The 55,984-nt window shown below is 68.4% G+C and carries 57 protein-coding genes (1 of these 57 cut by a window edge); 27 read left to right on the forward strand and 30 right to left on the reverse strand.

Features of this window, described 5'->3' with window-relative positions:
* Positions 1-126: 126 nt before the first annotated feature.
* Positions 127-846, forward strand: a complete 720-nt coding sequence (locus NVU01S_RS02050) for a dienelactone hydrolase family protein (protein WP_043674161.1) — start codon at positions 127-129, stop codon at positions 844-846.
* Positions 847-1,188: 342 nt separating this feature from the next.
* On the opposite strand, the gene NVU01S_RS02055 is transcribed toward NVU01S_RS02050, so the two are convergent.
* Complete coding sequence (locus tag NVU01S_RS02055) at positions 1,189-1,971, reverse strand: crotonase/enoyl-CoA hydratase family protein (protein ID WP_043674331.1); 783 nt, start codon at positions 1,969-1,971, stop codon at positions 1,189-1,191.
* A 447-nt stretch (positions 1,972-2,418) separates the two neighbouring features.
* Between NVU01S_RS02055 and NVU01S_RS02060 the strand changes: the two genes are divergently transcribed.
* Positions 2,419-3,582 (forward strand): AI-2E family transporter, encoded by a 1,164-nt coding sequence (locus NVU01S_RS02060; protein ID WP_043674159.1) that lies wholly within the window; start codon positions 2,419-2,421, stop codon positions 3,580-3,582.
* Positions 3,583-3,845: 263 nt separating this feature from the next.
* Here the strand turns inward: NVU01S_RS02060 and NVU01S_RS02065 are convergent, their stop codons facing one another.
* Together NVU01S_RS02065 and NVU01S_RS02070 are read right to left on the reverse strand one after the other, a co-directional pair.
* Complete coding sequence (locus tag NVU01S_RS02065) at positions 3,846-4,505, reverse strand: enoyl-CoA hydratase-related protein (protein WP_043674158.1); 660 nt, start codon at positions 4,503-4,505, stop codon at positions 3,846-3,848.
* Between the two features lie 9 nt (positions 4,506-4,514).
* A complete protein-coding gene (locus NVU01S_RS02070) occupies positions 4,515-5,156 on the reverse strand; it encodes a TetR family transcriptional regulator (protein WP_043674328.1) in 642 nt (213 codons plus the stop codon).
* 227 nt (positions 5,157-5,383) lie between these two features.
* On the opposite strand from NVU01S_RS02070, the gene NVU01S_RS02075 reads away from it, so the two are divergent.
* Positions 5,384-5,932: a TetR/AcrR family transcriptional regulator gene (locus NVU01S_RS02075; protein ID WP_014984972.1), complete on the forward strand. Its 549-nt coding sequence runs from the start codon at positions 5,384-5,386 to the stop codon at positions 5,930-5,932.
* Positions 5,933-5,935: 3 nt separating this feature from the next.
* Here the strand turns inward: NVU01S_RS02075 and NVU01S_RS02080 are convergent, their stop codons facing one another.
* Positions 5,936-7,789 carry a Na+/H+ antiporter gene (locus NVU01S_RS02080; protein ID WP_043674156.1) on the reverse strand — a complete coding sequence of 618 codons (1,854 nt, stop codon included), beginning with the start codon at positions 7,787-7,789 and terminating at the stop codon, positions 5,936-5,938.
* 125 nt (positions 7,790-7,914) lie between these two features.
* On the opposite strand from NVU01S_RS02080, the gene NVU01S_RS02085 reads away from it, so the two are divergent.
* From NVU01S_RS02085 to NVU01S_RS02095, 3 genes are all read left to right on the forward strand, one after another.
* Positions 7,915-8,802 carry an alpha/beta fold hydrolase gene (locus NVU01S_RS02085; RefSeq protein WP_043674154.1) on the forward strand — a complete coding sequence of 296 codons (888 nt, stop codon included), beginning with the start codon at positions 7,915-7,917 and terminating at the stop codon, positions 8,800-8,802.
* Between the two features lie 655 nt (positions 8,803-9,457).
* Positions 9,458-10,009, forward strand: a complete 552-nt coding sequence (locus NVU01S_RS02090; RefSeq protein ID WP_043674153.1) for a TetR/AcrR family transcriptional regulator — start codon at positions 9,458-9,460, stop codon at positions 10,007-10,009.
* Between the two features lie 439 nt (positions 10,010-10,448).
* Entirely contained in the window at positions 10,449-10,838 is a 390-nt protein-coding gene (locus NVU01S_RS02095) for a hypothetical protein (RefSeq protein ID WP_043674152.1), read from the forward strand.
* A 197-nt stretch (positions 10,839-11,035) separates the two neighbouring features.
* Here NVU01S_RS02095 and NVU01S_RS02100 read toward each other — a convergent pair whose 3' ends face one another.
* The 3 genes from NVU01S_RS02100 to NVU01S_RS02110 form a co-directional block, all read right to left on the reverse strand.
* Positions 11,036-12,502, reverse strand: a complete 1,467-nt coding sequence (locus tag NVU01S_RS02100; RefSeq protein WP_280140787.1) for an FAD-dependent monooxygenase — start codon at positions 12,500-12,502, stop codon at positions 11,036-11,038.
* Between the two features lie 566 nt (positions 12,503-13,068).
* Positions 13,069-15,273, reverse strand: coding sequence for a molybdopterin oxidoreductase family protein (locus tag NVU01S_RS02105; protein WP_043674148.1), 2,205 nt, complete (start codon positions 15,271-15,273; stop codon positions 13,069-13,071).
* Positions 15,274-15,416: 143 nt separating this feature from the next.
* The gene (locus NVU01S_RS02110) at positions 15,417-16,190 is read right to left on the reverse strand and encodes an SGNH/GDSL hydrolase family protein (RefSeq protein ID WP_167829407.1); all 774 of its coding nucleotides are present in this window, start codon (positions 16,188-16,190) and stop codon (positions 15,417-15,419) included.
* Positions 16,191-16,410: 220 nt separating this feature from the next.
* Between NVU01S_RS02110 and NVU01S_RS02115 the strand changes: the two genes are divergently transcribed.
* Positions 16,411-17,073, forward strand: coding sequence for a hypothetical protein (locus NVU01S_RS02115; RefSeq protein WP_156161687.1), 663 nt, complete (start codon positions 16,411-16,413; stop codon positions 17,071-17,073).
* Positions 17,070-17,471: a hypothetical protein gene (locus tag NVU01S_RS02120; RefSeq protein WP_052280831.1), complete on the forward strand. Its 402-nt coding sequence runs from the start codon at positions 17,070-17,072 to the stop codon at positions 17,469-17,471. Before NVU01S_RS02115 ends, NVU01S_RS02120 begins: the two co-directional genes overlap by 4 nt.
* A gap of 347 nt (positions 17,472-17,818) precedes the next feature.
* Here NVU01S_RS02120 and yczE read toward each other — a convergent pair whose 3' ends face one another.
* Positions 17,819-18,448, reverse strand: a complete 630-nt coding sequence (gene yczE, locus NVU01S_RS02125; protein WP_043674143.1) for a membrane protein YczE — start codon at positions 18,446-18,448, stop codon at positions 17,819-17,821.
* Between the two features lie 987 nt (positions 18,449-19,435).
* On the opposite strand from yczE, the gene NVU01S_RS43085 reads away from it, so the two are divergent.
* Positions 19,436-19,594 (forward strand): hypothetical protein, encoded by a 159-nt coding sequence (locus tag NVU01S_RS43085; protein ID WP_156161686.1) that lies wholly within the window; start codon positions 19,436-19,438, stop codon positions 19,592-19,594.
* 3 nt (positions 19,595-19,597) lie between these two features.
* On the opposite strand, the gene NVU01S_RS02130 is transcribed toward NVU01S_RS43085, so the two are convergent.
* The 3 genes from NVU01S_RS02130 to NVU01S_RS02140 are packed head-to-tail and all read right to left on the reverse strand — an operon-like array spanning position 19,598 to position 20,865.
* A complete protein-coding gene (locus NVU01S_RS02130; RefSeq protein WP_043674141.1) occupies positions 19,598-20,047 on the reverse strand; it encodes an SRPBCC family protein in 450 nt (149 codons plus the stop codon).
* A 15-nt stretch (positions 20,048-20,062) separates the two neighbouring features.
* Entirely contained in the window at positions 20,063-20,404 is a 342-nt protein-coding gene (locus NVU01S_RS02135; protein WP_043674139.1) for an ArsR/SmtB family transcription factor, read from the reverse strand.
* A complete protein-coding gene (locus tag NVU01S_RS02140; protein ID WP_043674137.1) occupies positions 20,401-20,865 on the reverse strand; it encodes an SRPBCC domain-containing protein in 465 nt (154 codons plus the stop codon). Before NVU01S_RS02140 ends, NVU01S_RS02135 begins: the two co-directional genes overlap by 4 nt.
* A 198-nt stretch (positions 20,866-21,063) precedes the next feature.
* Between NVU01S_RS02140 and NVU01S_RS02145 the strand changes: the two genes are divergently transcribed.
* From NVU01S_RS02145 to NVU01S_RS02155, 4 genes are all read left to right on the forward strand, one after another.
* On the forward strand, positions 21,064-23,295 hold the full coding sequence (locus NVU01S_RS02145; protein WP_052280830.1) for a serine/threonine-protein kinase: 2,232 nt from the start codon (positions 21,064-21,066) through the stop codon (positions 23,293-23,295).
* Between the two features lie 430 nt (positions 23,296-23,725).
* A complete protein-coding gene (locus NVU01S_RS02150; RefSeq protein ID WP_043674135.1) occupies positions 23,726-24,442 on the forward strand; it encodes a metal-dependent hydrolase in 717 nt (238 codons plus the stop codon).
* 4 nt (positions 24,443-24,446) lie between these two features.
* Positions 24,447-24,620 carry a hypothetical protein gene (locus NVU01S_RS43090; RefSeq protein ID WP_156161685.1) on the forward strand — a complete coding sequence of 58 codons (174 nt, stop codon included), beginning with the start codon at positions 24,447-24,449 and terminating at the stop codon, positions 24,618-24,620.
* Positions 24,621-24,937: 317 nt separating this feature from the next.
* Positions 24,938-25,921, forward strand: a complete 984-nt coding sequence (locus NVU01S_RS02155; RefSeq protein WP_373864178.1) for an SMP-30/gluconolactonase/LRE family protein — start codon at positions 24,938-24,940, stop codon at positions 25,919-25,921.
* A gap of 613 nt (positions 25,922-26,534) precedes the next feature.
* On the opposite strand, the gene NVU01S_RS44510 is transcribed toward NVU01S_RS02155, so the two are convergent.
* On the reverse strand, positions 26,535-26,837 hold the full coding sequence (locus NVU01S_RS44510; protein WP_043679331.1) for a hypothetical protein: 303 nt from the start codon (positions 26,835-26,837) through the stop codon (positions 26,535-26,537).
* 146 nt (positions 26,838-26,983) lie between these two features.
* Here NVU01S_RS44510 and NVU01S_RS02165 point away from each other — a divergent pair, with 146 nt between their 5' ends.
* Complete coding sequence (locus NVU01S_RS02165; RefSeq protein ID WP_373864179.1) at positions 26,984-28,246, forward strand: alpha/beta hydrolase; 1,263 nt, start codon at positions 26,984-26,986, stop codon at positions 28,244-28,246.
* Between the two features lie 196 nt (positions 28,247-28,442).
* On the opposite strand, the gene NVU01S_RS02170 is transcribed toward NVU01S_RS02165, so the two are convergent.
* Positions 28,443-29,534, reverse strand: a complete 1,092-nt coding sequence (locus NVU01S_RS02170) for a hypothetical protein (protein WP_209444877.1) — start codon at positions 29,532-29,534, stop codon at positions 28,443-28,445.
* A gap of 154 nt (positions 29,535-29,688) precedes the next feature.
* Here NVU01S_RS02170 and NVU01S_RS02175 point away from each other — a divergent pair, with 154 nt between their 5' ends.
* Positions 29,689-30,498 carry a HugZ family pyridoxamine 5'-phosphate oxidase gene (locus NVU01S_RS02175; RefSeq protein ID WP_043679371.1) on the forward strand — a complete coding sequence of 270 codons (810 nt, stop codon included), beginning with the start codon at positions 29,689-29,691 and terminating at the stop codon, positions 30,496-30,498.
* Here the strand turns inward: NVU01S_RS02175 and gloA2 are convergent.
* The 3 genes from gloA2 to NVU01S_RS02190 all read right to left on the reverse strand — a co-directional run bounded on the left by gloA2 (position 30,486) and on the right by NVU01S_RS02190 (position 32,145).
* Positions 30,486-30,872, reverse strand: a complete 387-nt coding sequence (gloA2, locus tag NVU01S_RS02180) for an SMU1112c/YaeR family gloxylase I-like metalloprotein (RefSeq protein WP_041562751.1) — start codon at positions 30,870-30,872, stop codon at positions 30,486-30,488. The genes NVU01S_RS02175 and gloA2 overlap by 13 nt on opposite strands.
* A gap of 63 nt (positions 30,873-30,935) precedes the next feature.
* Positions 30,936-31,463, reverse strand: a complete 528-nt coding sequence (locus NVU01S_RS02185) for an anthrone oxygenase family protein (RefSeq protein ID WP_052281228.1) — start codon at positions 31,461-31,463, stop codon at positions 30,936-30,938.
* 79 nt (positions 31,464-31,542) lie between these two features.
* The gene (locus NVU01S_RS02190; protein ID WP_052281227.1) at positions 31,543-32,145 is read right to left on the reverse strand and encodes a TetR/AcrR family transcriptional regulator; all 603 of its coding nucleotides are present in this window, start codon (positions 32,143-32,145) and stop codon (positions 31,543-31,545) included.
* Positions 32,146-32,210: 65 nt separating this feature from the next.
* On the opposite strand from NVU01S_RS02190, the gene NVU01S_RS02195 reads away from it, so the two are divergent.
* The 3 genes from NVU01S_RS02195 to NVU01S_RS02205 are packed head-to-tail and all read left to right on the forward strand — an operon-like array spanning position 32,211 to position 35,114.
* Positions 32,211-32,798, forward strand: coding sequence for a VOC family protein (locus NVU01S_RS02195; RefSeq protein WP_244467484.1), 588 nt, complete (start codon positions 32,211-32,213; stop codon positions 32,796-32,798).
* Positions 32,789-34,237: an FAD-binding protein gene (locus NVU01S_RS02200; RefSeq protein ID WP_052281226.1), complete on the forward strand. Its 1,449-nt coding sequence runs from the start codon at positions 32,789-32,791 to the stop codon at positions 34,235-34,237. The genes NVU01S_RS02195 and NVU01S_RS02200 overlap by 10 nt, the downstream gene beginning before the upstream one ends.
* A gap of 1 nt (position 34,238) precedes the next feature.
* Positions 34,239-35,114: a TIGR03619 family F420-dependent LLM class oxidoreductase gene (locus tag NVU01S_RS02205; RefSeq protein ID WP_043679319.1), complete on the forward strand. Its 876-nt coding sequence runs from the start codon at positions 34,239-34,241 to the stop codon at positions 35,112-35,114.
* A gap of 302 nt (positions 35,115-35,416) precedes the next feature.
* Here NVU01S_RS02205 and NVU01S_RS02215 read toward each other — a convergent pair whose 3' ends face one another.
* From NVU01S_RS02215 to NVU01S_RS02225, 3 genes are all read right to left on the reverse strand, one after another.
* Positions 35,417-35,725: a DUF7677 family protein gene (locus NVU01S_RS02215; protein WP_043679316.1), complete on the reverse strand. Its 309-nt coding sequence runs from the start codon at positions 35,723-35,725 to the stop codon at positions 35,417-35,419.
* A gap of 227 nt (positions 35,726-35,952) precedes the next feature.
* Positions 35,953-36,387 (reverse strand): VOC family protein, encoded by a 435-nt coding sequence (locus NVU01S_RS02220; RefSeq protein ID WP_043679313.1) that lies wholly within the window; start codon positions 36,385-36,387, stop codon positions 35,953-35,955.
* Positions 36,388-36,504: 117 nt separating this feature from the next.
* Positions 36,505-37,002, reverse strand: coding sequence for a pyridoxamine 5'-phosphate oxidase family protein (locus NVU01S_RS02225; RefSeq protein ID WP_043679310.1), 498 nt, complete (start codon positions 37,000-37,002; stop codon positions 36,505-36,507).
* Between the two features lie 155 nt (positions 37,003-37,157).
* Between NVU01S_RS02225 and NVU01S_RS45390 the strand changes: the two genes are divergently transcribed.
* Positions 37,158-37,385 (forward strand): histidine phosphatase family protein, encoded by a 228-nt coding sequence (locus NVU01S_RS45390; protein WP_209444876.1) that lies wholly within the window; start codon positions 37,158-37,160, stop codon positions 37,383-37,385.
* Between the two features lie 210 nt (positions 37,386-37,595).
* On the opposite strand, the gene mshC is transcribed toward NVU01S_RS45390, so the two are convergent.
* From mshC to NVU01S_RS02250, 5 genes are all read right to left on the reverse strand, one after another.
* Positions 37,596-38,834 carry a cysteine--1-D-myo-inosityl 2-amino-2-deoxy-alpha-D-glucopyranoside ligase gene (mshC, locus tag NVU01S_RS02230; protein WP_043679307.1) on the reverse strand — a complete coding sequence of 413 codons (1,239 nt, stop codon included), beginning with the start codon at positions 38,832-38,834 and terminating at the stop codon, positions 37,596-37,598.
* A gap of 655 nt (positions 38,835-39,489) precedes the next feature.
* A complete protein-coding gene (locus tag NVU01S_RS02235) occupies positions 39,490-40,293 on the reverse strand; it encodes an SCO1664 family protein (protein WP_043679304.1) in 804 nt (267 codons plus the stop codon).
* A gap of 3 nt (positions 40,294-40,296) precedes the next feature.
* Complete coding sequence (locus tag NVU01S_RS02240; RefSeq protein WP_014985009.1) at positions 40,297-40,881, reverse strand: DUF3090 domain-containing protein; 585 nt, start codon at positions 40,879-40,881, stop codon at positions 40,297-40,299.
* A 74-nt stretch (positions 40,882-40,955) separates the two neighbouring features.
* Positions 40,956-41,708, reverse strand: a complete 753-nt coding sequence (locus tag NVU01S_RS02245) for a histidine phosphatase family protein (RefSeq protein WP_043679301.1) — start codon at positions 41,706-41,708, stop codon at positions 40,956-40,958.
* 91 nt (positions 41,709-41,799) lie between these two features.
* The gene (locus NVU01S_RS02250) at positions 41,800-42,744 is read right to left on the reverse strand and encodes an undecaprenyl-diphosphate phosphatase (protein ID WP_014985011.1); all 945 of its coding nucleotides are present in this window, start codon (positions 42,742-42,744) and stop codon (positions 41,800-41,802) included.
* A 263-nt stretch (positions 42,745-43,007) separates the two neighbouring features.
* Between NVU01S_RS02250 and NVU01S_RS02255 the strand changes: the two genes are divergently transcribed.
* The 5 genes from NVU01S_RS02255 to NVU01S_RS43100 all read left to right on the forward strand — a co-directional run bounded on the left by NVU01S_RS02255 (position 43,008) and on the right by NVU01S_RS43100 (position 47,916).
* Positions 43,008-43,976, forward strand: coding sequence for an aldo/keto reductase (locus NVU01S_RS02255; RefSeq protein ID WP_043679298.1), 969 nt, complete (start codon positions 43,008-43,010; stop codon positions 43,974-43,976).
* Positions 43,977-44,036: 60 nt separating this feature from the next.
* A complete protein-coding gene (locus tag NVU01S_RS02260; protein ID WP_052281224.1) occupies positions 44,037-45,104 on the forward strand; it encodes a heme/hemin ABC transporter substrate-binding protein in 1,068 nt (355 codons plus the stop codon).
* Positions 45,105-45,177: 73 nt separating this feature from the next.
* Entirely contained in the window at positions 45,178-46,275 is a 1,098-nt protein-coding gene (locus tag NVU01S_RS02265) for a FecCD family ABC transporter permease (RefSeq protein ID WP_043679295.1), read from the forward strand.
* 613 nt (positions 46,276-46,888) lie between these two features.
* Positions 46,889-47,737, forward strand: coding sequence for a heme ABC transporter ATP-binding protein (locus NVU01S_RS02270; RefSeq protein WP_043679292.1), 849 nt, complete (start codon positions 46,889-46,891; stop codon positions 47,735-47,737).
* Positions 47,738-47,775: 38 nt separating this feature from the next.
* Positions 47,776-47,916: a hypothetical protein gene (locus tag NVU01S_RS43100; RefSeq protein WP_156161895.1), complete on the forward strand. Its 141-nt coding sequence runs from the start codon at positions 47,776-47,778 to the stop codon at positions 47,914-47,916.
* A gap of 705 nt (positions 47,917-48,621) precedes the next feature.
* On the opposite strand, the gene NVU01S_RS02275 is transcribed toward NVU01S_RS43100, so the two are convergent.
* On the reverse strand, positions 48,622-49,377 hold the full coding sequence (locus NVU01S_RS02275; protein ID WP_280140883.1) for a phosphotransferase family protein: 756 nt from the start codon (positions 49,375-49,377) through the stop codon (positions 48,622-48,624).
* Positions 49,378-49,722: 345 nt separating this feature from the next.
* Complete coding sequence (locus NVU01S_RS02280) at positions 49,723-50,262, reverse strand: nuclear transport factor 2 family protein (RefSeq protein ID WP_244467483.1); 540 nt, start codon at positions 50,260-50,262, stop codon at positions 49,723-49,725.
* 509 nt (positions 50,263-50,771) lie between these two features.
* Between NVU01S_RS02280 and NVU01S_RS02285 the strand changes: the two genes are divergently transcribed.
* Together NVU01S_RS02285 and NVU01S_RS02290 are read left to right on the forward strand one after the other, a co-directional pair.
* Complete coding sequence (locus tag NVU01S_RS02285; protein ID WP_043679289.1) at positions 50,772-51,251, forward strand: SRPBCC family protein; 480 nt, start codon at positions 50,772-50,774, stop codon at positions 51,249-51,251.
* Complete coding sequence (locus NVU01S_RS02290; protein WP_043679286.1) at positions 51,241-52,116, forward strand: LLM class F420-dependent oxidoreductase; 876 nt, start codon at positions 51,241-51,243, stop codon at positions 52,114-52,116. The genes NVU01S_RS02285 and NVU01S_RS02290 overlap by 11 nt, the downstream gene beginning before the upstream one ends.
* A 3-nt stretch (positions 52,117-52,119) precedes the next feature.
* Here the strand turns inward: NVU01S_RS02290 and NVU01S_RS02295 are convergent, their stop codons facing one another.
* From NVU01S_RS02295 to NVU01S_RS02310, 4 genes are read right to left on the reverse strand one after another with little or no spacing between them, the layout of a single operon-like run.
* Positions 52,120-52,488, reverse strand: coding sequence for a YrdB family protein (locus NVU01S_RS02295; RefSeq protein WP_063776053.1), 369 nt, complete (start codon positions 52,486-52,488; stop codon positions 52,120-52,122).
* A 9-nt stretch (positions 52,489-52,497) separates the two neighbouring features.
* Complete coding sequence (locus NVU01S_RS02300; RefSeq protein WP_052281229.1) at positions 52,498-54,606, reverse strand: MMPL family transporter; 2,109 nt, start codon at positions 54,604-54,606, stop codon at positions 52,498-52,500.
* A gap of 53 nt (positions 54,607-54,659) precedes the next feature.
* Complete coding sequence (locus NVU01S_RS02305) at positions 54,660-55,199, reverse strand: WKL family lipoprotein (protein WP_082032376.1); 540 nt, start codon at positions 55,197-55,199, stop codon at positions 54,660-54,662.
* Complete coding sequence (locus NVU01S_RS02310) at positions 55,200-55,556, reverse strand: hypothetical protein (RefSeq protein ID WP_014985022.1); 357 nt, start codon at positions 55,554-55,556, stop codon at positions 55,200-55,202. It lies immediately after the preceding gene.
* A gap of 154 nt (positions 55,557-55,710) precedes the next feature.
* Here NVU01S_RS02310 and NVU01S_RS02315 point away from each other — a divergent pair, with 154 nt between their 5' ends.
* Positions 55,711-55,984, forward strand: the 5' portion of a protein-coding gene (locus NVU01S_RS02315) for an NHL repeat-containing protein (RefSeq protein WP_052281222.1). 746 nt of this gene lie beyond the right edge of the window; the window shows 274 of its 1,020 coding nt (coding positions 1-274); it begins with the start codon at positions 55,711-55,713; the stop codon falls past the right edge of the window.

The following is a 55,984-nucleotide window of genomic DNA, read 5'->3' on the forward strand; positions in this document are numbered from 1 at the left end:
GACTCCCTTGCGCCTGAAGTCATTGCTCGTGATAGACGCCGCCACGCCCTGGCGATCACTTGGCCATCCTGTGCACAGACAGACCGCCCTGTACATGTCTGAGACACTGGCCTAGATTCGGTGGTCATGGACACGATTGAACTCACCACCCCCGATGGACGGCTGGAGGCGATGATCGCGCGGCCGTCGGGACAGGGCCCGTGGCCCGGGGTCGTGGTGATCCACGATGCGGTGGGGTTCAGCGCCGATCTGCGGCGGACGATGCGCATGCTCGCCGACTACGGATATCTGGCGGTCGCGCCGAATCTGTTCTCCCGCGGCCGGGTGCGGTGTGTGCGCTCGATCTACCGCGCGCTGGTGTCCACCGGCGACGGACCGGCCGTGCGCGACGTGCTGGCCGCGCGCGACCACCTCGTCGCCCAACCCGACTGCACCGGGCGCACCGCCGTCGTCGGATTCTGCATGGGCGGCGGGTTCGCGTTGCTGGTGGCGCCCAAGGGGTTCGATGCGTCGGCGCCGTTCTATCCGTCGCTGTTCGCCGACTACCGGTCCGTGCTCGACGGCGCCTGCCCGGTGGTGGCCAGCTTCGGGCAACGCGATCCGATGTTGATCGGTAAACCCGCCAAGCTGGAACAGACCCTGACCGAGTTCGGTGTCGAGCACGACATCAAGGTCTATCCGGGGGTCACCCACGCCTTCGCCAATCTGACCGCGGCCGACCCGCTCCTGCGCGTCACCGGCCTGGGCTACAACGAGGACGCCTCCCGCGACGCCTGGCAGCGCATCTTCGCCTTCTTCGACACCCACCTGTCCGCCGACAAACCCCCGGTCGCCGAATCCTCGTAGGGTCAACGGATGAGTTGCGCACCGGACCCGCGCGGCTGACCGGTCCTGCGCCAGCGGGGGTAACGCCGACCCGATCGTTGCGGGGCCGTGTCGACCGACCTCGACCTCGAGACACCTTTCTGGCTTGCTTCCCGCGCTGTCGGAAGCCTTGCTCGGTGCGGATGACCCTGATCTGACCGTTGTCCGTCCTGGTGCGAGGGAACGCAGCGGCGGCGGTGAAAACCGTTCAGCGCGAAGGCCGATACGCCGGTCTGCGGCGCGCCAGTCCCGCCGTCGCCGTACTCGCGCCCGGCGAGCGTGGGTCACGTGCAACGAGCGCACCCCGCGCGCAGTGAGCGCGGACTATTCGCCTGTCCATCGGGGAGCCCGCTTCTCGGCGAAAGCGCGGGGCCCTTCGAGGAAGTCCTTGCTGGTGAAGATCGGGGCGGCTTCGGCGGCGCTCATCTGCCAGATGGGGTCGTCCCAGTCGGAGCCGAAGTCGTTGACGCGGTGCATGATTCGCTTCGTCGCCTGGACCGAGAGCGGGGCGTTGGCGGCGATGGTCTCGGCGAGGGCGAGTGCGGCGGGCAGTACTTGACCGGCGGGCACGACCCGGTTGACCAGGCCCCAGTGCGCGGCGGTCGCGGCGTCGACCGGACTGCCGGTGAGTGCGATTTCGAGCGCGATCTTGGGCGGGATGGCGCGCGGCAGCCGCAGCACACCACCGGCCGCGGCGATCAAGCCGCGGGTCACCTCGGGAAGCCCGAGCGAGGCGTCTTCGCTCATCACCGCGAGATCGCTGGCCAGCACGATCTCGGTGCCGCCGCCGAGGGCGAACCCGTTGACGGCGGCGATGAGCGGCTTGTCCACGAAATGCTGGACCAATCCGGCGAATCCGTATTCGGGATGCTCGGGATCGTGGATGGCGTTGCCGCGCGCGATCTCCTTGAGATCGGCGCCGGCGCAGAAGGCGCGTCCGGCGCCGGTGATCACCCCGACCCGCAGGTGCGCGTCGGTGGCCAGCTCCTCGAGTGCGGCGCCGACGGCGCTGGACAGCGCGGCGTTCACCGCGTTCATCGCCTCGGGACGATTCAACGTGATGACGGCGATATGGCCCCGGCGTTCCAGGGTGGCGGCGGCGGACAAGGGCCCTCCTTCGAAGTCGATCACCCGAACCTACCGGGCGCATCCACCTCGACCGCCCCGGATCCCGATGAGCGGGCCCTAGTTTCGTCGCGGGGGACGTGCCACGCGTGCTGGTCAGATGATCACGAGGAACTGGTGGCGGCATCGGCCGAGAGGCTCCCACCACCAGTTCCTCGTGATCACTTGACCAGTTCGAGGCGCCCTGCTGCGCTTCGGCGAGTCCGCGGGCGCGGCGATCGTGCACAGCACCGCCGAGTGTGACGGGCTCCTACCGGTTTCCGGCGCGTTGTGGAGGCGTCGGACGTGTGGTGCCGTGCGAGACTGTGGCCGTGATCGAGCGTCGGCACTGTTCGGGCGGCAACGTCCGGCGGGGTCGGTGGCCGCATGACGGGGAGCGTCGAGCAGAGGCGCACCGGTGCTGGAGTCGAGGAGCAGTGAGGCGCAGACATGAGTGAGCCGAAGGAAACGGCGGAGGAGATCCCCGCGGACCGTGGTCGGCGTCCGGGCAGGGATCGCGGTGAGGTGATCGGGTCGGGTCTGCTGTGGCTCGCGAAGTGGGCGCTGTGCATCGTCGCGATCGCGGCGGGCAGCTGGGTGCTGCTGTATCTGATCGGGAAACTGTGGGTGGTCATCCTGCCGGTCGCGTTGGCGATCGTGGTCGCCACGGTGCTGTGGCCGCCGACGCGCTGGCTGGTCGAGCACGGTTTGAAGCCCGGCTTGGCGGCCACGATCACCGTGGTCGGTTTCATCGCCGCCCTGGCCGGTGTGGTCGCGCTGATCGTGCCCTCGGTGGTGGATCAGGCGCCGGAGCTGGCCGACAAATCCACCGCGGGCGTGAACAAGGTGCGTGACTGGTTGCAGGGCCCGCCGCTGCGCATCCGCGACGAACAGCTCAGTTCGGCGGTCGATGCGATCGTGTCCCGGTTGCAGTCGAGCGCCGAGCAGATCGCGACCGGGGTGTTCACCGGTGTGAGCACCGCGACCTCGGCGCTGATCACGCTGTTCCTGGTGCTGGTGCTGGCGTTCTTCTTCGTCAAGGACGGGCCGCGCCTGCTGCCCTGGTTGCATGCCGTGCTCGGCAGCCGCAGCGGACGCCACGTCGAAGAGGTACTGAACCGGGTGTGGGTGACCCTCGGCGGATTCATTCGCACGCAGGCGCTGGTCAGCTTGATCGACGCGGTGTTCATCGGCGCCGGTCTGGTGATCCTGGGGGTGCCGCTGGCTTTGGTGCTGGCGGTGATCACGTTCATCGGCGGGTTCGTGCCGATCGTGGGCGCGTTCGTCGCGGGTGCGCTGGCCGTGCTGGTCGCGCTGGTCGGCAACGGGTTGACCACGGCGTTGATCGTGCTGGCCATCGTGCTCGCGGTGCAGCAGCTGGAAGGCAATGTGCTGCAACCGGTGTTGCAGAGTCGCAGCATGCAGTTGCATGCGGTGGTGGTGCTGCTCGCGGTGACGGCGGGCGGGTCGCTGTACGGGATCGTCGGCGCGTTCCTTGCCGTACCGGTCGCCGCGATCGTCGCCGTCGTGGTCCGCTACATCGGTGAGCAGATCGACGTGGTCACCACCGCACCCTCCGAATCCGCCGACGAGGCCCAGCCCGCCCCCGAGTAACCCCGGCTGACGTGGTGCCGATGCGCGCCGTGTCGGGATTCGCCCGATTGTGGTCGGCGGCAACGATTTCGAGCTTCGGCGACGGGGTGACCCAGATCGGCGTGGTGCGCACTCGATTCCGTCGACAACACACCCAGCCAGTTCGTACCGAGCCCTGGTGGTGCACAGGAGGTTCCACACCGGACAAGCGGGCTCATCGCGGCGGCGTTGTCGTGCTGTCCGATCCGGTTCGAGGGCGCGAGACCCTCGAACCGGTGCCGGGCTCAGGCGCGGCCTGCGGCGAGGGCGGTGATGGCGGGGCCGAACATGGTGGTCTTGATGGCGGTGAGGGTGCCGCGATCTTTGCCGCCCAGGGGAGCGAGCATGGCCAGGGCGGCGTCGGTGACCGCGCCCTCGGCGGCGGTGGCATCGACGATGTCATAGGCGAGTGCGTCGGTGCCGCCGAAGCGGCGGCCGGTGGTCATCGAGGCGATCGCGGCCTTGGGGGTGAGCTTGGCCTGGATGAGCGCGGCCATACCCGGGGTGAACGGGATGCGGATATCGGCTTCGGGGAAGCAGAAGTAGCCGCGGTCGGCGCGCATGGCGCGGTAGTCATGGGCGATGGCGAGCATGGCGCCGGCGCCGAAGGCGTGCCCGGGCAGCGCGGCCGCGGTCGGCACGGGCAGGGTGAGCACGCGGGTGAACAGCGCCTGCACCTGGGCCACGTACCAGTCGCCGCGATCGCTGTTGGCGCCCAACCAGTCCAGGTCGAGGCCGTTGGAGTAGAACTTCCCACCGGCCGTGGTGACCAGCCCTTGTGCGTCGGCGTCGAGGGCGGCGTCGAGGTGGGCGTTCACCTCGTCGAGAAACTCCGGGGAGAAACGGTTCTCGTTGTCGCCCAGATCGAGGACGGCGATCTTGTCGTGATAGCTCAGGCTCGGCATCGAGGGTTCCTAACTGTTGCGGGTTACCGGATGGTCGGTGGCACTGGACGGCGGCGGGCCGATCGCGAGCACAGCCCGGACCGCCGCTCGAAGTTGTTCGCGGGCAATGGGATTGGTGAGCCGGTCGCGGCGCAGCAGGATCGCGCTGGGCAGGTCGACCAGGCACAGGGTGAGCACGTCGACGGCGTGCCGGTCACGGCGGTCCCAAAGCTGACGGGTCAACCGGATCAGCAGGTCCACCAGCGCCTTGTCGGTGGCGGCGAGCTCGGCGCCGACGGTTTCGGGGGCGTCGCCGAGCAGTTCGTCGCGGGGGACGATCAGCAGCAGTCGCGCCGAGGTCGGGAACTGTCCGGCGAAGACCAGCGGCGCTTCGGCGGCGGCCAGGACCGCTTCGGCGGCATCGGGCGTCGCGCTGTCGAGCGCCGCGTCGACCAGGCCGGTTTGCAAGGTCTGGAATCGGTGCGCGGCGCGTAACCAGGTGCGCGCGAGCAGTTCCGCGCGCGAACCGAAGGTGTGATAGATCGCGCCGTTGGACATCCCGGTGGCCGCCGCGACCGCACGGGTGGTGACCGCGGCCGGACCCGAGCGCACCACCAGCGACTCCGTGGCGTCGAGCACGGCGTCGGGGTCGTGGATCCGGGGGCGGGGCATGCGCTCATCATAACAGAGCATTCGCTCTGTTATGTGCTCGGCGGTCCCGTGATCCGACTGCATGTGCCGATTGCCTACGCGCACTACATATTTCGCACGGTAACAGCTACCGCGGGTCGCTGAAATGACCTGTTCCGTCGTTCGGATATCCGCGTACGCGCCGACCCGGCCATGGGGTACTGTTCGGTCCTCCCACCCTTGCCCGAACGAACAGAACGGCGCCTGGCATGTCACGTGTGGTCACCAAGGAGCAGTACTTCGACAGCGCTCTGGAGGTGCTCGCCGAACTGGGGTTCAAGGGTCTCAACATCGGTGTGCTGTGCCGTCGGCTCGGTGTCACCAGCGGATCGTTCTACCACCATTTCGGCAGCTGGCAGGGTTTCGTGGACGCGCTGCTCGAGCACTGGGAGAACCGGCAGGTGCTGATCCTGCGCACGCTGAAGTTCAACCAGGGCAATCCCGACGACGACATCCGCGCCATGTCGGATCTGGCCGCGGGCCTGCACCACGCCGCGGAGGCCGCGATCCGCGCCTGGGCCGCCAACGACGAATCGGTGAATCTGGCGCTCAAGCGGGTCGACGAATCCCGCAGGCGCACCGTACACAAGGCGATCATGGGTGTGGTCGGTGACGAGGAGACCGCCGCCACCGTCACCTCGCTCGGCATGTCGATGCTGATCGGCTACCAGCAGATCGCCGCGGGCGGCGAGGACGTCTCGCTGGACAAGCTGCTCACCGAGTACGCGCGCCTGATCTATTCGCACGCGCGCCGCTGACACCTAACCCAGCAGCTCGTCGACGTAGCACCAGCGCCACGCCTCACCGGGTTCCACGCTGCGCATCACCGGATGTCCGCTGCCGGCGTAGTGCTTGGTCGCGTGGTTGCCCTCCGAGGAGTCGCAGCACGCGATGTGCCCGCACGCCAGGCACATTCGCAGATGTACCCAGCTGAGGCCTTCGGCGAGACATTCGGCGCATTCGTCGGGCTCGTCGGGGTTCATGACCAGCGGCGCGGCCTGTAGATGCGCGCAGCCGTCCGCCATCGGGACGGCGAGGGGTTCGACGCGGTCGTCGTCGGCTTCGTCGTAGCGGTCGATCATCGATTCCTCGAGGTCGAGCCGGGCCAGCACGTGTTGCAGGATCTCGTAGTCGAGGCCGCCCGAATCTCGGACGCGCAGCACGGTTTCGCGTTCCGCGGCGAGCATCGCCAACCGCAGCCGGCGATATTCGGCGGTGGGGGTGACCGATTCGGATTCCGCGCGCCCCAGCCGCTCCCACGCGGCGTTGGCCTTCCATGCCACCCGGTCCCGCAGTTGCTGCACGACCCCCGGCGGTGTGTCGGGGGTGATCGCGGTGTCGAGGGCGGCCAGTCCCGCGGAGGTGGCTTGCTGGAGCAGGCTCGCCTTGCGCAGCGCGTCCTCGGCGCGGCTGGGCCCGCGCAGCCGGATCAGGCGCACCAGCCATGGCAGCGAAGTACCTTGCATCAGCAGGGTGCCCGCGACGACCACCAGGGCCAGCAACTTCAGCACCGGCAGTTGCGGGGTGTCCTCGGGCAGCAACAGTACCGCGGCCAGGGTGACCACACCGCGCATGCCCGCCCAGGACACGACCGTCGAATGTTCCAGCGGCACAGTGCCCGAACGCCCGAGCCGGCGCACGAGCAGCGACCACGGGAAGATCCACAGCGGCCGCGCCAGCATCACCGTCATCAGCACGGCCACCGCGGTGAGCACCAGGGTGCGGTGATCGAGCCCGCTGCTCCACGCCCCTTCCAGGATCGCGCGCACCTGCAATCCGATGATGACGAACACCGAGCTCTCCAGAATGAACTGGATGGTGCGCCAATTGGTGCGCTCGGCGATCCGCGACGCTGCGCTCTGCCACACCGGCGCGCCGTGACCGAGGATCATCCCGCAGGTGACCACCGCGATCACCCCGGAGGCGTGGATGCCCTCGGCGGGCAGGTAGGCGGCGAAGGGTGCGAGGAACGACAGCGTCGTGTCCAGCACCGGGTCGCTGATCCGGCGGCGCAGCAGCGCGAGCAGATACGCGACCGCCACCCCCACCGCGGCGCCCCCGCCGGCTGCGAGCAGGAAGTCACCGCCCGCGGTCCACACCGAGACCGCGCCCGCCGATGCCGCGATCGCGGTCCGCAACGCGACCAGCGCGGTCGCGTCGTTGAACAGCGATTCCGATTCGAGGATGGTGACGATCTGGCGCGGCATCCCGATCCGGCGGGCCACCGCGGTCGCGGCCACCGCGTCCGGCGGCGCGACCACCGCACCGACGGCCACCGCCACCGCGAACGGCACCGGCAGCAGCCACCACACCACCGCCGCGACCGCGAACGTCGTGAACAGCACCAGCCCCACCGACAGCGACACGATCGCCCGCACGTTCGCGCGGAAATCCACCAGCGAGGTCCGGATCGCGGCGGTGTACAGCAGCGGCGGCAGCAGACCCAGCAGGATGATCTCCGGATCGGGATGGATCTCGGGCACGAACGGCAGATACGACGCCGCCACCCCGGCCAGCGTCAGCACCAGCGGTTCGGACAAGCCGAACCGGCGCGCCAGCGCCGCCAGCGCCGCCGCCGACGCCACCAGAACCACCAAGCCGATCGCGACATGCACCGTCGCATTCTCGCAGAGCGCATGTGCGGCAACCTCGCCCGCGGTAGATGACGTGTCCGGTGTCGACGGATTTCCTGTGCCGGGCCGGTCGAGGGTCCATGCTTGTCGGCGACAGGGAGGTAGGCATGGAGGAATTCGCGTTCTGGCGGGCCAACGGCCGACGGTTCACCCACCGCGGCCACCAGATCTTCTATCGCGACGGCGGCTCGGGAGCCGACGGCACACTGCTCTGCATCCACGGTTTCCCGACCGCGTCCTGGGACTGGCATCGGCTCTGGCCTGGACTGTGCGACCGGTTCACCCGGGTGCTCGCACCGGACATGATCGGCTTCGGCTGGTCGGCCAAACCGCTCAAGTACACCTACACGATCGCCGACCAGGCCGATCTGCACGAAGCCCTGCTCCGGGAGCAGGGGATCGACCGCTTTCACATCCTGGCCCACGACTACGGCGACACCGTCACCCAGGAGTTGCTGGCCCGCGATGCCGAACGCCGCGCCGCCGGCGACGAATCACTGGTCATCGCCTCGGTGTGCCTGCTCAACGGTGGACTGTTCCCCGAAACGCACCGGGCCCGTCCGGCGCAACGCCTGCTCGCCGGACCACTCGGACCGCTGGCCGGGATCTTCGGCACCGAACGCGTCTTCACCGCCAGCCTGGCCGCGGTGTTCGGCCCCGACACCCGGCCCAGCGAAGAAGAAATGAACCAGTTCTGGCTGCTGTGGTGTAGCCGGCACGGTAAACGCAACGGGCACAAGCTGATCCGCTACATGGGCGAGCGGCGCAAGTACCGGGAGCGCTGGGTCGGCGCACTGCGCGACACCCAGGCCCCGATCCGGCTCATCGACGGCCTGCTCGACCCCGTCTCCGGCGCCCACATGGCGCGCCGCTATCGCGAACTCATCCCCAACCCCGACATCGTCGAACTCGAGGTCGGCCACTACCCGCAACTGGAAGCCCCCACCGACACCCTCAACGCCTTCCTCGACTTCCACACCCACGCCACGAAGTAGGCGATCCGGGCGGGATTCGCCGACGCGTATGCAAGCGGGCGCCGGGATGTTCCGGCAGCGCGATCCCTGGCCGGCGGGCGCGGTGTCAGTCGTACCCACGCGTCGAGCACTGGATGCAATGCGGCAGGCAGTGCCTGTCAGAGCTGTTCTGTGTGAAGGCAGACCCGTGTGTCCGGCGGAGCACTTGCAGCCCTGGCCGAGGCGCAGTCGCCGCGCGACGATCACCACTGCAGCCGACGCGCCTACCACGCCTGATTCAGGGTCGCGGGCGAGCACTTCTTGTCCCGCACAACGTCCCGCCTGATCGAGGCAGTGTCTCGCCACAGGTCCGCCCCGCTACGCACCGGGGCACGACAGTGTGGCACGGGCCCGAGGTGCCGGTATGACACGCGGGCCCGCAGCGCCGGCCACTGGAGGTAGCGGCGCAGGCAGTGCCGTCGGGGCGGGCCGCACTGCCGACCTCAGCACCTGTGGCTGATCGGGGCTCGCTGCGGAGCACACCTCGTGCGTCCAGCGGAACGCGCTGTGCATGTGTCTGGGGGCTGGGGATGTGCCGGGTTTATGGCACATCCCATAACATGGCGGTATGGCAGCGACACGCCGAGCTCGAGGTGAAGGTTCCGTCCGTCCGCGTCCGGGGGATGCACGACGCCGGATGGTCGAAGGGGCGATCGACTCGCTGCGGGTACGCGGGGCCAGCGCGACGAGTGTGGATCGGGTGCTCGCCAGCACGGGCGCGCCGCGCGGATCGGTGTATCACCATTTTCCCGGCGGACGCACCGAGCTGATCAACGACGCGGTGGTGGCGGCGGGCACGTTCATGTCCGAGTACATCGAACGCCTCACCCTCGAACACGATCCCACCTCCGCCCTCGAACAGTTCGCCGACATGTGGCGGCGCACCCTGCTCGACAGCGACTTCCGGGCCGGCTGCCCGGTGTTCGCGGTCGCCGTCGAAACCAACGACGAAGCCCCCGAATTCGCGCGCGCCGCCGCCGACTCCTTCGACCGCTGGCAACGCGCCCTGGCCGGCATGCTCGTCCGCGACGGCATCGCGCCGGCGCGCGCCGCCCGCCTCGCCACCCTCACCGTCACCTCGTTCGAAGGCGCGATCGCCCTGAGCCGAGCCCGCCGCACCCTGACCCCCCTCGACGACATCGTCCAGGAACTACACGACCTACTCGTCGCGGCCCGCCCCCGTAGTTGACGACGGCCGCAGTCGTCGCGGCCCGCCCCCACAGCTGATGCCAGGCGCGCCACACCTACGGTCGGTGCGGCCCGCCTGGCATCGGACCGCGGCCAGCACCCCGCGTGCGGTTTATCGCGCCATTCCAACGGCTGCCCATTTCGCCATGCTCGGTTACCCGCGCGCCGTGCCCGTTCAGGCGGTCGCAAAGTCCTGCATCCGGGCAGGCAGCGCAGCATAGCGCGTGGTCAGGTGATCAGGAGGAATTGGTGGCGGCATCGGCCTAGAGGGCAACGCCACCATTGCCTCCTGATCAATAGACCAACACGCGCGCGTCGGACTTGACGTAGCCCTGAGGGATCCCGGGAAGTGGTGCGGTTGTTTCTTCGTGTGCTGATCGCGATGTGACGGTGATGTCGTCGCGGGGACAGGGAACGGTGGTGACCGTAGAGTTCGGCGCATGGCGTTCCAACTCGAGCTGCGGCCGACTCCACCCTTGCCGTTGACCCCGGAATGCCTGGTACACACCGGAATAGCGCGATTGTTCGTCACCGGCATGCTCGTGCAGGGCTCCGGTGCGCCGCCCGAACAGTTCGGCTTCTTCGTCCCGACCGCGACCGCCCTATCCGAGGGCACCCCGGAACCGCGACTGCTCGCCGAAGCGCACCTGATGACCGGCATCGCCACCTCCACCTCCGGCAACTTCCCGTTCGGCGTCGAATACGTCCAAGCCGCCTACGCCCCCGACCCCCGCGGCGGCACCGACCGCTGGCTCTACCTCAGCGGCGCCGCCCACATCGGCCGCGAAATCCGCCTCGGCTACCGAGTAACGGTCCTGACCGTCAATTGAACTGCCCCACAGCGCCTTTCACGCGCGGGCGCAGCAGTCGAAGGTGTAGCGGTGCTTGCCGTCGACTGCGGTGGAAGTGCCGATTCCCTGGTCGAGGACCACCAGATCCACGCCGCGCGCCTACAGCGCGTCGGACAGCTCGACCAGGCGCTCACGGGAGCGGCCGAGCCGGCCGGCTGCCTTCCGATGGTCAGTTCCTACCCGCCCGTTCGATCCTCCTCGCGGGCAGTCGGCTGCCCGGATGTGAACTCAGTGGCAGGTTCGCCGAACCAGCGCGACAGACAGTCGTCCAGCTCCTGCTGATCGTCTCCGAACCAGGCGACATGGCCGTCGGGGCGTAGCAGGATGCACGGAACATCCAGTGCCGCAACGGGATCTGCGAGGTAGTCGACCCGGTTCGACCAACCGCCGACGGTCAGGCGTTCGGTGCGGTCCAGCAGCAGGCCGCGGCCGCGGTGCAGCAGACTGTAGAGGCTGCCCTGTTTCAGGTCGATGTCGGCCAGGCGGCGGCCGAGCAGGTCGGGGCCCTCGCCGAAGTCGTAGCGTATGCCGGTCGCGGTGATCTTCTCGATCAGATAGCGGTTCACCTCATCGAAGTCCATCAATTCGGTGAGCAGCCTGCGCACCGCCTGCGGGCCTGGTTCTGTGGCGTGCAGTTCCATCTGGGCGCGAGTGTTGTCCAGCACGTCCTCGGCGACCGGATGACGTTCAGCATGGTAGGTGTCCAGCAGTGTTTCCGGCGCCCAGCCGCGGATCTGTGCGGCCAGTTTCCAGCCCAGGTTGAACGCGTCCTGAATGCCCAGGTTCAGGCCCTGACCACCGGCAGGCGGATGGATGTGCGCAGCATCGCCGGCCAGCAGCACACGCCCGACCCGATAGCTCTCGGCCAGCCGAGTGGCATCGCCGAAGCGGGACAACCCGCGCGGGGAGTGCACGCCGAAATCGGTTCCGGCGATGGCGCGCAGCTGTTGTTTGAAGTCCTCGAGGGTGGGCGGTTCCGCGGGATCACTGACGCCCGCAGCGGGGACGACAACGCTGTAGGTCCGATCGCCCACGGGCCGGAGACTGAATCGCTTGTTGGTTCGGTAGATCTCGGCTGCCCTGGCGGCGATCTCCTGCTGCGGCACATCCACTTCCATCTCGCCCATCAGCGTGTCGTTCTGTGCGGGCTCGCCGGGGAAGCCGACGCCTAGCAGTTTGCGCACCGCGCTGCGCGCGCCGTCACAGCCGACGAGGTAACGCGCACGCAGCGGCACACCGTCGGCCGGCTCGACGGTCACGCCGTCATCGTCCTGCTCGAAACCGGCCACCGCGCAACCGCGCCGGACCTGCGCGCCCAGCGTGATCGCGTGTTCTTCGAGCAGGCGAACGATGACCGGCTGCTGGATGCCCAGCAGATACGCGTACGCGGAATCCAGGCCGTCGGGCGCAGGCTTGGGAATCGCGGCGAAGATGCCGCCGACCGGACGCCGCCTTCCGTGTTCGAGAATGCGATCCAGCAGACCGCGCATCGCCATCAGCTCGAGACTGCGCATGTGCAGGCTGACTATGCGCACGAACGACGCAGGCTCGGTTTCCTTCTCCAGAACGAGTACCCGCACACCGTGTAGACGCAGTTCGGCGGCCAGCATCGCACCAGTTGGTCCGCATCCGGCGATGATCACGTCGAACGAGGGGGGCGTGCGATCGGTGTCGGGGGACGGCGACCGACGGCCGGAGACGTCACCGGCACTGACATCGCGCTCGAGAACGTTGTCGTCGCCGCAGCGGTTTTCGGAATTGAATTGCACGATAGTGCCTTTCGGGAGTGCTGGGGAACGGCGCTCCCGGGCGGCCTACCGCCCGACCATGACCCACAAGGGGAGCACCCGTGTCGATACTGCGTTCACTGGTACCACCTCCTCGGTCTCTTGCACGGCCTCCGGAAAGGTAACAGTGGCCGCTGTGGTTCGCCAACAGGTTTGGCAAAGAACCCGAACGCGCACTGCTCGGCTGCTTTACAGGCCGTTGACGAGCGACGGCACGAGTATCGAGTCGAGGTCACAGGGAGCAACAATCGCAAGAGGTCGAGTGCCTGTCGACCATCTCGTTCGCGGTGCCGTCGGCCCCGCTTCAGGTCGCGGGGTGCCGGTAGAGCCAGGCGGTCCCGCCCGCCGCGAACGAGCGCCACCGAGAGCCCGGCCCAGAATCGAGACACCGATGCCGGTTACTGTGGCAACCCTGACCCGGATCACACAGTCGACGCGACGTCCACCGATGCGGCGGCGACCGGGGACGGGGTTGCGGCGGTGACGGTGACCCAGGTGTTGTTGACGGCGGAGGTTCCGGAGAAGGGGTCGGTGAGGGTGGGGTCGTGCAGGAGGTTCACGTTGGCGCCGGGGGAGGACGCCGCTACCGTCCAGCCGACGCCGGGTTCACCGTGCCCCCAGCCGTGCGGGATGGCGATCGTGCCGGCGCGGATATCGTCGCTGACCTCGAGCGGGACCACGATCGAACCGGTGGGTGAGCTGACGGTGACCGGCGCGCCGTCGGTGAGCCCGCGGGCGGTCGCGTCGTCGGGGTGCATGAGCGCGGTGCAGCGGTCGCGGCCCTTCACCATCGCGGGGACGTTGTGCAGCCAGGAGTTGTTGCTGCGCAGATGCCTGCGCCCGATCAGCTTGAGGTCGTAGCCGTCGGCGGGAGTGGTGAGCGAGTGGCCACGTTGCGCGTTGATCAGCACCTTTTGTGCCGCGGCGACGAAATCGGTGGGCGCCAACCGCACCTTGCGATCCTTGGTCCCGATCAACGTACGCAACCGCGGCGTCAACGGACCCAGATCGATCCCGCCTGCCGCCGCCCGCGCCTTCGCGACGCTCAACCCTTTGCGCCCGCGCCGCACCACCCCGTACGGTCCCGTCGCGACTCCGACGGTCGCGATCCGCAACGGACTGACCTGCCCCAGTACACCGTTGAGCACCCGCCCCGTGAACCGGCGCGCGGGCAAGGGCACCAACTCGGTGATCATCCGCGCCAAGATCTGCCAATCTTCCAACCCCGCGGCGGGCGGCTCGAACACCCGCGCGTCGTAACGCAGGTTGTTGCGCACACTGAACACCGGAAACAGGATGTTGACGTCCTCACGTTCCAGCGGCGAGATCGGCGGCAGGATGATGTCGGCGTGCTTGGTCGTCTCGGTCACGTACATGTCCACGGCGACATAGAAATCCAGCGAATCCAGCGCCGCACCCAACCGGCCGCGCTGCGGCGTCGACAGCACCGGATTGCCCGCGTAGGTGATCATCGCGCGAATCCGCCCGCGGCCCTCGGTGAGGATTTCGTCGGCCAGCGCCGCGACGGGCAACTCCGTGCGGAACGACTTGTAGGTGCCGGAGCGGTCGGTCCACGCCCCGTAACCCATCGGCAGATACTTCGCGAACCGCGCCGCATCGATCGGCGGCTTGGCGAACATCTGCCCACCTGCCCGGTCCAGGTTCCCGGTCACCGCGTTGATCGCGTTCACCAGCCAGTGCGTGAGCGTGCCCGTCACCTGCTGACAGACCCCGATCCGCGCGTACAGCACCGCCGAACTCGCGGCCGCGTGCGCACGCGCCAGTTCACGGATGACGTCGGCGTCCACCCCGGCGTGCGGTGCCAGCAGCTCCGGCGACGCCGCGCCGACCAGCGCACGCAACTCGTCCCATCCGGTGCACTGGGCGCGAATCGCCTGCTCGTCGCACAGGTTCTCGGTCACCAGCACGTGCAGCATCGCCAGCAGCAGGTACACGTCCCCGCCGGGACTGATCGGCACGTGCTGGTCGGCCAGGCGCGCGGTCTCGGTTCGCCGCGGATCGATGACCACCACCTGACCCCCGCGCCGGCGCACGTCCCTGATCCGCTGCTTCGCGTTGGGCATGGTGGTGATCGACCCGTTGGACACAGCGGGATTGGCCCCGAGGATGACCAGCCGATCCGTCCGATCGATATCGACCACGGGCATCAGCACATTCGACCCGAACATCCGCCACGCCACGAACTCCTGCGGGAACTGGTCGATCGAGGACGCCGAATAGAAATTCCTGGTCAGCAGCACCGCACGCAGCAGCGCGCCGTAGATCACCGAGGAACTGTGCGCGGCCGGATTACCCAGGTACATACCGATCGCGCTGGGCCCGTACTCGTGCCGCACCGCGCGCAATCGCTGCCCGATCTCGCGGAACGCCTCGTCCCACCCGATCGGCTCGAAACGCGAACCCACCCGTTTCACCGGCGTCCGCAGCCGATCGGGGTCGTGATGCAGCCCGCCCATCGCGGTGGCCTTCGGGCAGATATACCCCTGGGACAGCACATCGTCGGGATTGCCCTCGATCCGGATCACCCGCTCGTTCTCGGTGGTGACCAGAATTCCGCAATGCGCCTCGCACAGCGTGCACTGCCGCGCGATCGTGGTAGCACCCATCGGTTTTCACCTTCTGCCGGTTCCCCACAGGCTATCAACCAACCGTAGGCGGCTCTACGTTCTGCGGGAGGATCCTGGACAGGCGATCACCAGGTAATGGTGGCGGCGGGCTCTCGGCCGATGCCGCCACCATTACCTGGTGATCAATCGACCAAGGCCGCGAGCACGCTGCGCGCCTGATGATCGGCGCCGAGCTGATTGGGATGGAACGGCACCGCGAGCCCCGGCGGATCGGTCGAGAGCGGGATCAGCCCCTCCACCCAGCGGGTACCGGGCGGCTGGCACGCATCGTGGCCGGCACTGGTGCTGTAGGTGTCCACCAACTCGACCTTCGTCGCCCGCGCCACCCGCGCCAGCATCGCATTCAACTCGATCAGCTTGCGGCCCAGCCAATCCGCATCCCCATCCGAGATCGGCACCAGCGGAAAACACCCCGCACCGGTCCGCACGCCCGCGAAGTAGTCCAGCAGCAGAATCCGCGCCCGCGGCGCACGCGCCCGGATTCCTTCCACCGCACCCGTCACGGCTCGCTCAGCCGCCTCGATGTTCACCGACATCTCGTCCACCCCGCCGGAGACCAGCGAATCCAGGCACGGCGACACCGCCGGATCGGAGGTCAGACAGTTCTGCACCGTCGCCGCCAAACCCGCGTCGTTGCCGCCGATGCCGAGCGTCACCAGATCCGTCGACGCGCTCAGCCGATCGAACTGCGGGGGATTGACGCCCAGCGGAACACTCTGCGCCGCCGTCATATTCGTCGTCTTGGCCGCGCCACACGTCGCGTCCCGGAACACCGGCACCGACAACGCAGCCGCCACCTGCTTGGCATAACTGCGCCGACTCTGCCCGCAACCCAGCGGCACGAACTCGTCGGTCGGCTGACTCAACGACGCGTCCGCCGCCCACGAATCACCCAACGCCACATACTCTCCGAACGCCGGCGTCGCCGACGCGACCGGCCCGCTACCGAGCGGCACGACCATTCCCACAGCCGCACACGCCAATACCCTCCGCGCTGTACCGCGCACCACGCCTCCAGACCGCCCCGACCCGAATCACACCGTGCTGGACGGTCGTCCAGCCCAGCTGCAACCTAACATCAATCCCGAGCAACCCCAGCGCTATACGATGCAGACCATGCCAACGCGCCGCTCCCGCCTGCCGGCCGCACTCGGAGCGCTCCTGATCGCCGCCACCACCACCGGCTGCATCGGCGCCGTCGACCGCGCCGACTTCGAACGCACCCTGCGCACCCGCGGCGGCGGACTCGTCTCGGCCCTGCCCGCCGCCGCCTTCGACGCCCTGCACCGACGCCTCGGCGTCGACGACCTCCAAGCCTCCGTCATCCTGTTCACCACCCCCGACTCCAGCCAATTCCGGCTCACCACAATCGACCAACCACCCCAGGTCAGCCGCTACTTCAACGACCACCACAACCTCGCGGGCCAAGACACCGCCGTGCGCTTACGCATCCGCGTCCCCGGCCACCCCGACCAGCAGGACGACTACACCTACGCCAACGGCGCCCTGCACGGACCCGACCCCGTGCACGTCTCCGCCCTCGACGACCTCGACGCCGAATCCTTCGCCGTCCGAGACGTTTCCGGCCTGCGCGCCCTCGAGCAGATCATCGACACCGCGGTCACCCGAACCCAGGTCGACGGCGGCTACGTCTCGGCCATCGTGGTCAACCGCATCGGCACCGAGATCATCATGACCGTCAACGTCGCCTCGGCCCGCACCACCATGATCGCCCAATTCGACCAGGCCGGAAACATGCTACGAATGCGACAGGCATGAGCGACGCACACCCCGAAGACCACATCCCACGACGCGCCCCGAAAATCCTCGCCACCCTCGCCGCCATCCTCACCGGCACCGCGATACTGGGATGCGTTCTGCCCATTGCCATCTGGCCCGGCGAAGCAGAACTCACCGCGCCGCTGTTCTGCGCCGAACCGTTCACCGAACCGATCGTCGTCTCCGACACCTACCACGACTCCGAAGGACAGAGCACGAACTATTCGATGTACTGCGTCGGCGAGCGAGGACAGTACACCGAAGTCGGCTTCCTGCGGCCATGGATCGCACTGTGGGTGCTGCACAGCCTCCTCGTGATCGCGCTGGTCGGCATTATTCGGTTGTTGCGGTGGCGGCCGTCGCGAGACGTGGTGCAGGACGATCCGTTGGCCAGTTGAGGGGGCGAGTGGACACGACTGGCGCTCCGCCGGGTGGATGCTGTGGGACTAGCGGCCGAGAATCGGTGGGCCGAAGTCCGGTCGAGTTCGCGGTAGGACAACTCGGTTCCGCGCACACGACCCCTCCGCCGGGTGCACAACACGGAGTCGTTGCGTCTCCGACCAGGGCAGCCTGACTCCAGTTATCGTCACAGTGACGTTTCTCGATCGGTTTAGAGGGTTGCGGAAAAGACGGCAGGGGAGTCGACCGCTCGCGGAGACACGCGCACGGAACATGATCAACGACTCGGGCGAGCGTCATCGTCGACGGCCAAAAGTGACCCGGCACGACTCTCAAGCGAAACGGTTCAAGCCGGAACAACCGGTGCGGGTTCGGCGGCGGGCTGGGGTTCGAACCCGGGCAGGAAACGGTTCGCGGTCGGAATCATCAGTTGGATCAGCGGGCCGATACCGAACGCGTACACCACCGTGCCGATCCCGACACTGCCGCCCAGAATCCAGCCGATCGACAGCACCGTCACCTCGATGGAAGTCCGCACCACCCAGACCGAAACGCCCGTCCGGCGGACCAGTCCAGTCATCAAGCCATCACGCGGTCCAGGCCCCATGCCCGCGCCGATGTAGAGCACCGTCGCGATCGCGTTCAGCACTACCGCGGCACCCATCGCCACCACCCGCGCCGGAATCGCCTCCCACGCCGGCAGCAGCCACAGGCCCACATCCACCGACACGGCGATCACCACCACATTGCTCACCGTGCCCAGGCCGGGCCGCTGCCGCAACGGAATCCAAGCCAGCAGCACCGCAATACCGGTAATCGCCGTCACCGCACCGAAACTGAGCGGCACATGACCCGCCACACCCTGATGGAACACATCCCACGGATCCAGCCCGAGCCCGGCCCGCACCATCACCGCCATCGAGAACCCGTACAGCCACAGCCCGACATACAACGCAACCAACCGCCGAATCAACACCGACCCAGCATCGCCGACAACTGGCCACCCAAAACAGAGCCAGTCACGAACTGATGGACTGCCCACAGAAGACCAATCATCCGCAGCGCACCGCGATAGAACACACGGCCGGAACTATGACGACTGGGTACCGAGTGTCGAAAATTGCATAGAGCGGGCGCTTTTCGGGCGAGAGTCCTCGGCGCGCCGTACCGGCCAGTTGACCACCACGCAATGACGGCACACCGCAGCCGAGCCGCCGACTTGGTGAGCAGCTGCCCACCCGCGCGGTTCAGTTCCCGGTCACCGCGTTGCGCCTTCGGCGTCGGATTGTTGATCACGAGGCAGTGCGGCGGCGGACCCTCGGCCTATGGCCGCAGCAAACGGGAGTCGTCCCGCCAGAGCCCGCCTCAGGACTTTACGGCCACACCATCAGCTCTGATACCCGCATACACCTGCGCGTTGCAGTATGGCCGAGCCGCACACCGGGCCGAGTGATGCCGTGGCGATGAGAGCCCGAAGCCGTCAGAGTGCATGCCGCACAACAAGATACGTCCACTCACCTACCTTTAAAACGTCACAGTGACGTTTTAAAGGTAGGTGAGTGGACTCAGGGGAGAAGCTCGAATATCCCAATCCCGGCTGCAGCGCCTCAGGACTTCAAGGCCCAAATCGCAGGCGAGACAATCGTCGAGCGACTTTACGGCCAAATCGCCAAACGGCAGGAATATTTACATCGACCCTAGGCGAATCCGGGGGAACGCCGACCTAACCGACGTCGCGCATGACGCCAGGGGCCAGACCCGGGAAGCCCGGACGATCGGGGTCGGTGCATGAAACACCGTCGACGCCAACGACATACGCCCAACGGAGGACCTCTTCCAGCACGTCCGTTTCTGCGCCGATAATCAACATTATGTCAAGTAATACGGATCCAGCCGACCCGTAGCAAGTCACTGACCGCACTCTCCCACGGCCAGCTACGGCGCCTACCCACTCTCCCATGCCGTGCTCGGCGGCACCCGCCTCGATGCCGGCGACGACTACGACGGGGCCTGCGACGCAGCCGACTTCACCTACACCTGGTCGAACCTCGTCGACATCAGCGCCTTCTTCGCCCGGGCCGCGCAGCACCGACGGCCTGTGATCTTCACGGTGGACCAGTAGCTTCTAGTTCCAGTTGTCGATCCGCACATCGCGCGGATCCGGTGCGCCCGTTCCGGTTTCGACGTAGCTCTTCAGGCTCATCAGGAACAGCGCCCATTTGGTGCTGCAATGGTGCATGAACTCGACGGGTTCGCGCCAGCCTCGGTGCTGGAACAGCACGATCGCGTAGTCACCTTCGCGTTTCAGGGTGAACGACACCTCGGTGCCCACCCACTCCTCGGGGCCGTCGACGACCTCCCACTGCACCCGCTCGGCGGGCTGTAGGTCGGTGACCTTCATATCGAACCCTTCCTTGCGTTCGGGGCCGAAGCGGAACCGGATTACTCCCCCGGCGTTTTCGTCGCCGTGGGTGTTGGTGGTCCACCAGTTGGCGAGTCCGTCGATCGTCGTCAGTGCCGTGTAGACGTCGTCGAGGGGTGATTCGATCCCGACCCGATGCAGAATGTCGACCATTTCGGAGTTCCTCTCTCACTTCTTCTCTTTGGTGCGTTGAATCGCCTCGGCGATCTTCTTGATGCGCTGCAGCCGGGCATCCCACGCGGAGCCGACCGCGTCGAGTTGGGCGACCGCGCGGGCTAGTTGGGCGTCGTCGACGTGGTAGCGGTGTTCACGACCGGACGGTGTGCCGTGCACCAGACCGACCCGGTCCAGAACGCCGAGGTGGCGTGCTACGGCCTGGCGCGTCACGGTCAGCTGCGCACTGAGCGAGGTCGCGGTGCCGCCGCCCTCGGCGAGCAGCAGATCGAGCAGGCGACGCCGGGTCGGATCCCCTATCGCGGACCACAGATCGTCGTCGACGGCGGTGCTCATCGGCCCGCACCGACCTTCGCGGCGTACGTCACGAGGCGTGGCAGGAACAGCTCCCAGCCTTCGACGTGGGAGTTGTATTCGCGTTCCAGTACCGCGATCTCCCAACCCCTTTCGCGGAACCCGACCTCGGTCATGTGCACGGTGGTGCCTGTCCCGGACGGGCTGAGGTCGAAGGTGACGAACAGCGAGTTCCCGGCGTCGGCGGCCTGGTCTGCCGGGTGTCCCCAGCGGAACGAGAACAGCTTGGGCGGTAGCGCGTCGACGACGGTCAGCAGGGCGACGGAGGCGTCCGGTGCGTTCCGGTCCCCCCACACGAGTTCGCCGACCGCGCCGGGCACCGGATCGAGCGACGCCTCGTCGGGCCACCACTCGCGCAGATGTTCGGGACTGCTGATGACCTCGTAGACCACCTCCGGGGTGGCCTCGATGTACAGGGACCGTTCGATACGTCCGTACTCCATGTCCGAGCCTTCCGATGTGCAACATTGTGTTGCACGTGAGACTAGCGGGAGCCCCCGCAATGCGCAACACTTTGTTGCGTAACAGGGCGACCCGATGGCCGGAAACCTTCAGTGCCGGATAATTCGAAGGTCCCAATTAGAGTGATCGTTTAAGCTCTGTTGGGGGCTCGGGAAGCCATTTCTGATCGGGTGGGCCACATGGAAACGCACTATGGTGCCGACCGGGTGACGGCGACGCAAAGCGCGTTGACGCAACTGGTCGCTGGATTCGACAGCGCTTGGGAGGGCGCGGCCGCACCCCCGGACTTGGCCGCGCATCTGCCGACCGAGGCCGGACTGCGCCGATCCGCCCTGATCGAACTGATCAAGGTCGACCTCCAACACCGCTGGCGAGCAACCGGCAACGGCAAACGACTCGCCGACTACCGGGCCCAATTCCCCGAACTCGACACTGCCCCACTGCCACCGGACCTCATCTACGAGGAGATCACCGCGCGCAGCCGCGGCGGCGACGATCTCGACCTCACCGAATACGAGCACGAGTTCGCCACCCAGATGGCGCAGATCGCCGAACGCCTCGACACCGGCGAGAACTTCCGCACCACCCTGCTCGCCGACGCCACCGCGTCCAACGCACTCGACACCATCGCGCCCGGCGCCACCATCGACGACTTCGACCTGCTCATCCGACTCGGTCAAGGCGCGTTCGCCCGCGTCTTCCTCGCCCGGCAACGATCGATGCAACGCCTTGTCGCCGTGAAGATCTCCCGCGACCGCGGCAGCGAACCGCAGACCCTCGCCCAGCTCGACCACGAACACATCGTGCGCGTCTTCGACCAGCGCCAGATCGAGGAACAACACCTCAAGCTGATGTACATGCAGTACGTGCCGGGCGGCACCCTGCTCGGCGTCCTGCGCCTGCTCCGCACCACCCCGATCGACCAGCGCACCGGACAGCTGCTGCTCGATGCCGTCGACACCGCGGTCACCTCGGGCGGCGTGCTCACGCCCCAACCATCCACCACCCGAACCGAACTCGCGAACCTGACCTGGCCCGAGGCCGTGGCCTGGCTGGGCAGCCGACTCGCCACCGCGCTGGACTACGCCAACCGCGCCGGGGTCCTGCACCGCGACATCAAACCCGCCAACGTACTGCTCACCGTCGACGGACAACCCAAACTCGCCGACTTCAACATCAGCTTCAGCACGCACATCCCGGGCGCGAGTCCCGTGGCGTACTTCGGTGGGTCGCTGGCGTACATGTCGCCCGAACAACTCGAGGCCTGTCACCCCGCGATCCCCACCACCGCCGCCGACCTGGACACCCGCAGCGACCTCTACGCCCTCGCGGTTGTCCTATGGGAACTGCTGACCGGACGCCTCCCGTTCGCCGACGAGATCGGCATCGGCGAATCCGACACCTCACTCACCCGGATGATCGAACTGCGCAGGCGTCCCATCGACGAACGCCGCAGCAGCGCCCCCGCCGACTGCCCGCAGATTCTCCGGCACGCCCTGCTCACCTGCCTGTCCCCCGACCGCGACGACCGCTACCGCACCGGCGCCGAACTCGCCGAACAACTGAACCTCGCGCTGGATCGCACCGCACGCGACCTCATCGACCCGCCCGCGCACAGCCTGCGCGGGCGGCTGCGGATGCGGCCGATGCCCGTCGTCACGCTGTCCAGCGCGCTCGGGCAACTCCTCGGCGGCATGTACCTGGCAGGACACAACACCAGGCTGCTCGACCTCGAACTCAGCGTCGACGGACGCGCGGAGCTCACCCGACTCGCGCTGCTCACGGCCGCCATCGGATACCCGATCGGTATCGGGCTGCTGCTGTACTGGTGCCGGTTGGTGTTCCTGGTTCCCGAGGGGCTGCGGCGCGGCCGACGCTACGACGACCAGACCCTCGCCAAAGCCCGCGCGGACACCCTCGCCTGCAGTGACCGCATCGCGACCGTCGCGTTCACCGGGTGGGTACTCGCGCTCAGCGTCTTCCTGGTCAAACTGCACTACATCGGCGATCTCTCCCCCGGGCTGCTGATCAACCTGATCGCTTCGCATCTCGTCGCCGCGGCCGTCGCGGTCGTCTACACCTACTTCCCCGTGACCTTCTTCGTACTCCGTTGGTACTACCCCGGATTGGTCGCCGCGGGACACAGCTCCCCCGGCGAAGCCGTACAGCTGCACCGGCTCGCTCGACGCAGCCGGATCTACCTCGGCATCGCCGCTTCCGTGCCGTTGTTCGGGGTCGCGGCGGGCGTTGCGTTCCTGGACCCGACCCAGCAGCAGACGGTCATCGCCTCCATCGTGGCGCTGTGCGTGTGCGGGCTGTTCGCGTTCGTCGGTGCGCTACGGGTGTTCTACACACTCGAATCGGACCTGCATGCACTACACCGGATCGTGGATCCACACGCTCGGCCGTGAGAGGCGATCCCCTCCTGTCTGTGCGTTTTTGGCTGTTGGTTTCTTACTGCGCTGCCGAGTAGAGCATTATATGCAGATATGCGCACAGGGACGTAACGACATGTTGTTCTATCGTTAGTGACTTCGGACGTCCATACGGTCGAAGTCACTAACGGCGATCTGGCGATACAGCAGGACCCCTAGGCCTTTCCCACGGCTGCCGCGGTAGTCCCCCGCGCGACCTCGGGCGACAGACGCCACCTCTCCCCTCCCGCGCACCTCTCGTCGTCCCGCGCGCATGTCGGTCAGCTGACATCAGGCGCGCGGCAGTGTGCCCTCGACTCCCTTGTGCCCGAGGCCAACCCGACTCCCCTAGCTGGATGTTCTTGTCTACCAAGATCACTGAATCGGGATTCGCCGAATAGTCGTGAGGTGAACTAACGTTCAATCGGTGCTTGGACATTCACATGCGACCAGTGGCGCTTTGGCCTGGTCGGCGGCGGCAGCGACGCTGCCCGTCACGATCTTGACCTACCCCACGATTCAAGGCGCCGCCGGACATCTCGGACCCGTCGATCTGCTGCTGGGAACCTTCCTCACGGCCGGAGCCGCGTTGCTGCCGGACGCCGATCACCCCAACGGGACCATCGCGCATGTGCTCGGTCCGCTCTCCTACACGCTCTGCAAGATCATTTCGTGGGTGTCCGGCGGACATCGACATGCCACGCACTCCTTGGCCTTCGTGGCCGCCGTGACGTACGGAACGTGGGCCGGCGAGCACTGGATCGGCCGCTGGTTCACCCTCGGACTCGTCTTCTTCCTGCTCGCCCTGGCCGTGCGCGCCCTGCATCTGTGCCCGCCGGGCGACGGCTTCTCGGCCTGGGGCACCGTCGTCGTCCTCGCCGTCGCCGGGACGTTCGCCATGGACCATTGGATCGCCGACAAGCCCGTCTGGTTGCCGTTCTGCGTCGGCCTCGGCGCCCTGACCCATCTGCTCGGCGACTGTCTCACCGACCGCGGCTGCCGACTGTTCTGGCCGTTCGAACTCCGCACCAGCCTGCCCATCATCGAGCGCACCGGGAACAAGGTCGAAACATGGATCCTGTCCCCGCTCTTCGTAATCGGCACCCTCGCCGTGCTCTGGTACGCGATCACCCACCAGCCGTAGGCCGGTGCCGCAGCGAACTGCTCGCGGCGAGTGCACCCCGGACATCTACAGCGACCGCTACGCCGCACCGGTGCCGCGGGCGCGACCGCGCGCGGCCGGGCCGCTGTTCGGGCCAAGTGCGTCCCTGGACATCTGCCGCGACCGCTACGACGCGACCGTGCTCGCGACCGGGCCGTGAGCACGGTGGGCGTGGCCGTTGCCCGCAATCGCGCCGGTGGGCGTAGCGGTCGCCGCAGGAAGGGTGGCGCCCTCCCCGTCTAGGCGGTTTTTGATCGTGCGCACTTCCCTACCGCAGGATTGATCAAAGAGCGCATACATAGGTCGATGCGCATATCTACGTATGACCATGTTAGTTGGGTGGACCGACCCCGGGGCTGCCGAAAACCCTGGGCGCAGCACGTATTCACACTTACCTCCCGCACACACCCCTCTTGGATCCGATTCCGCCAGCACCTCCCTACCCCGGCGTTACGCTGAGACGTGCTCGCATCGACGATGAATCCGCAACGCTGGACCCCTCCCCCCGCTTCGCGGCGTGCGCGCGAATCACGCAGCACCCCACCTCTTCCCGCGCTGACGCGAGTGGAGTTGCCCGCGGCCGGGCCCGAGGATGTGGTGCGCACGCCGGACGGACGCCTGCTCGCCGGGACCGGTGACGGTGCGATTCACAGCATCGACCCGGCGACCGGCGAGGTGCGTTTGCTGGTGAACACCGGCGGGCGACCGCTGGGCTTGCACGCCGACCCGGACGGCACCGTGCTGATCTGCGACTTCGAGCGTGGCCTGCTCGAATTGCGACCGGACGGCACCCTCGAGGTGCTCGTCGACGAGTTCGACGGCGCGCGACTCCCCTTCGCCAGCAACGTGGTTCGCGACACGGACGGGACCGTCTATTTCTCCTCGTCGACCAGCCGGTATCCGCTGGACCAGTACATGGGCGACCTGCTGGAGCATTCCGGGACGGGCAGGCTGTTCCGGCGCGACCCGTCGGGAAAGGTCGAAGTGCTGCTCGACGGGCTGCAATTCGCGAACGGTGTGGTGCTCGCGCCGGATCGTTCGTGCGTGGTGGTCGCCGAAACCGCTGGTTACCGACTGACCCGGCACTGGCTGACCGGCCCGAAGGCAGGCACCCGGGACCTGCTCATCGAGAACCTGCCCGGTTTCCCGGACAATCTGGGTCTCGGCAGCGACGGGCTGATCTGGATCACCCTGCCCAGCGCGCGCAACCCGATCCTGGATCGGCTGCTTCCCCTGCCCGGGATTTTGCGCCGCATCGTGTGGGCGCTGCCGGACTGGGTGCAGCCGAAGCCGGCGAAGACGATCTGGGTGATGGCGGTCGACTTCGACGGCAACGTAGTGCACGACCTGCAGACCGAGGGCACGAATTTCGCGATGGTCACCGGCGTCGTCGAGCACGAGGGCACGCTGTACCTGGGCAGTCTCACCGAGTCCGCGATCGGAGTGACGCGCGTTCCGTAGTCCGCCGATGGGTCGCGAGAAGTCGGTCACCGGACGTCCGGCCCTTGGTGCAGCACGTCCCTCGCCGGACGCCTCGGCTCAACGTAGATGGGTTACGTGCCGACTTGGACGGTGCGGTCGCCGCCTCATTCGGACGCAATATTCGGCAGTGCGGTAGTCGGCTCCGGGCGGCACGGCTAGCGGTCCGGCCACCGCATTATCCAAGTGCCATTGTTGGCGGTGGCGTCGCCGCCTCATTCGGGCCCAATGTTTGGCAGTGCGGTCGTCGGCTCTGGGCGGCACGGCTAGCAGTCCGGCCACCGCATCACCCAAATGCCATTGTTGGCGGTGGCGTCGCCGCCTCATTCGGGTGCAATGTTGGCAGTGCGGTCGTCAGCTTGTTCGGGCGGCATGGTTGGCAGGTCCAGCAGCACCAGGGTCGCGCCAGGGCGCCTGCGCACGATGCGGTGGGCAGACGCGTGGAGGCCTGCCTGCGCGCCATGCACGGCGGCCTTCAGCCGCCCCATACGGGCGGCGCGCCCACCGACAACACGCCGGTCTGCACCTGGTCAACCGATCACCAGGTAATGGTGGCGGCATCGGCCGAGAAGCTCCCGCCACCATTACCTGGTGATCAACCGACCAATACCTGCCGCTGCCCGCGCCTCCGCGGAATGCCGCGTACGAACGCCGCGGCCAGCGGCACGGCCGGATGCCACAGGTGCACGGTCACCGCCACCACCGCGGCGGTGACGACGACAAAGCCGACCGCCTGCAACGCGATCGCGCTCCAGTTCTGCGCGAAGGTGCGCCGGGCCGCGGCGTACAGCAGCGGCGGAAGTAGCGGTTCGTCGCGGGTGGAACGCCGTCCCCGCTCGGGGATTGGCGATAACCGCGCTCGGGCTGGGATGGAATGGACCCACTCCCTGATCCACACCGACTACAGGCCGAAGGTGCGCTCTACCGGGCCGGTCGACGGCGCGCCCCGCCGCGTTCACTGACAACGTTGTTCCCCCACCGGGTGCGAGGACGAGGACATTCGCCCGCCCGGACGATTTCAGTGCACGGTTGTACACTGAAATGATGATTGAGCAGGCGCAGCGGCAGGCGGAGGTACGCGCCCTCGCCAGATTGGCGGGCGACGAGCTCGGTGGCGCGGTGGACGGGATCGCGGCGGTGCATCGGGCGATCGCGGGCCGGGTGTTCGCGGCCGTGCGGTTGGGAGTTGGTCCGGCTGCGACGCCGGTCGAGGTGGTGCACGACGCGATCGCCGACGGGGTGTACCGGATCGTGAGCGAGTCGGCCGTGGCGGTGGGCAAGCTGGCCGAGCGGACCGCGGATCTGCCCGGCGCGCAGCCGCCTTCGCGCACGGTGTTCGGAGCCGGGTTCCTCGGCGCGCTCCAGGGTTTCATCGGCGACGATCTGGAGCAGGCGCGGCCGATCCTCGCCGGGCCGATGACGTTGCGGGTGGACGGGGAGCCGGTCGCGCCCGAGCAGATCGGGCAGTACGTGGCGGAGCCGAGTTCGAGTGTGGTGGTGTTTCTGCACGGGCTGGTGGAGACCGAGCATGCCTGGCGGCTGGGTGGACGGACGAGCTATGCGGAGGGGCTCGAGCAGGACCTCGGCTACAGCACGCTGCAGATCCGCTACAACAGCGGCCTGCACATCTCGGAGAACGCCCACCAGTTGAGCGAGCTGTTGCAGCGAGTGGTGGAGCACTGGCCCGTGGAGGTCGAGCAGCTGTCGCTGGTCGGTCATTCGATGGGCGGGTTGATCGCGCGTGGGGCTTGTTTCGAGGCGAGCGAGTCCGGGTCGGCGTGGGTGCGCCGGGTGCGGCATCTCGTCTGTCTCGGTTCGCCGCATCTGGGTGCGCCGCTGGAGCAGCTCGTGCATTTCGCGTCCGCGGCGTTGGTTCGGGTGCCGGAGACGCGCCCGTTCGGCCGGTTGCTGCGGCGGCGTAGCGCGGGGATCCGCGATCTGCGGCAGGGTTCGCTGGTCGATGAAGATTGGCGCGATATCGACACGGATACGCTGCGGCGCAGGGTCATTCGTGAGGTCCCGCTCTTGGACGGGGTGGCGCACTATTTCGTGACCGCGTGCGTCACGCGCAGTCCCCGCCATCCGCTCGGGCGGATCATCGGTGACGGTCTGGTGCTCACCACCAGCGCGTCGGGCCGGAACCGGGCTCGCCGCATCGGCTTCGACGACGCCAACGGGCTGCACGTCCCCGCCGCCAACCACTTCACCCTTCTCAACCACTACGCGGTCTACGAGAGCCTGGTGCGCTGGTTGAGTACCGCGCCGGAGCGGGCCGTCGAGGAGGCGAGCGCGGTCACCGAGTCGTGACAGGTACTGCTGTCCGCGCCGCGCACATCGCCGCGTGGCCGCGATTCGGATGATCAGCGGCAGGTAGCCGCACCGCGGTGCGCCACTGCTGGCTGCCCGCGACGCAGCCGACCCCGTCGGTGCGAGCCCGCTGCGATCTGATCTGCACGACGCGCAAACGTGCACGACGCGCAGATCGCCGCCGGACCCGCGTTGTCTACAGCAGGTGTTCGGGGTCGGAGTCGGCTTCGATGCGGACGTCGGCGGTGAAGAGGGCTTCGACGTCGTCGTCATCGGTGTGGGCGGCGTAGAGCAGCAGGCAGCCGCGGATGCCGTCGAGCAGGTCTTCGAGCAGGTCGAGGGCGGGGCGGGCGGGGTCGAGCCGGCTGATCCGGAAGCTCGCGAGCATGGCTTCGCGGGTTTCGGCGTCGACCTCGAAGGTGCGGGCCTGTTCCTCGATTTCGGCGACGCGGCCGACCACGGCCCACGGGGCGGGCACCCGGCCTTCGTGCACGGCCATGGCTTCGGCGATCAGGTCGACGACGACCTCGGTGGGACTCTCCCCCGCGTCGAGGCGTTCGAGCACCAGGGTGGGGGTCTCGACCTGCAGGGCTTCGATGTCGTCGGCTTCCACGACGACGTCGGTGGCGGGCACGCCGGCCATCTCGCCGGCGACTTCGGCGGCGGCGAGCAGCCAGTGTGCGGCGGCCACGGCGGCGGAGGCGGGGTCGAGTTCGGTGAACAGTTCGATGGAGCCGAGCGGGTCGGCGCGCAGCAGGTCGTCGGCGGCTTGTACCTGGGCCGGGGAGACGTCGGGGCGGGACAGTTCGACGGCTTGGCGGGCGCGGGCGGACAGGTCGCCGCGTTCGGCGGATTCGATGGCCGCTTGTTCGGCGCTCACCTCGGCGATGATGGTGTCGCGCAGGACGGGGTCGTCGATGTCGTGCAGGGTGCGTCCGACGCGGTGCGCGGATTCGACGACACCGCTGTAGGAGACGACGAGTCCTTCTTCGGAGGGCAGGTTGGGGGTGCGCAGGCCGGCTTCGACCTCTTTGAAGTTGCGGCGTTCCTCGGCGCGACGCCAGGCTTCGCTGTTGGGGATGTCGGGATCGCCCGCGGCGCTGGCCGGGTGGGTGTAGGTGCGCCAGTGGAACCGGGACAGCGTGGTCAGGTTCGACGCCAGATTGGTTGCCTGATCGTGGGTCACCTGGTTGGACAGCACGGCTACCGTCTGCGCGAGATCGCCGCGTCCGGTCGCCCAGGTGGCGACTAGTACGTTGCGGTCGGCGTCGAATGCGTATCGGGTCACCCGGCAAGTCTGGTCTATTCGCGCGCGATCCGCGCGCCCAATCCCGTGCATCGACTCCGCCGCGCAGGGCGATTCGACGTGGCACGCTGAAAGATGGCAGCTCGGAGACAGACCCGGCGTCCGCGTGTCGGGCGGGCAGGAGAGGATGAACGGCATGACTCTCGACCATGGTGACCCCGGCGACGCGCCGTCGATTCCGCAGCCCACGGGCCCGGTGGTGAACTCGGCTCGGCCTTCGGCCGCGGAGGAGGCGAGAACGGTTGCCGCCGCGACGAATACCGCGACGCTGGCCAGTCTCAGCGAGGACGGCACACCGTGGGCGTCGTTCGTGACGTATGGGCTGCTGGACGGGCAGCCGGTGCTGTGTGTGTCCCGGTTGGCCGAGCACGGCCGGAATCTGGCGGCCGACGCGCGGGCCAGTGTGGCGATCGTGGCGCCGGATATGCCCGCGGATCCGTTGGCGGGGACCAGGATCACGCTCGCGGGTGTGGTGGAGCAGCCGGTGGGTGCGGAGGCCGAGGCGGCGCGGGCGGCACATCTGGCGGCGGTGCCCGCGGCGAAGCACTACATCGATTACAGCGATTTCTCGGTGTGGGTGTTGCGGGTGCGGCGGGTCCGCTGGGTCGGCGGGTACGGACGGATGGATTCGGCGAGTGCGGAACAGTACGCGGCGACATCGGCGGATCCGATCGTGCCGGTGGCGGCGGGGGCGATCGCGCATCTGAACGACGATCATGCTCCGGCACTGCTGGCGATGGCGCAGGCGCTCGGCGGGTATCCGGATGCGACGGAGGCGAGCTGTGAGCGCGCGGACCGGTATGGGCTGGATCTACGGGTGGTGACGCCGCGCGGGGTGGCGCGGACCCGGGTGGGCTATGCCGAGCCGATCGGTTCGATCGACGAGTTGCGCGCGGCGACAGTCGAATTGGCGCGGCGCTCGCGTGGTATGAATCAGACTTCGTAGAGTTCGAGCGGCAGGTCGTCGGGGTCGAAGAAGAACGCCATCCGTTTTCCGGTGACCTCGTCGACGCGCAGTTCTTCGGTGCGTACACCTTTGGCGGCGAGCCGGTCCAGGGTGGCGGCGACGTCGCGGACCGCGAACGCGAGGTGGCGCAGCCCCGCGGCCTCGGGCCAACTCGCGCGGTTCGGCGGTTCGGGGAAGGAGAACAGTTCGATCCTGCTACCGCCGGGGATGGCGAGGTCGAGTTTGTAGGAGCGGCGTTCGGCCCGGTACTGCTCGGCGATCACGGCGAGCCCGAGTGTCTCGGTGTAGAACCGCTTGGAGCGGACATAGTCGGACGCGATGATCGCCACGTGGTGAATGCCTAGGAGTTCCACTCCGCGACCGTATCTCAGGGGTGCGGTCGTTCCCGGTAGGCCCCTGTTCGGGTCGCGGGTGGATCACATCGGGTGCCGCCACGGCCGCGTCGCGGCGATCAGGAATCCCGATGCGGCGGCGAGCGCGGTCACCACGCGGGCGTGGTTCCACCAGACCCATTGCGTGTACAGCTCGTCCCATCGGGTCGCCGCGCCGGGATCGGCGGGGTCGAGCGCATCCACCGACGCGCTGACGGGCACGTTGCCCGCTCCGGTGAGCACGACCGTGGCGAACAGGAAGGTGACGGCGGCGGCGAGCATCCACGGTGCCGCAGGGGTACGCCACCGCAGGACCGCGCGCACGATCAGGACGAGGCACAGCGCGGTGGTGCCGTACATGGCCAGCATCAGCGGCGGTGTGACGGCGGTTCGGTCAAGGGCCTGCATGGCGGTGATCCCTTGGGCCGGGGGCAGCTCGCGCAGGCCGGGCATGACGACGAAGGAGAAGTCGAAGAACACGCCGCCGTTGACGGCCGTGGCCAGTGCTGCCGCCCATGTCAGCCACCGGTCCGGGCCGTGCCGCTCCTGTGCTCCGGGGTTGTCTTTTCGCATGGTTCAACGACATCAGCCGGGCGCGCGAAGCACCATGCGCGAGACGCGCCGGTGCATGCGGGAGCGTCCAGTGCGGTGTTCACACGGTGAGCATGGCGACGATCATGGCGATGATTTCGGCGGCGTCGCCGGGCTGGGCTTTGCGGATGCCCGCTTCGAGGGTGCGTTCGTAGTCGGCGATGAGCGCGAACATGACGGTGGCCATGGTTTCCAGGCGTTGCCTGCGTTTGCGTGCGGCCAGGTGCGGCAGGGCGGCGGTGAGCCGGGTCGCGATGATCCGGACGGCGGCGCGGTCGGTGCCCGCCAGGCGGCGCGGATCGGCGATCACCGGGTGGGCGCGCACGACCTCCAGGAAGCGGCCGTAGTGGGTGACGCCGTCGGCGGCGCTGAGTTCGAGGATCGGTGCGGCGAGCATCGTGACGAGGGTGTCGAGATCGTGTGCGGTGCCTTCGGCCTCGTAGCGGGCGAGCAACTGCATGCGGCGGTCTTCGAGCCAGTTCATTCTGCGGTCGACGATGGCTTCGATCAGGCCGGTGCGGGAGTCGAAGTAGTAGTGCACGGCGGAGTTGTTGCGGTTGCCCGCGGCCGCGGCGATATCGCGCAGCGGGACGTCGACCCCGCGTTCGGCGATGAGCCGCTCCCCCGCGTCGAGCAGTGCCGCGCGCGAATCGGCGATGAACATAGCGAGACTGTACTAAACACTCACCTTGACTGAGTTAAGCACACGTGTTTAGTTGAGGAGGTGGGTTGCGGGGTTCAGTGCCGAGCAGCGTCCGGCCGTGGGCCGACGTGTCCGGGTCCGATGCGGCGAGGCCGCGCGGCGGTCGGCCGGTGATCGCGCGCGGCCCGATCTTTCAGCTGGGCTGGGTGGTGCCGGATATCGTGGCAGCCCGACGGCAGTTCACCGAGCGGTACGGGGTGGCAGAATGGTTCTCGATCCCGGACGTGCACTTCGGGCCGGAACTGTGTGAATTACGGGGCGCGCCGGCCGATTACACGATCTCGGTCGCGCTCGGGTACGCGGGTGGGCAGCAGCTGGAGTTGATCGAGCCGCGGGGTGGGGCGAGCTTGTACGCCGAGCACCTCGAGCGGGCCGGCGCGGGGTTGCATCATGTGGCGTGGGTGCCGGAGGACTACGACGGCGCGCTGGAGGAAGCGCGGGCCACGGGCATCGAGATCGTCGCTCGCGGAAAATTCCAGGGTGTCGGAATGGAGTTCGCGTACCTCGACGGAGGACCGCTCGGATCGCCTATCGAACTCATGCGTCTGTCCGGCGAGATGCGGGCGATGTTCGACGCACTGATCCCGGAAGGCTGCACCAACCCATGGCAGTAGGAACCGAACTCCCCGACGTGGCCGTCCCACCGGCGGACTGGGACGAGACCGCCGATGTGGTGGTCGTCGGTTTCGGCATCGCCGGTGCGTGCGCGGCGATCAGCGCGGCCGAGGCCGGTGCGCGGGTGCTGATCCTCGAACGCACCGGTGCCGCGGGCGGTGCCTCCGCGCTCGCGGCCGGGCACTTCTACCTCGGCGGCGGCACACCCGTGCAGCACGCCACCGATCACCAGGACAGCGTCGCCGCGATGCGCGACTATCTGGTCGCGGTCAGCCCCGACCCCGACCATCGCAAGATCGAGGCCTACTGCGCGGGCAGCGTCGCGCATTTCGCGTGGCTGGAAGCGCAAGGGCTGGGCTTCGAGCGTTCGTACTACTCGGGCAAGGCCGTGGTGCAGCCCGGCACCGAAGGTCTGATGTGGACGGGCAACGAGAACGTCGCGCCGCACCGAGACCAGATCGCCCCCGCACCGCGCGGGCACAAGGTGAACGTGCCCGCCGAACGCGGTGGCGCCGAGATCATGCGGGTGCTCACCGCGCGGGTGCACGCGCTCGGCATCCGGGTGCGCTACGAGACGCGAGTCGATCAGTTGGTGCTCGACGGCAACCGGGTCGTCGGCGTGCGCTGGCCCGATGGTGCCGCGACGGGTGCGGTGGTGCTCGCCGCGGGCGGGTTCGTCGCCAACCCCGGCATGCTCGCCGCCTTCACCCCGCTCGCACGGCATTTCCTGCCGTTGGGGGTGCCCACCGACGACGGGCTCGGCATCCGGCTCGGCCAGTCCGCGGGCGCGGCGACCGCGCACATGCACGGCGCGTTCCTCACCGCCTCGTTCTATCCGCCCGCGCAACTGCTGCACGGGATCATCGTGAACAAGGCGGGCCGCCGGTTCGTCGCCGAGGACTCCTACCACGGGCGCACCGCGGGCGCGGTTGTCGCGCAACCGGATTCGACCGCGTACCTGATCGTGGACAGCAAACACCTGGTGTGGCCGGAACTGCCGATGGCGAAGTTCGTCGACGGGTGGGACACGGTCGCGAAAATGGAGGCGGCGCTGGACATGCCCGTCGGGGCGCTGCAGGAGACGCTCGCGAACTACAACGTCGCCGCGGCCGACGAGCACGACCCCGAATTCGACAAGCATCCGGACTGGGTGACGCCGCTGACCGAAGGACCCTGGGGCGCCTTCGATCTGACGCCCGGTATCGCGACCTACGTCGGGTTCACCCTGGGCGGACTGCGCACCTCCGTCGACGGACAGGTGCTGCGGGCCGACGACTCACCGATCGGGGGGCTGTACGCCGCCGGGGCCTGCGCGTCCAACCTGGCGCAGGACTGCGACGGCTATTCGAGTGGAACCTGTCTCGGGGAGGGCTCGTTCTTCGGGCGCCGCGCCGGGGCGCACGCGGCGCTGCACTCGCGGCGCCAGGAAGGCGACTGATATGCGCTTCACCTATGCCGAGACGATGACCGACCCGGCCTACTACGTCCCACTGGCCCGCGCCGCCGAGGCGGCCGGGTACACGTCGATGGCGGTCGCGGACAGCATCGCCTACCCACGCGACTCCGACGCCAAGTACCCCTACACACCGGACGGGAATCGAGAGTTCCTGGAGGACAAACCGTTCATCGAGGCGTTCGTGCTCAGCGCGGCGATGGCGGCCGCGACCACCACGCTGCGGTTCACGCCGTTCGTGCTGAAGCTGCCGATCCGGCCGCCGGTACTGGTCGCCAAGCAGACCGCGTCGATCGCGGCGTTGAGCGGCAACCGGTTCGGGCTCGGCGTCGGGATCAGCCCGTGGCCCGACGATTTCGAGATCATGGACGTGCCGTTCGAGAAGCGTGGCGCGCGGATGGACGAGTGCATCGACATCGTGCGCGGGCTCACCGCGGGCGGCTACTTCGAATTCCACGGCGAGTTCTACGACATCCCGCCGATCAAGATCAGTCCGGTGCCCACCGAACCCGTCCCGATCCTCATCGGCGGGCACAGCAAACCCGCACTGCGGCGGGCCGCGCAACGCGGCGACGGCTGGATGCACGCCGGCGGCGACGGCGACGAACTCGACCGTCTCCTGGTCGAATTGGACGCGCTACGGGCCGAATACGGCACCCGCAAAGACTTCGAGATCCACGTCATCTCCCTCGACGGCTTCACCGTCGACGGCATCAAACGACTCGAGGACAAAGGCGTCACCGACGTCATCGTCGGTTTCCGCCTCCCCTACACCCTCGACCAAGACACCGAACCCCTCGACACCAAGATCACCAACCTCTCCCGCTTCGCCGAGCACGTGATCGCCAAGGTCAACGGGTAACCCGACGCCGCCCGCCGATCTTCGGGTCGGGGGCGGCTACTGGATCACGCTCGGCGGTCGTGCGGGCACGAGTCGACGAATCCCGGGGTGTCGTGCACCAGCCGGGCGTAGGCGACCCGGGCGCGCTCGGCGAGTCCGGACTCGCACCACCGATGGACGCAGTGCCCGATCGTGCGCGGTGCGCCGGCCGGCTCTCCGCGCTCAACGAACCTCGGTATCAACCGCGAAAGGTCATCGCGGGGCAGGCACATTGCTCAACGCTCACGTCACGCACACTGCCGCCGGATCGTTGCACAGCCCGATCAGAACAGCTCGACTTCCCACGACTCGAGGTCTGCTTCTCCAGGCGGGAGCTCCCCCGTGCAGTACCTATAGAGCCACACTGCGGCACGGCGTTCCGCGTACTTCTCGTTGACGGGTTCGCCTTCGTCGTCGAGCTCGAGCACGTTGGCGAAGATGGCGAAGCAGGTCTCCATCTGCGAGGGCGAATCCTTCAGCTCGTCCCAATAGTTGATCCCGGCGAGCATCGGATGACCGACCGACCCACGGGCCACCCATCCGGCGAAACGACGAATCGCTCCGGATGCGCCATTGCTGAGGCGAGTTGACATGCGCGGGAAAGTATCACCTCCCCGTCGCCACAAGCATCCGAATATCTCGGCAGCACTGGGCGTGCACAGCGCCGAGTGCGGCCGAAGGCGCGCTGCGCGGGTGCCAGCGGATTGTTGGTCGGTTGATCACCAGGTAATGGTGGCGGGGGGCTCTCGCACGATGCCGCCACCATTACCTGGTGATCGCGTGACCAGGTTGTGCGCGGCGTGTCGGCGCGGCGTGTCGGTCAGTCGAGTTCCTGGACGAGGCCGATGATGACGCCGCCGGGGCCGCGGACGTAGCCGTAGCGGTAGATGTCCTGGTACTGGGCGATGTCGCCGACGAGTTCGGCGCCGTGCGGGCGCAGGCGTTCGAAGACTTCGGCGGTGTTCTCGACGACGAAGGTGAGACGCGGGATGCCGGGGGTGTTGACCGGTTCCCGGTGGGCGGTGCGGGTGGACACCGGGTGCTGGAAGGTCGACAGCTCGAGGCGGCCGCTGCCGTCCGGCACGCGCAGGAACGCGACATCCGCCCGGACCTCCGCCAAGCCGATCAGCTGGTCCACCCACGGCCCCTCGACCACGGTCTCTCCCTCCAGTTCCAGACCGAGTTCGATGAAGAAGGCGACCGCGGCCGCGAGATCCTCGACCACGATGCCTGCGTGATCCATCCGGATCGTCATGCTGTTTCTCCTCTTTCGTTGCGGCCCCAACGGTGCCCGTCGATCGTGTCAGGTGGTTCATGACCCGAGGCGGTGTTCGCGCTCGGGGTTGTGGAGCTGGCTGTGACTCGCTCTGGCTCAGGCGTTCTGGCGCTCGGCGCGCTGACGGATCAGTTCCTCGACCGCCGACGGCAGGGTGTTCTCGAAGTCGATGAGTTTGACCCAGGTCGGCCTGATGACGATGCGGACCATGCCGTCGTACAGCGAACGGACCTCCGCTTCCCATTCGACGCGCTGCTCGGCGCTCATCTCGTAGCTGCCGTTCATCTGCAGGTACTCGTCGGGGATGCCGTCGACCTCGTCCAGTTCCGCGCGCCCGCGCAGGAGCAGGATCTTCGGCGGGTGCACCTCGGTATCGATGGTCAGTGCGACCTCAGGTGTGTGCCGCAGCGAGTGCAACTTCGCGGCATTCTTCGTGGTGCACACGACGATCTCCTGCCCGTTCCAGGTGAACGCGACCGGAATGTTGCGCGGACTGCCGTCTTTGGCGACATACGCCATCCGCAGCAGGTCACGAGCCAGAAGTTCCTGACTCAGCGGCTGATTCAGGATCGCGGTGATCTCGTCGGCGTGCATCTTCGCTCCTTCATGTCGGCGAGGGCCGTTCGGCTGCTCGTACCCCGGGGACGGAGCCACCTACGCGTTCTCGACATCCCCCGACAAGAATTTCCGAACTTTTTCTCCGCCGCCGAAACGCATCCGGCATACCTCGCAACCATGGGTATCCCGGCATGAGCGAGGTCCGAATCTGGTGCCTGCGCCACGCCGAGTCCGAAAACGTCACCGCACGAATCGCCGGCGCGGTGCCCAGATCACCACTGACCACACGCGGCCGACACCAAGCGGTCGACGTGACGCGCACGTTGCGCGAAGAACCGATCACCGGCATCTACTGCAGCACCGCATTACGTGCACAAAACTGCGGCACTCCGAGCGTCACGCCTCAGACAAAGTCGTGATCTGAACACGGTCGACATTCCGGCGCAGATCGGCGGTAGTCGCAGTAGGCGCAACTACCTGCAGGGTGCAGCCGAGGCGATTCAGACGCCGCCGTGCAGAGAATTGCCGCTCTCGCGCTCGGCACGTCTACCGACCGCGAGAATCCTCGATCTGACGCTGCCGTCAGGAACCCACACCTCCCGCGCACACCACGGGAGGCGCGAGTCCGGTCAGAGGGTGATGCCGAGGAGGGCGTCTACGGCGGTTCTCACCGAGGCGGGGGCGGCGGGGTCGGGGCCGCCGTAATCGAGGGCTTGGCGGGCCCAGTTGTCCACGGCGTCGAGGGCTTTGGGGGTGTCCAGGTCGTCGGCGAGGTGCTGGCGCAGGCGCGCGATGGTGTCGCTGGCGTCGGGGCCGGTGGGGAGGGCGGTGGCGCGCCGCCACAGGTCGAGGCGGGCCTTGGCGGCGTCGAGCACGGCGTCGGTCCACATGCGGTCCTGCCGGTAGTGGCCGGCCAGCAGGCCCAGGCGGATGGCGGCAGGGTCGACGCCGCTGCGACGCAGCGTGGAGACCAGCACCAGGTTGCCCTTGGACTTCGACATCTTCTCGCCGTCCAAGCCGATCAGGCCGGCGTGCACGTAATGCCGGGCGAAACGGCGGCCCGCGATCAGGGATTCGGCGTGCGCGGCGGAATACTCGTGATGCGGGTAGATCAGATCGCTGCCGCCGCCTTGGATATCGAACTCGGGGCCGATGCGGTTCAGCGCGATCGCCGAACATTCGATGTGCCAGCCGGGACGGCCCGCACCGAACGGCGCCGGCCAGGACGGTTCGCCGGGACGGGCGGCCCGCCACAGCAGCGCGTCGATGCTGTCCCGCTTGCCCGGACGGTCCGGGTCGCCGCCGCGCTCGGCGAACAGGCGTTCCATGGTCTCGCGGTCGTAGCCGGACTCGTAGCCGAACTGTTCGGTCGCGTCGGCCCGGAAGTACACGTCGGGGTACTCGGCGTCGTCGACCACGTACGCGGCGCCCGACGCGAGCAGCTTCTGCACGAATTCGACGACCTCGTCGACGGATTCGATGGCGCCGACGTATTCGCGCGGCGGCACGATGCGCAGCGCGGTCATGTCCTCGCGGAACAGCTCGATCTCGCGCGTGCCGAGGTCGCGCCAGTCGACGCCGTCGCGTTCGGCGCGCTCGAACAGCGGGTCGTCCACGTCGGTCACGTTCTGTACGTAGTGCACCTCGTGCCCGGAATCGCGCAGCGATCGGTTGACCAGATCGAAGGTCAGATAGGTGGCGGCGTGCCCGAGATGGGTGGCGTCGTAAGGGGTGATCCCGCAGACGTACATGGTGGCGGTGGCGCCGGGTGTGACCGGACGCACCTGACGGTCGGCGGTGTCGAACAACCGCAACGGCGGCCCTGCTCCGGGGATGGTGGGTAGGGCGATATCGGACCAGGACTGCATAATTCGAGGGTAAAGGTGGGGTCGAGATCGTCGCCCTCCGCCCCGGCCGATCCGCCGCCGAACCCCTCTGATACGCCGCTCACGACCTGCGGAAATCAGCAAATCATGGGATGTCAAGGTTTTCGCTCTCGCTGAGTCCCTTGTCCGCGGAGAGTTGACGGGACCACCGAACGCTTCGCGCGACGGTAGCGCGTGCACCCGCCGAGGGCAATGCCGGGGGTCACGCACCCCCGCGTAAGCGCACGCTGCAAGATCGCATCAAGTGCCAGGCGGCACACGCTGAAGGTTGCGCCCGAAGATCGGGCGACCACAACGATCCTCGACGTGCAAGGCCAGAGGTGACCGGGCAGCCGGCTCGCCCTCGCGCTGGGACGGAACCGACGATCCGGCGTCCCCCGCTCGAATTGTGCCGCGAAACCCGCCTCCTCGACTCCGCCGCCCCGTCGAGGAGGCATTGTCCTGTCCGGGCACGCGAGGGCACGGACGAGTTCCGTTCGCGCCATAGCCGGTCGGCTGCCACCGAGCGACCGCCGTCGCCGACCCACCTCGGGCTTCACCCGCACCCGGCGCGGGCACCGCCGAGCCCACTCCAGAACACAAGCCCCCCAAGCCGATTCGGCACGCCATGCAACCCCGCACACCGTGCCGAATCAGCTCAGAACGCGGGCCAGGGTATCGGGCGGGAGGTGCGGGGCGTCGGCATCACGGGATCGTCGACGAGTTCCTGGGTCCGCTCGACGAGGGCTTCGATCTCGGCGTCGGTGATGTGCTCGGCGAGGTCGTCGGCGACCGCGCCGGGCAGTTCTTTGGCGAAGGCGGTGATGTCGGCGACCAGCGCGTCGCTCAGGGGCTGCCCGGCCCAGCCCCACAGCACGGTGCGCAGTTTGTGCTCGCTGTGCAGGCAGATGCCGTGATCGACGCCGTAGACCTGTCCGTCGGTGCCTTCCAGCGCGTGCCCGCCCTTGCGGTCGGCGTTGTTGAGCAGCACGTCCAGCACGGCCATGCGTTGCAGGCGCGGGTCGTCGGCGTGGATGAGCGAGACGTCGTTGCCGGCGGGGTCCTGCGCGCGCAGCACCTCGCGGAACCCGTCGGGCACCGCGCCGAGCGGCACCAGGTCCACCAGGTCGAGTCGGTCACCGCGCGCGGTGTGGTTGTCGACGCCGTCCACCCAGCGCTGCACCATGCCGACGCCGTACGGTCCGTCGCGCAGGATCGTCTCCGGGATCACGCCCCAGCCGACGGCCGCCGAGATCCGATAGGACGCCACCTCCCGGCCCGCGAGCGTGCCGTCGGGGAAGTCCCACAGCGGGCGTTCGCCGCGCACGGGTTTGTACACCACCCGCAGGGGCGGCTCGTTCTCGTCGAGGATGTCGCAGACCAGGGTCACGTTGCTGGCGGTACTGATCCGCCCGATCACCGTCAACTCACCACTGTGGAACCGCTCCCCGGCCCGCGTCACCGTTCACTCCTCTAGCTCGGCCGCGCCGAAGATGTCGCCGCGCTTGTAGCCGTTGGTCCGCACACACATGTGTCCCCGCGACGACAGCGGTTCCCCGCACAGCGGGCACGGCGGGCGACCCGCCGCGATCACCCTGGTCGATCGCAACGCGAACTCCCGCGCCTGGATCGGGGTCAGGAACACGCGCACCGCGTCCGGCCCCTCCTCGGTGTCGTCGAGCACCACCGACTCGTCCACCTCGGTTTCGGTGATCGCGAGCAATTCCACCACCACGGCGTTCGCGTCGGCGTCCCAGCCCAGCCCCATCGTGCCGACCCGGAACTCGGCGTCGACCGGGGTGACCAGCGGGGCGCTGTCGCTGATGTCCTCGGCCTGCGGGGGCACCTCGGCGCCGAAGCGGCGGGCCACCTCGTCCAACAGCAGACCCATCCGGTCGGCGAGCACCTTCACCTGCTGCTTTTCCAGCAGCACGCTCACGACCCGCGGTTCCTGAACGGCCTGCAGATAGAACGCGCGATCGCCCGGCTCACCGACGGTCCCGGCGACGAAACGATCGGGGGTGCGAAATACATGGATTGCGCGTGACACATGCACCTCCTGATACGTGGCCCTGATCGACTATCCGCGGCGCGGTGCCGCCGACTACCCGTGTACAAGGAATCTCAACGCTCCGCATTCCCATTATCCGCACTCCCCGCCCCGCCCAGCTCGCCGCCGGGCACCGGGCCGTCCGGGTCGGCCGCAGGATGCTGGCCTGCGGAGCGCGAATCGGCAACGGGGCGTTGCTGATTCGACAGCGCCGAGAGGTCGGCGCCGGTGTCGTTGAACCGCCACACATACGGCGAGGTGGGGGTGTAGCGGATGACGCTGATCGAGGCGGGCTCCACCATGATCCGCTGGAAGCCGTCCAGGTGGATGCCCAGCGCGTCGGCCAGCACCGACTTGATGACGTCGCCGTGGGTGCAGGCCACCCACAACGCGTCGCCGCCGTGCTGTTCGGCCAGCGCCCGATCGTGCTCGCGCAATGCGGCGACCGCACGGCTCTGCACCTGCGCCAGCCCTTCCCCGCCGGGGAACACCGCACCGGAGGCGTGCCGCTGCACCACCTTCCAGAGCGGTTCCTCCAACAGTTCGCCGATCGGCCGCCCCGTCCAGTCGCCGTAGTCGACCTCGATCAACCGATCGTCGAATACCGGTTCCAGCCCGAATTTCTCCGCCAGCGGGGCCACTGTGCGCTGACAGCGCAGCAGCGGCGAGTGCACGATCCGCTCGATCGGCAGTCCGGCGAGCCGTTCGGCGACGGCCCTTGCCTGCTCTTCGCCGCGCTCGGTCAGCTCGACGCCGGTGCTCCGACCGGCCAGGGTGCGGGCGGTGTTCGAGGTCGACACACCGTGTCGCAGCAGAATCACCGTCATGTAGTCAGCCTAGTCATGCGGCCGGACCGGCCCCCACCTCGCTGGCCGCCGTCGTCCGGATGCCCCACGGCGCCGGCGGCCGCGGCGGTACTCATGTGGCCGACACGACCCCGGTCGCGAGCAACCCCATCACAGTCAGACCGAGCAGGATGCGGTACCCGACGAACCAGTCCAGCGAATGCTTCGCCACGAACTTCAGCAGCCACGCCACCGACGCGTAGCCGACGGCGAACGCCAGGATCGTCGCCACCAGCAGCTGCGGTCCGCTCGCGTTGAGCCCCTCACCGGCGGGTTTGAACGCGTCGGGGATGCTGAACAGGCCCGAGGCGGTCACCGCGGGAATCGCGAGCAGAAACGAAAAGCGCACGGACGCTTCGCGAGTCAGGCCCAGGAACAGACCCGCCGACGAGGTGGCGCCCGACCGCGACACACCCGGGATCAGCGCGAGACACTGCGCGAAACCCATCACCAGGCCGTCGCGGGTGGTCAGCCGTTCGATCGGGCGCTGCTTGCGTCCGTAGTACTCGGCCGCGGCGATCACCAGGGCGAACGCGATGAGCATGAACGAGATCAGCCACAGGTTGCGCGCCGCGGTGCGGATCACGTCCTTGAACAGGTAGCCGAGCACGCCGATCGGGATGGTGGCGATGATCACATACCACCCGATCCGGTAGTCCAGTTCGCGCTGGCGTTCCTCGTCGAAGTAGCGGTCCGCCGCCGCGTTCGTCACGACGGGCAGGCGGGTGGTCACCTGTTCGGTGATCGGGACGGTCTCGCGGACCGCGGACAGCTTGCGGCCGAGCACGGTGAACCAGGCCTGCACGATCCGCCAGATGTCCTTGGCGAAATAGACCAGCACGGCGGCCTCGGTGCCCAGCTGGGTGACCGCGGTGAACGAGGCGCCCGCGTCGTCACCGAAGAACACCCCGGACACGATCCGCAGGTGCGCGGACGAGGAAATCGGCAGGAACTCTGTCAGTCCCTGCACCAGTCCGAGCACCAGTGCCTGCAACCAGGTCATCGATTCGCCGGTCATGCAGCCTCCCGGTCACTCATTCCGCCTCCATCCGTGCTGCCCGAAAGAACCGTTCCGACTGGGCAATTGGTCAACAGGTGGGTCGCGATGCCGTGAGGTCGGCCGCAATCCCGCAGCGACAGTACAGTGTCGGCGCGTACGGGGCATGCCCGCCGCTCGCTGCCACCGGATCGGCCGCGACGCGCGAACCCACTGCGCGGTGGGCGACCGCACGGCCGCGCACGCTCTAGGCTTGGCGCCGTGACGATTGCGCGGGCACGGTGATGGAACAGCGGACGGTCGGCCGCAGCGGCCTACGGGTGTCCCGGATCGGATTGGCGACCCATACCTGGGGTGCGCACACGGATACCGACGACGCGGCGGTGCAGCTGGTCGCGTTCGTCGAAGCGGGCGGCACGCTCGTCGACACCTCCCCCGCCTACACCGGCGGCGGCGCGCAGCGGATCCTGGCCGAGCTGCTCGGCGATCTGGTCTCCCGCGACGATCTGGTGCTCAGCGGGTGCGCGGGCATCGCGCCGCGGGTGACGCCCGCCCCGGCCGGGCCCGCCGTCCCGGACGCGACGCACTCCGCCGTCGACACCTCCCGGCGCGCACTACTACGCCAGCTCGATCGGACCCTGCTCGAATTCGGCACCGACTATCTCGACATCTGGAATGTCGCGGTCTGGGATCCGCGGACCCCGCTCGACGAGGTCGCCGCGACGCTGGAACTCGCGGTCCGGTCCGGGCGGGTCCGCTACGCGGGTGTGCGCGGGTTCAACGCCTGGCAGCTGGCCAGCCTCGCCGCGCTCGCCCCGATCAGTGCCGCGCAGGCGCCGTACTCGTTGCTGGCGCGGGGCGCGGAAACCGATTTCGTGCCCGCCGCACAGCATCACGGCGTCGGGGTGATCGCCTCGTCGCCGCTCGCGGGCGGGATTCTCACCGGCAAGTATCGCGACGGCGTGCCCGCGGATTCGCGGGGTGCGGACGAATCGACCGCCGCCGATATCCGCGACAGTCTCGACGAACGCGCGACGCGCGTGGTCGACGCGCTGGTCACCGCCGCTGACGGGCTCGGCACCTCGCCGCTGGCCGTCGCGCTGGCCTGGATCCGGGACCGGCCGAGCGTGGCGAGCATGATCGTCGGCGCGCGCGATATCGGTCAGCTCACCGGCGTGCTCGCGGCCGAGGCACTCGAACTGCCACGCGCGATCGCGGCCGCGCTGGACGATGTGAGCGCCCGCACCGAATGATCGCCGTCCGCGCGTGTGCCGCCTGCCTGCCACCGCACGGCACGTCTTAGGCTTACCTTCATGAGGCATGCGACGTCGGCAGACCCGTCCGTCCAGGCGCAGCGCATCGGCGGTGGCCGATCCCGACTGGCCCGGTGCGTGCTCGTGCTGCTCGCGCTCGCTCTCGCGGTGACCACCGCGGCGTGCGGTACCGACAGTGCCGCAACGAACTCCGGCCGGCGCGGCCCCGCGACCGCGAAACTCACCGACCTCGATCCGGTGCCGATCGGGCCCGAGCCCACGCCGGCGCTGCCGGTGACGGTGCGCTCCTTCGACGGCACCGACGTCACCATCACCGACGCGAGCCGCATCATCGCCGTCGACCGCTACGGCACCCTGGCTCAGGTCGTGTACGCACTGGGCTTGGGGCCCAAGCTGATCGGGCGCGGCACCGTCGCCAACCCCGCCATCCAGAACGTGCCGATCGTGGCCGGTGGCAACGGGTCCTTGAACCTGGAAGGTGTACTGGCCCTTCGTCCTTCGGTGTTCCTGACCGACGACGTCACGGTGACCCCGCAGTTGCGTGAGCAGTTGCGCGCGGCCGGGGTGAACCTGGTTTTCTTCGATCCGAAACGGACCATGGACGGCGTCGGCCCGCAGATCGAAGCCGTCGCCGCCACCTTGGGGGTGCCCGATCGCGGCCGCGCGCTCGCGCAGCGCACCAAGGACGAGATCGCGGCCGCCATCGCCGCGGTGCCCCCGCAGGATCCGAAGCTGAAGATGGCGTTCCTGTACCTGCGCTCCACCGCCATCACGATGCTGGCGGGCCCCGGTTCGGGCGCGGACACGTTGATCGCCGCGATCGGCGGGGACGACGCGGGATCCGCACTGTCCGAGCCGTTCATCACGATCACCAGCGAGGCCATGATCGGGGCCGCGCCGGACGTGCTCATCGTGATGTCCGACGGGCTGAAATCCGTGGGCGGCGTCGACGGGCTGGAGAAAGTGCCCGGCATCGCGCAGACGCCCGCCGGACGCAACAAGCGGGTCGTCGACATGGCCGACACCGTGGTGCTCAGCTTCGGCCCCAACACCGGCCGGGTCATCACGGCCCTCAGCGAGGCCGTGTACGGCACGAAACCCGCGTGAGCGAACGTAGAGAGCGAACCATGGCACAGTGCGCCTCGCACATGACGGAACCGAGCGCCAGCGAGGTGGAGTCATGAGCGAAACCACCACCACCACCACCGGCGCGAAGCCTGTCACGCCCGCCCCGAGATCGCGTGGACGTTCGCGCACCACAGTGATTTTCGTGGTCGCGATCCTCGGGCTGATCGGGCTCGCGCTCGCCTCCGCCGCGATCGGGCAGGTGCCGACCACCCCCGCCGAAGTGGCGGGCAGCGTGCTGCACCGGATCGGCCTCGACTGGGGACCGATGCCCGCGCATCCCGCCGGTGAGGTGACGCTGTGGGAGGTGCGGTTCCCGCGGGTGCTGCTCGCGATGCTCGTCGGCGCGGCGCTGGCGACCGCGGGCGGACTGCTGCAGGGCGTGTTCGCCAACCCGCTCGCCGAGCCCGGCGTGATCGGGGTGTCCGCGGGCGCGGCGGTCGGGGCGGGCACGGTGATCGTGATCGGCGGGGCGTTCGTCGCCGCCTGGTCCGTGGCCGCGGCCGCGTTCGTCGCCGGGCTGGCCACCACCGCGCTGGTGTATGTGCTCGCTCGATCGAACGGGCGCACCGAGGTGGTCACGCTGGTGCTCACCGGCGTCGCGATCAACGCGTTCGCGGGTGGGCTCATCGCGTTCCTGCTGTTCGTCGCCTCGCCCGCCGCGCGCGATCAGATCGTGTTCTGGCAGCTCGGTTCGCTCAACGGCGCCACCTGGGATTCGGTGCGCATCGTCGCGATCCTGAGCGCCGTCGGCATCGGCGCGGCCGTGCTCATCGCGCCCCGCCTGGACCTGCTCGCGCTCGGTGAGGCGTCCGCGCGGCATCTCGGCGTCGACGTGGAACGGTTGCGGCGCAACGTCATCCTGATCGTCGCCGTCCTCGCCACCGCGGGGGTCGCGTTCACCGGGATCGTGCTGTTCGTCGGGTTGATCGTGCCGCATCTGGTTCGCATGCTCGTCGGCCCCGGGCACCGCGTGCTGATCCCGTTGAGCGCCATCCTCGGCGCGGTGGTCCTGCTCGCCGCCGACGTCGCCGCCCGCTCCCTGGTCCACAACGCCGACCTCCCCCTCGGCATGCTCACCTCCCTCATCGGCGGCCCCTTCTTCTTCTGGTTGCTCCGCCGCACCCGCGCCCGCGCCGGAGGATGGGCATGAGCGCCGTGTGGGGAGGTGCGTCGGACGTCGGCAAGCCGGCGTTCTTCGTGCTCGACACCGCGGATATCGCGGCAGGCGGTGCGGTGAGCGACGCGATCATCGCGACAGCCGGTGCGGTGGGCGACCCCACCATCGCGACAGCCAGTGCGGTGGGCGACCCCACCACCGCGACAGCCAGTGCGGTGGCGGCGTTTTCAGCGCCCGCCAGACAGGGTTGCGCGATCAGATCGGCGCAGCAGCCGATTGGGTGCGAGTCGACGCGATCGACGGGGCGTTCCTCGAAGTCGCGATCCGGCGCCGTGGTGGCAGCTGATATCTCGGCAGCCAATGCGGTGGCGGCGTCTTCAATGCACGCCAGGCAAGGTTGCGCCATCAGATCGGCGCAGCAACCGAACGGGAGCGAGTCGACTCGGTGTTCCGCGAAGTCGCGGCCCGACGCCGTGGTGGCCGCGGCGCGCGTCCCGGGTCGGCTCCCAGACCGACACTCCGCGCGCGGGATGTCTGTACCGATCAGCGACGGTTGTTTCCCACAGGCGGGCCGGGTAGCTGCCCCAGAGGTGCAGTCGACGCGAAGTTTCTGCGGGGCATGGGTGCTGGGTGTGCGAGGTGGTCGATGAGTGGGGTGCGGCAGGTGTTCGCGCGGACGCATGAAGTGCCGGTCGCGCCGGAGGCGGGGGCGGTGACGTTGCGGGCGCGCGGGGTGAGCGTGGAGCGGCGCGGGGCGCACAGTGCGCAGGGGCGGGTGCTCGAGGACGTCGACTTCGATGTGGTCGCCGGGGAAATCGTCGCGCTGGTCGGGCCGAACGGGGCAGGCAAGTCCACCTTGCTGGCGGCGCTGGCCGGGGAACTCACGCCCAGCACCGGCGTGATCGAACTCGAAGGGCACGCGCTGACCCACTGGTCGCCGCTGGACATGGCGCGCCGGCGCGCCGTGCTCCCCCAAACCCACACCGTCGGTTTCCCGTTCACCGCGCGCGAGGTCGTCGCGATGGGCCGCGCGCCGTGGCTGCGCACCGAACGCCGAGAACTCGACGACGAGCGGATCGCCGCCGCGCTGGCCGCCGCCGACGTGGAACATCTTGCCGCCCGGTCGTTTCCGACGCTGTCCGGCGGCGAACGCGCCCGCGTCGCGCTGGCCCGGGTGCTCGCCCAGGACACCGGCACCCTGCTGCTGGACGAACCCACCGCCGCCCTCGACCTCGGCCACCAGGAAGCCGTGCTGCACCTGGCCACCACCCGCGCCCGCGCCGGTGCCGCCGTCGTCATCGTGCTGCACGACCTCGGCATCGCCGCCGCCTACGCCGACCGCGTAGCCGTCCTCGAGGCGGGCCGCATCGCCGCCGACGGCCCACCCCGCAAGGTCCTCACCACCGACCTCCTCACCCGCGTCTACCAGCACCCCGTCGAAGTCCTCGACCATCCCGAAACCGGCGCCCAACTCGTCCTGCCCGTCCGCCGCTGAATCCTTTTCGGCGCGGTTGGCCGGAAACGGTGCGAAGTTTGTCGTCCACGAACTCCGGCCTCGCCGACTACCTCGTCGTGCTCGCCGGATCCGCAGAGGACAAGAAGGGCGCGAAGTCCGCCGACGCGAGCAGCCGATCGACGGCCGCCGACCTACCACGCGGCGCTCGTGCCGCATGACACGCATGACGGGTGGATCACCTTCTGCGCGAACGGTTTTCGTGTGCGAGCCGCCACCCGAGCATCGCCTACATCGCCGAGTCGCCCCGCCGCGGCGCCATGGTGACGTTCTTCAACAACATTTGGCGCTGGTCGTGCTGTACACCGGCGATGAACCTGCCGATCACCGGAATGCGCAGGTGGTCCAACGCCGAGACATGATCGGTCAGCCCAGGCGTGGGGAGTCGACGGCCCGCCGGAACCGGTATCGGCACGCGACCCCACGCACCCGCATCGGCGACCTCTCCCCCGATGCACCCATCCGCTCGCGCCCGAGGAGCCCGCGAATGCGGGCTACGCTATGGCCGAAACACTCAGCGCCACAACGGCATTCCGCCTTGAGTGGACTCGCCACCATGCTCGCCCTGCTGGTCAACCGATCACCAGGTAATGGTGGCGGCATCGGCCGAGAGCCTGCCACCACCATTACCTGGTGATCACCTGACCAGCACCGAAACGGCGCGACACGCCGACTTCGCAGGTACGCGTCGCGCTGGATCGTGGCCGTTCAGCAGCGCTCAGGCGGCGGCCGCACAGGATCCGGGGTGCATTCAGGGCGTACTCGTCGGGGTGAGCATTCCGATTCTGCAGCCCACGTCCTCGGTTCGTGGCCGGCGTGAGCAGACCCGAAGAGGTTGTGTCGCACGGACTTTCTGAACTCGACGCTCAGCCGGGCAGGGTCGCACGACGCAGGATATCGATCTCGCCGCCCGGGGCGGTCGGGTCGAAGCCGTGTTCGGTGAGCCAGCGGATGCCGCGCAGACTGCGCAGGGACCACCAGGCACGGATCACCTCACGGTCGACCTCGGTGCCGTAGCCGGCCAGTACGTCATCGAGATGTTCCGGGTGCCCGAGCGTCAAGGTGGCGAGGTCGAACAGGGCATCGCCGCAGGCCGCCTCGGTCCAGTCGAGCACCCCGGTGACCTCGTCACCGTCGACGAACACGTGCGCAACCTGGAGGTCGCTGTGCGTGAACACCGGCGTCCACGGTCGCAACGCCGCCTCGGCGATCCGGCGATTGCGCACGACCACCTCGACCGGGAGGACACCGTTGGCGACGATCCACTCGCATTCGCCATCCAATTCCGCGGCAAGGCTCTCGACGGTGCGACCGGGCCAGGGCGGCAGCGGCGCATCGTGCAGTCTGCGTACCACCGCACCCGCCGCCGTCCAAGCCGCCCGCGACGCGGTCGAAGGTCGACCGAGCCGCCCGAGCGGCCTGCCCCGAAGAGCGGCGAGCGCGAGCACAGGCGGCTTGCGCCACAACACTTCCGGTGTCGGAATCGGCGCCGACGCCATCGCCGCAACCTCGACGTCGGTCCGCCCCTGATCCCCGTCGACCTTCAGGAACACCTCCCCGACCCGCAAGGTCGCACAAGCATGATGCGCCACCACAACCTCGACGTCTCCCACGCCGGCCATTATCGCCAGCCGCGTCAGCCGCTGTCGCCGGGTTTATCGGCGGGCGACGAGCGACGTAGCCCACAACGAGCGGCGGCTCGAACGCCTCCGCCAGGAGGCAGCGCAGCGCCCCCATGCACCAGGACCACGCCTACCTCGTTCAATTCGCCCTATCCGAACTCCGCCCGGCACGACCCTCGGGCATCACCGCACCGCACGGACGCACGGACGCACGGACGCACGGACGCACGGACGCACGGACGCACGGACGCACGGACGCACGGACGCACGGACGCACGGACGCACGGACGATGCCACCCTCATAGACCAAGCGGCGACACCGATGTCGCCCGTCCGTCGTCGACCCTAGGGCGACGACGGCTCGAAGGCTTGGGCCACCGCGAGGCTGTCCTCGTACACGTGATGCCTTGTGATGAGGCCGTTCTCGACGGTGACGTGCAGGGCGAAGCGGGATCGGTAGGCGCGGCGGGTGGGGCGGGCCGTTTGGCGGATCTCGCCGAGGATCACCGCGTCGGGGCCGTCGACGAGGATCCGTTCGACGACGGTGCCGACTTCTTCGGGCACGTGGTGGCGGGCGATCTCGCGAAAGTGTTCGGCGACGTCCGCGCGCGTCGCACGGTACCGGATCCACGGTGTCGCCGTGCGCCCGTGCTCGTCCTCGGGCCAATCCAACTTCCAATCGCTCACCGTCGCGTAGAGCGCGGCGATCGCCTCCGCATCACCCGCCCCGATCCGACCGAGCAGTTCCGCCACGACAGCACGCGTCGCCCTTGCCTCCACAACATCCACCCGCCCACTCTCCCCCACCACTTCAACCACGTCGATTACCTGCGAGGTAATACCGCTCGGCCCCACGAATACCAGCACGCCGCGGATCGCCAGCACCCGCAGACACCTTGGCCTCCACCACATCTCGCCGCCCACAGCAATCAGTACTCGCCCCACCCATACCGCTCCGCACAACCCAGCTCCGCTCCGCACAACCCAGCTCGGCTCCGCACAACCCAGCTCGGGTCGGGCGCGACCCACCCCACCCGCCACACGCCAACAGCGCTCGCCCGGCCGGCGCACGAACCCACTCGACCGCCCCGGTCGGCACGGCTCCGCCGCACGGACGCACCGACGCACCGACGCACCGACGCACCGACGCACCGACGCACCGACGCACCGACGCACCGACGCACCGACGCACCGACGCACCGACGCACGGAGAGCGTGTGGGCGAGCGCGGAGTTGCGCTCCTCGCCCCGCCAACCGGCCGAGTTATTCGTCCGGTCGGCTGGTTCCGTCGTAAGCCCTGGACTCCTAGATTCGACGTGTGCTCACGTTCGTGGAGCACGGGCGGACGCCTGCCTCTTCGGGCCGCGGATTCCGTTGTGACGCTGGTGGATAGGATGGGTGTGACCGCAGTCGAGGTGCGGCGGGTGATCGCCGGTGACCCGCGGCAGGTGTACGAGCTGATCGCGGATGTGACTCGGATGAGCGAGTGGAGTCCGGAGTCGGCGGGAGCGGAGTGGATTTCCGGTGCGCCCGGTGCCGTCGGATCCACCTTCCGCGGACACAATCGGCGCGCGTGGGCCCGATGGAGCACCACCTGTACGGTCATCGCGGCCGACCCCGGTAGACGCTTCGCCTTCGTCGTCGAGGACGGCGGTATCGCCGGACGACCGGGAGCGACGTGGGAGTTCGAGATCTTCACCCGGCCAGGCGGTTGCGAGGTCGTCGAGCGCACGGTCGACTCGCGTAGTCGGTTCTACCGGAGCCTGACGTGGGTGACCACCGGCGTCCAGCGCCGGTCGGCACGCAACCGGCAGACGATGCAACAGACTCTTGCCGCCCTGGCCTACTTTGTGGAGAACGATCATGGTCACTGAATTCCGTTTCGGCATCAACATGGGGTTTCCGGGTTCGCGCGACCGGTGGGTGCAGAAGGCCCGGCGTGCGGAAGCCCTCGGTTACGACGTGCTTTCGGTACCCGACCATCTCGGTTTGCCCGCGCCGTTTCCGAGTCTGTCGCTGGCGGCGGATTCGACCGAGCGGATCACCGTGGGCACCTTCGTGTTGAACACCCCGTTCTACAATCCGGTCCTGCTGGCCCGTGATGTCGCGGCACTGGACCAATTCACCGGCGGCAGACTGGAACTGGGTCTGGGCGCGGGGTATGTGCGGCACGAGTTCGATGCCGCCGGGATACCGATGCCCAGCCCGCGCGCCCGCGTCGCCCACCTCGAGCAGACCGTCCGCACCATGCGCAAGCTCTTCGCCGACCCCGGATACCAGCCGGCGCCCACCAAGCCCGAGGGACCGCCGCTCATGCTCGCCGGATCGGGAAACCGCCTGCTGGCCTTGGCCGCTCAGCACGCCGACGTGATCGCGCTACCCGGTGCGGCAATGGGTGCGAACGGCCTGCCGAACGCCATGCTCCCGGACGAACTCGCCGAACGTGTCGGCTACCTGCGCGGCTTGCTCGGCGAACGCCGCGACCAGGTGGAACTCAACCTGCTGGTGTACGCGGTCGCCGACCCCGCCGAACGGGACACCCTGCCCGACCGGGTGCGCCGATTCCAGCCCGGTTTCACCGACGACCGGATCGCCACCACCCCAAGCGTTCTCGTCGGCACGCCGCACCAGATCGCCGACCGAGTGCGGGAGATCCGCGAACGTTTCGGCATCACCTACTTCACGATGCTGGAACCGGATATGGAGGCCTTCGCCCCGGTGATCGAGCTCCTGAAATAGCCGCTACTCGCCGACGGTCGGCGCGGGGTCGACCTTCAGCCCGCCCTGGATCAGCACGCGCATAACGGCATTCACGGCCCAGACGGCGAAGAACAGCACTCCGGCCAGCGGATGGACGGCGGTGGACCAGGCGAGCGCGCCACCGCCGAACCAGATCAGTTCCAAGGCAACCCGCCACGGGCCGGTGAGCGGGAACCGCGCATCGGCAGCCGCACCGAACATCGCCCACATGAGGATGAACAGCAGCGGCGCCAGCACACCCGCGACCACCCGCACCACCAGCCCGCCGGATACCGAAAATCCCCAGACAGCAGCACCCGCAATGACTCCCAACTCCAGCAGGAACATCACGACAAGGTTGACGGCACGCACGAATCCCCCTCAGCGCCAGACGATTTTCAACACCGCGGGCGTCAGCAGCATGCGGATGACGGTGGCGTCGAGGATGAGCGCGGCGATCATCCCGTAGGCGATGTATTTCATCAGCACCAGGTCGGAAAAGCCGAACGCCCCGGTGACGACGATGAGAATGGCTGCGGCAGAGGTGATCACGCCGCCGGTGTGCGCGATGCCGTACCGGATCGCCTCGGGCGGGTCGGCACCGCCGGCGCGGGCTTCGGCGACCCGGGACAGCAGGAACACCTCGTAGTCGGTGGACAGCCCGAACACCACGGTCACGATCAACGCGAGGACCGCGAACATCAAAGGGCCAGGGGTGAAATGGAAGATCCCCGACCCGTGTCCCTCGACGAACACCCAGGTGAGCACGCCGAGGGTGGACACCAGACTCAACGCGCTCATCGCCACCGCTTTGACCGCCAGCACGATCGACCGGAACGCCGCGTACATCAGCGCCAGTGCCGCGGCCGCGAGCAGTGCCACCAGCACCGGCAGCCCGCGCAGCAACCCGTTGATGCTGTCGCGTTCGAGCGCGGGCACGCCCGCCACCATGACGCGCACGCCGGGCGGCTCCGGTATCGCGCGCAGCGCGTCGATCACCCGATCGGAGTCCTGTTTGTCCACCAGCCCGGCTTGCAGCACGTTGATGCCGTCCTTGGTCGCCACCGACGGCTCGAATCGTCCGGTGAGTCCCGGTATCCGGCTGGCTTCGTAGCGAATATCGCTGAGCTGCTGCGGATTCGCGCCGAGTACGAGCAGCTTCAGCGGTTCGGTGCGGAAACTGGGGAACAGTTCGTCGAATCGTTCCTGGGCGACTCGGGCGGGGTTCTGCGCGCCGAGATATTTCTCACTGATCCCGCCGAATTCGATGTGCCGGAACGGAATACTCAGCGCCAGCAGCGCGAGCACGATCGGCACCGCGACGGCCCAGGGCCTGCGCATCGACCATTGTGCGAGGCGGGAGAAGAAGCCCGCGTCGATCTGTGCCTCGGTTTTGGTGCGGGAGAACCGTTTCCAGCCCAGAAAGTCGATGCGCCGGCCCGCGATGCTCAGCGCGGCGGGCAGCGCGGTCACCGAGAGCAGCGCGGCGAGCAGCACCGAACTGATGCCCCCGTAGGGCACCGAGCGCAGCACGCCGTTCGGGAAGATGAACAGCGCGGCCAGGCTGACCGCGATGATCCCCGCGGAGAACAGCACGGTGCGTCCGGCCGTGGCGACGGTGCGCGCGGTCGCCTCCTCGACGGTGTGCCCGGCCGCGAGTTCCTCCCGGAACCGGGTGACGGTGAACAGCCCGTAGTCGATGGCGAGCCCGAGACTGACCAGCGTCATCACGGTGCTCGCGAAGACGTTCACGTCGATGAAGCCGGTGAGCACCCGCATGATGCCCGCGGTGCCCATGATCGTCATCCCGCCGATCAGTACCGGCAGCAACGCGCCGACCACACCGCCGAACACGAAGTACAGCAGGATCGCCACCAGCGGCAGCGCGATCAGTTCGGCCCGGTGGATGTCGTTCTGCATGCCGGTGTTCAGCCCGGCCAGCACCGGCTGCAAGCCGGCCAGCTGAACCGTCGTACCGCCGGGACCGCCACCGTCGCGCCCGGCGCCCAGGTGATCTTTGATCGCGGCGTAGTTCTCCACGGTCGCGGTGCCTTCACCGCGCAACCCGACGCTGGCGAACGCGTGCGTGCGCGAGGCGTCGGTGGCGTTGGCGGCGAACGGGCTGTCCCAGTAGCTGTCGATCTTCAGAATGCGCTCGGGGAACCGGGCCAGCAGGTCGTTCAGCGCGCCGGTCACGGCCGACCGGACCGCGGGATCGTCGACCGTGGTGCCCGCGGGCACCGTGTAGAGCAGGATCAGGTCGCTGTCGGTATCCCGGCCGAAGGTGGCGTCGGCGATCTTCGAGGCGGCGACCGATTCGCTCGATTCGTCGAACCAGCCCTCCTGGGTCAACCGGCCCGCGAGGTCACGGCCGAACAGCCCCGACAGCACCACCGCCAACGCGAACACCGCGAGCACCACAAAGCGATGCCGATAGACGCACCGCCCCCAGCGCAGCAGCCCGCTGTGCAGCTTCGATTCCCCTCGCACGGCCCGTGGCCCCGCCGCGACGCGCCCGCTGCGCAGATCCGACACGATCCGGGTCAGCCGCAGGCCGGCGTGCGGTAGTCGGCCGAACGCAGGATGCCGCACAGGTCGGTGCGCGAGATCTTCCATTTGCCGTCGAGCAGCACGAAATGCACCACGGTGGTGCGCACCGCCGTGCCGGTGCCGTCCTTGTCCAGCCGCATGGTCGCGGTGAGCGTGCCGTCGTGGTTGTCGAACACCGGGTCGGTGACGCCGTAGATCGCGCGCGGATTGTCTTGCAGCGCTTTGTACATGTCGGGGATCGCGGTGCGGAACGCGTCGCCGTCCTCGATCAGGTCGGTGCGTTCGCTGTCGGGCAGGGCCGGATCGAGCGCGCGCTTGATCTGTGCGTCCAACTGCGCGGCGCTCGGCAGCGGCGGATGCGCGGCCAGCGAGGAGGTGGTGATCGAGGCGGACAGGGACGCATTGGCCGAGGACCGGGCGGCGTCGACGGCGGCCTCGTCCGGGCCGGTGCTGCATGCCCCGGTCGCGGCGACGGTGAGCAGGCCGGCCGCGAGCAGCGCGGTGCGGGCGAATCGTGTGTAGGGCATCACCATCTACATACCATCTATGACGGAGCTGATTCGTCCCAGCAACGCGCGCACCGTGGTCATTTCCCGATCCGGGATGGCGGCGGTGGGCACGGCGGCGGGGATGGTGTCGCGGACGAGGGCGACGACGCTGCGTTCGTCGTCGAGGTCGATATCGGTGACGCGGGCCTGCGCGACCGCGACGACATCGTCCGGGCCGGGCATGTCGTCGGCGAGGTCGGCCCGGTAGATCTCCAGCGTGAGCGTGGCGCGGACCGTGCGAAACGCGTATGGCCTGCCGTCGGCGGTGGTCCCGAACCCGTGCGCGAACGGACCGACGGTGATGTCATCGATGGCAAACCCCGACGTGTGGTCGGCTATCAACCGGCTCTCCCTGACTTGGACACTGTTTCAACTCAACGGTAACCCGCGTCACCGACATTCACCGCCCGCCGACACCCCGGTACGCCATGCCGGTATACCGACATGGTCAGATGGTTGCGTTGCGGTTGATTCGTCGGTAGAAGGAGTTCGGAGGATGCCCCCTCGCGGTTGGGTGGAATCGGCGGCGATCTCCGGCGTGGCGGCCGTGCTGCTGCTGACCGGATGCTCCTCGAGTTCCGACGGGGACGATCTGGCCACCCGGGAGCCCGCCACCGCTGCGGTCGCACCCGCCCAGAGTGCCCGCCCCGCAGGCGATGTCGTCGGCGTGACCACACCGATCGGCGCACTGCTCGCCGAGGAGTCCACCGGGCGGATCGCCGCACTCGGCACGAACGGCGACACGCTGCTGCTCATCGACCCCGACACGC

This window comes from Nocardia vulneris, from assembly GCF_001613425.1.
GTDB classification, from domain to species: Bacteria; Actinomycetota; Actinomycetes; order Mycobacteriales; family Mycobacteriaceae; genus Nocardia; species Nocardia vulneris.

What these genes read in the sequence shown, in the direction of transcription:
- NVU01S_RS02050 (WP_043674161.1), top strand. Translation starts at nt 127, where the DNA reads ATGGACACGATTGAACTCACCACCCCCGATGGACGGCTGGAGGCGATG.
- NVU01S_RS02060 (WP_043674159.1), top strand. Translation starts at nt 2,419, where the DNA reads ATGAGTGAGCCGAAGGAAACGGCGGAGGAGATCCCCGCGGACCGTGGT.
- NVU01S_RS02065 (WP_043674158.1), bottom strand. Translation starts at nt 4,505, where the DNA reads ATGCCGAGCCTGAGCTATCACGACAAGATCGCCGTCCTCGATCTGGGC.
- NVU01S_RS02070 (WP_043674328.1), bottom strand. Translation starts at nt 5,156, where the DNA reads ATGCCCCGCCCCCGGATCCACGACCCCGACGCCGTGCTCGACGCCACG.
- NVU01S_RS02075 (WP_014984972.1), top strand. Translation starts at nt 5,384, where the DNA reads ATGTCACGTGTGGTCACCAAGGAGCAGTACTTCGACAGCGCTCTGGAG.
- NVU01S_RS02085 (WP_043674154.1), top strand. Translation starts at nt 7,915, where the DNA reads ATGGAGGAATTCGCGTTCTGGCGGGCCAACGGCCGACGGTTCACCCAC.
- NVU01S_RS02090 (WP_043674153.1), top strand. Translation starts at nt 9,458, where the DNA reads ATGGTCGAAGGGGCGATCGACTCGCTGCGGGTACGCGGGGCCAGCGCG.
- NVU01S_RS02095 (WP_043674152.1), top strand. Translation starts at nt 10,449, where the DNA reads ATGGCGTTCCAACTCGAGCTGCGGCCGACTCCACCCTTGCCGTTGACC.
- NVU01S_RS02105 (WP_043674148.1), bottom strand. Translation starts at nt 15,273, where the DNA reads ATGGGTGCTACCACGATCGCGCGGCAGTGCACGCTGTGCGAGGCGCAT.
- NVU01S_RS02115 (WP_156161687.1), top strand. Translation starts at nt 16,411, where the DNA reads ATGCCAACGCGCCGCTCCCGCCTGCCGGCCGCACTCGGAGCGCTCCTG.
- NVU01S_RS02120 (WP_052280831.1), top strand. Translation starts at nt 17,070, where the DNA reads ATGAGCGACGCACACCCCGAAGACCACATCCCACGACGCGCCCCGAAA.
- NVU01S_RS02130 (WP_043674141.1), bottom strand. Translation starts at nt 20,047, where the DNA reads ATGGTCGACATTCTGCATCGGGTCGGGATCGAATCACCCCTCGACGAC.
- NVU01S_RS02135 (WP_043674139.1), bottom strand. Translation starts at nt 20,404, where the DNA reads ATGAGCACCGCCGTCGACGACGATCTGTGGTCCGCGATAGGGGATCCG.
- NVU01S_RS02140 (WP_043674137.1), bottom strand. Translation starts at nt 20,865, where the DNA reads ATGGAGTACGGACGTATCGAACGGTCCCTGTACATCGAGGCCACCCCG.
- NVU01S_RS02145 (WP_052280830.1), top strand. Translation starts at nt 21,064, where the DNA reads ATGGAAACGCACTATGGTGCCGACCGGGTGACGGCGACGCAAAGCGCG.
- NVU01S_RS02155 (WP_373864178.1), top strand. Translation starts at nt 24,938, where the DNA reads ATGAATCCGCAACGCTGGACCCCTCCCCCCGCTTCGCGGCGTGCGCGC.
- NVU01S_RS02165 (WP_373864179.1), top strand. Translation starts at nt 26,984, where the DNA reads ATGATTGAGCAGGCGCAGCGGCAGGCGGAGGTACGCGCCCTCGCCAGA.
- NVU01S_RS02175 (WP_043679371.1), top strand. Translation starts at nt 29,689, where the DNA reads ATGACTCTCGACCATGGTGACCCCGGCGACGCGCCGTCGATTCCGCAG.
- NVU01S_RS02185 (WP_052281228.1), bottom strand. Translation starts at nt 31,463, where the DNA reads ATGCGAAAAGACAACCCCGGAGCACAGGAGCGGCACGGCCCGGACCGG.
- NVU01S_RS02190 (WP_052281227.1), bottom strand. Translation starts at nt 32,145, where the DNA reads ATGTTCATCGCCGATTCGCGCGCGGCACTGCTCGACGCGGGGGAGCGG.
- NVU01S_RS02200 (WP_052281226.1), top strand. Translation starts at nt 32,789, where the DNA reads ATGGCAGTAGGAACCGAACTCCCCGACGTGGCCGTCCCACCGGCGGAC.
- NVU01S_RS02205 (WP_043679319.1), top strand. Translation starts at nt 34,239, where the DNA reads ATGCGCTTCACCTATGCCGAGACGATGACCGACCCGGCCTACTACGTC.
- NVU01S_RS02215 (WP_043679316.1), bottom strand. Translation starts at nt 35,725, where the DNA reads ATGTCAACTCGCCTCAGCAATGGCGCATCCGGAGCGATTCGTCGTTTC.
- NVU01S_RS02220 (WP_043679313.1), bottom strand. Translation starts at nt 36,387, where the DNA reads ATGACGATCCGGATGGATCACGCAGGCATCGTGGTCGAGGATCTCGCG.
- NVU01S_RS02225 (WP_043679310.1), bottom strand. Translation starts at nt 37,002, where the DNA reads ATGCACGCCGACGAGATCACCGCGATCCTGAATCAGCCGCTGAGTCAG.
- NVU01S_RS45390 (WP_209444876.1), top strand. Translation starts at nt 37,158, where the DNA reads ATGAGCGAGGTCCGAATCTGGTGCCTGCGCCACGCCGAGTCCGAAAAC.
- mshC (WP_043679307.1), bottom strand. Translation starts at nt 38,834, where the DNA reads ATGCAGTCCTGGTCCGATATCGCCCTACCCACCATCCCCGGAGCAGGG.
- NVU01S_RS02245 (WP_043679301.1), bottom strand. Translation starts at nt 41,708, where the DNA reads ATGACGGTGATTCTGCTGCGACACGGTGTGTCGACCTCGAACACCGCC.
- NVU01S_RS02250 (WP_014985011.1), bottom strand. Translation starts at nt 42,744, where the DNA reads ATGACCGGCGAATCGATGACCTGGTTGCAGGCACTGGTGCTCGGACTG.
- NVU01S_RS02255 (WP_043679298.1), top strand. Translation starts at nt 43,008, where the DNA reads ATGGAACAGCGGACGGTCGGCCGCAGCGGCCTACGGGTGTCCCGGATC.
- NVU01S_RS02260 (WP_052281224.1), top strand. Translation starts at nt 44,037, where the DNA reads ATGAGGCATGCGACGTCGGCAGACCCGTCCGTCCAGGCGCAGCGCATC.
- NVU01S_RS02265 (WP_043679295.1), top strand. Translation starts at nt 45,178, where the DNA reads ATGAGCGAAACCACCACCACCACCACCGGCGCGAAGCCTGTCACGCCC.
- NVU01S_RS02270 (WP_043679292.1), top strand. Translation starts at nt 46,889, where the DNA reads ATGAGTGGGGTGCGGCAGGTGTTCGCGCGGACGCATGAAGTGCCGGTC.
- NVU01S_RS02275 (WP_280140883.1), bottom strand. Translation starts at nt 49,377, where the DNA reads ATGGCCGGCGTGGGAGACGTCGAGGTTGTGGTGGCGCATCATGCTTGT.
- NVU01S_RS02285 (WP_043679289.1), top strand. Translation starts at nt 50,772, where the DNA reads ATGGGTGTGACCGCAGTCGAGGTGCGGCGGGTGATCGCCGGTGACCCG.
- NVU01S_RS02290 (WP_043679286.1), top strand. Translation starts at nt 51,241, where the DNA reads ATGGTCACTGAATTCCGTTTCGGCATCAACATGGGGTTTCCGGGTTCG.
- NVU01S_RS02305 (WP_082032376.1), bottom strand. Translation starts at nt 55,199, where the DNA reads ATGGTGATGCCCTACACACGATTCGCCCGCACCGCGCTGCTCGCGGCC.